The following is a 56,978-nucleotide window of genomic DNA, read 5'->3' as shown; positions in this document are numbered from 1 at the left end:
CGGTGAAGCGGACGCCCGCGGCCGGCGCCGGGTCGTCGGCGGGGCGGGGGCGATCCGGCCGGGTGGAGCCGGTCAGCACCCGGTGGCCGGCGGCGGCGAGCCCGGTGGCGAGGCTGGTGCCGACGGCCCCGGAGCCGAGGACGGCGATGTCCGTCACGGGCGGTGGCCGGGCCCGTAGGAGGCGACGGCCTGCTCGTACGTGGGCAGCAGGCCCAGCGCCACGGCCTCGGCCAGGGTCGGGGCGAGCGCGTCCTTCTCGGAGCGCACCAGCGGCTCGGAGGTGTTCCACGGGATGCCGAGGGCGGGGTCCAGGGCCTGGATGTCGACCATGGTGCCCGGTACGTACTCCTCGGAGCAGAGGTAGTTCATGCAGGTGTCGTCGGTGAGCGCGAGGAAGGCGTGGCCGAGGCCGTCGGCGAGGTAGACGCCGATGCCCGACTCGGCCTCCTGCACGGTGGTGTCGAACATGCCGAAGGTGGGCGAGCCGACGCGCAGGTCGACCACCACGTCCAGGGCGGCGCCGCGCACGCAGGTCACCAGCTTCGCCTGGCCCGGGGGCAGGGTGGTGCCGTGGATGCCCCGCAGGGTGTTCCGCGAGGAGACCGAGAAGTTGACCTGCTTGACGGTGAAGGGCTGGCCGCTCAGTTCGGTGAGTTCGCCGATCCGCCAGGCCTCGAAGAAGCGGCCACGGTTGTCGGTCAGCTGCGACGGCGTGATCCGGAAGGCGTCCCGGACCTTCATCTCCTCGATTGCCATGCTTCCTCGGTTCGTTGTCGGCGGCGTGAACAGCGGGCCGTCCGATCCTCGGGGCACCGGCTCCGGCCGCGCTCGAACCGGGGTGGAGCGCGCCGGGCACGGCCGATGGCCCCCGCGGTCGGACGCGGGGGCCATCGGGTCGTACGGGAGCGGACCGGTCGTCAGCGCACCGGCGCGGGGGCCGGCTTCTCCGCGGACTTCTTGCCGCCGGAGACGGCGGGCGCGGCCTGTGACGGCACCGCCGGCGCGGAGCGCTCGGCCACCGGCGCGGCGGCGGGCTGTACGCCCTTGCCCTTGCCGGGGGCGATCAGCATGGACAGGGTGGCCAGCGCCACCCCGATGGCGCCGACCCACATGGCGGGGACGAGCCCGTCCACGAAGTTCTGCGGGGAGGCGTAGCCGCCGTTGGCGCTGAAGATGGAGGCCAGCAGGGCCACGCCGAGCGCCGCGCCGACCTCACGGGTGGCGGCCGTGACACCGGAGGCGATGCCCTGTTCCTCTTCCTTGACGGAGCCCATGGTCAGGTTCATCAGCGGTGCGTAGAAGAGGGCCATGCCGGCGCCGCAGATCATCAGGGAGGGCAGCTGGGCGACGTAGGAGACGTTCGGTTCGAGGATGAAGGCCCAATAGACCATGCCGCCGGTCATCATCGCGAGGCCGAGGGTGACGACGGGCTTGCCGCCGATCTTGTCGGAGACCATGCCGCCGATCGGGGCGACGACCATCGGCATCGCGGTCCAGGCGAGCAGCCGGACGCCGGCTTCCATGGCGCTGTAGCCCTGGATGCTCTGGAGGAACTGGGTCATCAGGAAGATCGCGCCGAACATGCCCACCGACATCAGGGTGCCGGCCAGGTTGATCGCGGTGAAGGCCCGGATCTTGAAGAGGCGCATGGGGACCATCGGGTGGGCGGTCTTGTTCTCCCAGACCACGAAGACGCCCATGACCGCGACGCCGCCGATGAGGGAGGCGAGGACGACGGGTGAGGTCCAGCCGTCGCCGTGGCCCTTGATCAGGCCGAGGACGATGCCGAACAGGCCGATGCTGGCGAGGATCGTGCCGACGGCGTCGAGCCGCGAGTTCGCGACCTTGCTCTCGGCGAGCTTGCGCCAGGACATCGGGGCCAGGGCCAGGCCGATGGGCACGTTCAGCCAGAAGATCCACTGCCAGGAGATGTGCTCGACGATCGCACCGCCGACGAGCGGGCCGGCCGCGATGGACAGGCCGTTGACGGCGCCCCAGATGCCGAGTGCCGTACCGCGCTTCTCGGCGGGGACGGCGGCGGTCAGCAGGGTGACGGAGAGCGGCATGATGATGGCCGCGCCGGCGCCCTGGATGGCGCGGAAGGCGATGAGTTCGTTGATGCCGGGCGCGAGCGCCGCGGCGGCCGAGGCGCCCGTGAAGAGCAGCAGGCCGAGGACGAACATCCGGCGACGGCCGAAGCGGTCACCGAGGGCGGCACCGAACATCATCAGGACCGCGAAGGACAGGGTGTAGGCGTTGACCGTCCATTCGAGATCGGTCAGGCTGCCGCCGAGTTTCTCCCGGATGGTGGGCAGCGCCGTGATGATCACGAGGTTGTCCAGCCCTGCCATGAAGGAGGCGAGGCTCGTGGTGAGGATGGCCCAGAAGACCACCCCCTTTGCTCCACCGGCCGAGGCTGGGGGGTTGACGGTGCTCATCCGAGCATCCTTTCTGGAGGCAATGTCAGTAGGAGATGCTCATAACTCATCCGTGACACAGGCCGTTTCGGCGCTCACGACGCTACGGAACCGGACTACAGCCCTCCTCGATTCGTGGTGGACCCGGGGACGCACGGAGCCACCCTCCCCGGAACGGGGAGGGTGGCTCGGGTCCGGCGCGTGCGGGGGAGGTCAGGCGAGCTGGCGCTGGAAGGTCGCCATGTCGAAGTACAGCGTCTCGTCGACCAGGACGTCCCCGTCGAAGTGGAAGAACACCGCGACGGGGGCGTCGATGGACTTGCCGAGGTTGGGTATGCCCCGGTAGTCCGCTTCCTGCTTGCCGCGGGCCTGGGCCTCCAGGATCACGGCGGTGGGGGTGTGGTGGACGTGGTGCAGGTCGTGCTCCAGGTTCGGGAAGGCCGCCTTGAGGTCGGCGAAGTAGCCCTTCTTGATGGCTTCCTCACCGATCAGCGGGCCCTCCTCGAAGGCCTGGATGCGGTAGATGCCGCCGCGCGGGAAGGTGGCCAGGACGCCGTCGATGTCCCAGGCGATCTCGGCGACCGTGTGCGCGAGGACGACGGCCTCGCGCCGCTTGCGCAGGTCGGCGTCGGGCTGCGGGAGATCCGCGCCGGGCAGGGTGAATTCGTGCTGTTCGGTGGCCATGACCGTTCCTCCGCGCGTCGACCGGCTTGATGTCGCAGACGCTAGGGCCGCGGCCTCGTGTCCCGCTCGAACGCCAGGGCGGACGGGCCGGTCGGTCGGACGGGGGGCCGGGGGGCCGATCGGCGGCCGGTCAGGCGTGGGCGCGGGCCGGCTCCGTGCGCTGCTGCTGCGGGGGCTTGTAGGAGGGGCGGTATCCGCAGGCCAGGCCGACCGGCGCGAGCAGGGTGCACAGCGCCATGTCGAGGGCGAAGGGCCGGCCGGTGACGACGCGGTACTCGTCGCGGAAGCCGAGGGCGAGCAGCGGCATCTGCAGGGCGGGTCCGGAGGCGCTGAGCCGGCCTTCGTTGGCCAGGCCCCACAGCGTCTCGAAGACCTTCTCGGTCTGGTAGGCGGGGGTGGTGCGCCAGACCATCCGGGTGGTCTCGGGGCCCGGGTTCCACATGGAGTGGCGCACGCCCGGCGGGATGTAGAACTCGGCGCCCTCGGTGTACTCGTGTTCGACACCGTCCAGCTGGAGGACGATCCGGCCGCCGCGGACCTGCATGACCTCGGTCTGCTTGGGGTGGTAGTGGACGGGCGGCTTCAGGACGGCCGGGGCGTACTCGACCTCGACCTCGACGTAGGCGCCGTTGGTCTGGGAGGCGGTGGTGAGGAAGGTGAGCCGGTCTTTTCCGAGCTGCAGGGTGTCTCCGGGGCGTGCCATCGGATGCCTCTCCTTGGTGTCCGGGGGGGTGGTCAGGGCGAGGGGGTCAGACGGTGGTGGTGCTCGGCGCGGCGGCGGCCGCCGTGCCGGCTTCGGCGGGGGCTCCGGCGGGCCGGGTGCGGCGCTTGCCGGGGAGTCCGAAGTAGGCGTTCAGCAGGTTGAGCACGCCGATGCCCACCGCGATCCAGAATCCCAGGTGCAGTCCGTCCACCCAGGCGATCGCGGGGATCCGTCCGTCGGCGAGTTCGCCGTTGGTGCGGGTCATGGCGCTGGTGGCCACGGTCGCCACGCCGAGCGAGGCGCCGACCTGGAAGGCGGCGACCAGGACGCCCGAGGCGATGCCCTGCTGCTCCTGCGGGATGTCGGACACCCCGTGGACGTTGACCGGGATGCCGCAGCACTGCATGGAGGCGCCGAGGACCAGCAGCGCGGGCAGCACGTCGAGGAGGTAGTTCCCGTCGTGCGGCGCCCGGGTCAGCAGGACCAGGCCGATCACGGAACCGATGGCGCCGAAGAGGTAGACGGGGCGGGGCCCGGACCGGTGCATGATCCGGGTGGCCGGGGCGGTGATCAGGATGGCGATGATGCCGAGCGGCAGGAAGGCGAAGCCGGACTTCAGGGTGGAGTAGCCGAGGCTGCGCTGGAGGTAGTAGCTGCTCAGGAAGAGGACGGAGGCCTGGACCCCGCTGGTCAGGACGCGGCCGACGCCGGCGGTGACCAGGGAGCGGGTGGCGAAGAGCTGGAGCGGCATCAGCGGGTCGGCGACCTTGCGCTCGACCACGACGAAGGCGACCAGCAGGGCCACCGCGGCGACGGCCGGGACCAGCACGTACGGGACGGAACCCCAGCCCTTGTCCTGGATGTTGACGATGGCGTACACGAGGGAGGCCAGTCCGCCGGTGACGGCGACGGCGCCCAGCACGTCGGGCGTGGAGCGGCTGGTGGACTCGGTGCGGCCGCTCGCCAGGATCAGCACGCCGACGACGGCGACGACCCCGAAGGGGATGTTGATGTAGAAGATCCAGCGCCAGTTGAGGCTGTCGGTGATCAGGCCGCCCGCGATGACGCCGAGGGTGCCGCCGAGCCCGGCCAGCGCGGCCCAGATGGCGAGGGCGGTGGTGCGCTCCTTGCCCCGCGGGAACATCGTGGTGACCAGGGACATCGCCGCCGGGGACAGGAACGCCGCGCCACACCCCTGGAGGGCGCGCGCGGCGATGAGCAGGCCGGTGCCGTCGGCGAGGCCGCAGAGTAAGGAGGCCGCGGTGAACAGGACCGCGCCGAGCAGGAACGTACGGCGGCGCCCCCAGCGGTCGGCGGTGCGGCCGCCGAGCAGCATCAGGCCGCCGAAGCACAGGATGTAGCTGGTCAGCACCCATTCGATGCCGGTGGCGGTCGCCTTGAGGTCGGACTGGATGGCGGGCAGCGCGAGGTTCACCACGGTGGTGTCGAGGAGCACCATGAACTGGGCGAGGGCGACGAAGACGAGCAGGCGCCATCGCCGGGGGTCGGGCGGGGTGTCGGTTCCCGGTTCCCCGGGGGACGCGGCCGCTGCCTGGTCCTGGATACGGGGTGCGTTCTTCTCGGTGTTCATGGCTCCCTCTCGGGTGGGCCCGCCGCTCCCGGCCCCGCGGCCGGGAGCGGCGCAGTCCGGTCAGGCGGCAGTGGCCTCGATGTAGCTCAGGGCGTTGTAGATGGTCCGGTTCGGGTCGGTGATGGCGCGGCGGCCGTGCATGACCCGGGTGTTGTCGATGACGGCGGCGTCGCCGTCCCGCCATTCGAGGTTCTCGGTGATCCGTGCGGTCACCGACTCGACTTCGGCCAGCAGCTCTGCGGACAGCTCGGTCCCGTCGGCGAAGGTGATCGTCGGCTTCTCGTAGTTGAAGGAGGGGCCGAGGATGCTGTTCGCGAACGAGCGCCGCTCGCCGAAGACGGTGCTTGCGGCGGCGGGGGTGCGGAAAGCGTAGCGGATGCCGCCGTCCGCCTCGGCCTGGATTTCGGTGCCGGGCAACTGGCTTGCCAGCGCCAGGAGTTCCTCCACCTGGATGTCCTCGGCGGGCTTGGTCTTGCCGAGCAGGTGGTGGGCCATGGCGCGCCACTGCTGCTCGCCGACGTAGCGGCTGTAGACGATGTCCTGGGCGGCGAAGGCGCCCCGGGCCTCGGGGCTGAGGGCGTCCCAGACGCGGTAGCCGTCGCAGACGGTGGTCTGGGAGCCGGAGGAGGCGGCCTTCTCGCAGAAGAACCAGGCGACGTGGGCGCGGAAGGGGCTGTTGCCGTTCTCGGTGTGCAGGCCGACCTCGGCGAATCCGGCGTCGACCTTCTGGGCGACCTCCGAGTAGAAGTCGCGGGCCGGGTCCAGGGTGGTGGAGGTGGAGGTGGCCTGCACCAGGGCGGTGAAGGAGTCCATGTCGGAGGGGGTGAAGCCGCGCAGCAGCAGGAATCCCGCCTCGGCGAGCAGGGCGCGCAGGGTCGTGGGGTCGATGTCCGCGAGGCTGCCGCCGTCGACGGGCTCGACCAGCAGGCCGCTGCCGGTGCCGTAGGGGGTGGTCTTCACTGCGGTGCTCACTGCGGTTCTCACTGCCGTGCTCATGCCTTCTCCTCGGTCGTGTCCCCGGCCGGGGCGCTCTGGTGCCCTCGCAGCACGTGGGTGCGGATGACGTCACGGCGCGGGCGTCCGGTGACGGTGAAGCAGGTGGCGTACTCGGGGTCGTCCTCGGACATGAGGTGGACGACGGCGGCGCGTTCGATGCCGGAGAGGCGTTCGGTGCCGAAGGCGTCGATGCGCGCGCGGGCGGTGTCCTGGTCGAGGCCGGCCTCGATGACGAAGAGGCCGTGCACCTGGTCGAGCCCGTCGGCGACGATGGCGGCTTCGCGGACGAAGCCGAGCTCGCGGTAGCGCGCTTCCACCCATTCGGGGGACACGTTGCGGCCGCTGGAGGTGATCACCATGCTCTTCTTGCGGCCGGTGATGCGCAGGTAGCCGTCCTCGTCGATCTCGGCGAGGTCGCCGGTGTGCAGCCGTCCCTGCTCGTCGACGACCACGCTGGAGGGGTCCTCGCGGGTGTAGCCGGCGAAGAGGGAGGTGCTGCGGATCAGCAGTTCGCCGTCTTCGGCGAGTTCCGCCTGGACGTGGTCCAGGGGGCGGCCGACGGTGCCGAAGCGGACCTGGCCGGGGAAGTTCCAGGAGACCACGGAGGAGTTCTCGCTGAGTCCGTATCCCTCGTGGACGGTGACCCCGTAGGCGTCGAGGCGCTGGAGGATCTCCGCGGGCACGGGCGCGCCGCCGCAGGCGATGAAGACGGAGCCCTCGTGCCCGAAGATGCGCCGGCGCCGCTCGGGGATGCTCTCGCCGGGCTGCTGGTCGCTGAGGGCGAGGAAGAGTCCGGCGACGGTGGGCGGGACGACCAGGGCGGTGGGGCGAGCCTGGCGCAGCAGGCTCAGCATCCGGGGGGCGGCGTCGGCGGCGGTGCCGACGAGCGCGGTGCCGGGCGGCAGGAAGGAGACCGAGCCGCCGGCCAGGAAGGGCATGTAGAGCCCGGCGACCTGTTCGATGAGCAGGCTCAGCGGGACGATCGAGAGGTAGCGCTCGAAGACGGCGCTCTCGGTGCGGGCCCGCAGGGAGGTCAGGAGCGCGTCCAGGCCGTGGCGGCGGATCTGGACGCCCTTGGGGGCGGAGGTGGTGCCGGAGGTGTGGATCACCTTGATGACGGCGTCCTCGGCGGGCACCGCGGGGTGGGGGATGCCGGCCGCCGGGGTCTCGGCGAGCAGCGCCTTGATGTCGACGGCGGTCACCGGGCAGCTGTCGGGGAGGACGCCGGGCCCGCTGTCGGCGGCCCAGCGGGCCAGGGCGCGGGCGCCGCCGTCGTCGACGTAGCAGAGGTCCGCGGTGTCGAGGAGGGAGGCGGCCTGTTCGGCGGCGAAGGCGGTGGGGACCGGGACTTCGACGGCGGCGGCGAAGAGGGCGGCGAGGTCGGCGACGACCCACTCGGGGGAGTTCTCGGCGAGCAGCCCGACCTTGGCGGGGCGGCCGTGCGCGGCGGCCCAGCGTTCCAGGTGCCCGGCGAGGACCAGGGCCGCGCCGATGATCTCGCGGTAGCTCCAGGTGGTGCCCGTACCGCCCTCGCCGGACAGGACGCGGACCATGACGGCGTCGCTGCCGGCCCGGTCCAGGAGGCCCTGGGCGAGGGAGACGGGCTCGTTGTCATGCGGCACGGGAGAGCACCTTCGCCTGCGGGCGGTTGCTGAGCAGCCGCATGTCGACGGATTCGAAGCAGTAGCGGCCGATGGCGGCGAGCAGCAGGGTGCTCTGGTCGACCGCCTTGGCGTAGCCGACCATGGGCCGCGTGTCGTAGTACGAGCCCCAGGAGGCGACCTCCTCCGGCTCCAGCCGGTCGGGCGAGGCGTCCGCGAGGGGGTGGAAGACGCAGCCGAGGCGCTGCATGAGCTCGGCGAGCCGGCCGGTCATCGTCATCACCGCGTACGGGCGTCCGAGGCAGGCCATGACCAGGGGGATCGACTTGATGATCTCGCCGCCGGCGGAGGCGCGGATGGAGGCGATGTTGCCGATCTGGAGGACCTGGTGGCGGCCGACGGGGTCGCCCACCTCGGCCGCGATGACCTCTTCGATCGGGGCGTCGAGGTAGCGCTCCAGCAGGATCGGCTCGTCCTCGGGGAAGGAGAGGCCCGCGCAGGCGAGGACCTGTTCGCGGCCGTTCTCGTCCTCTTCGAAGAAGGCGAGGAAACCGTCGGGGTCCGGGTTGATGGTCGCCTGGTACTGCTTGGCGAACACCCCGCGGGCCATCTCCCTGGCGACCAGCCAGTCCGGGGTACCGCGCTCGGACAGCGTGATTCTCATGGGTGGTGCGCCCCCTTACAGGGTCGAGTTACAGGGTGGAGTGGGCCGAGAGGACGGACCGGCTCACCGCCTGGGCACCGGTCGGGCGGCGGCGCGTCACCGGCTGGGCCCGGACGGCGAGTTCGGCCGCGTGCAGGGCGCTGTTGATGGAGGTCTCGGCGAGGATGCCGGGGGCGGCGACGGCGTCGCCGATGAGGTAGACGCCGTCGCCGCGGTCGATGGCGGGGCGGTCGCGCCAGCTGAGGCCGGGCAGGTCGAGGGCGCCGGTGCGGCCGCGGGAGACTCCCTCGCGGCGCCACTGGATGCGGTCCTGCCAGCCGGGGGTGGTGAGGTCGAAGAGCTTCTCCAGGCGGGCCAGGGCCCCGGCCTTCGTCTCGCCCGGGCGGATGGGCATCTGGCCCTGGAAGAGGGCCTGTCCCTTGGGCGCGAGGGAGGGGTCGTGGTCGGAGTACTGGGAGGTGAAGCCGCCCTCGTCCATGTCGAAGGAGACGTTGCCGTCCTTCTTGGAGTGGGTGACGGCCATGTCGAGCAGGGCCGCGGTGCCGCTGGGCCAGTCGAGGGTGGGGTCGCCCAGCAGACCGCGGGAGGCGGCGAGCGAGGTGGCGACGATGACCGGGCCGTCGGTGGGCAGTTCGGTCAGGCGCGAGTTGGTCTCGATGACGACGCCGTGGGCCTTGGCCCGGCGTTCCATGCGGTCGATGACCGTGCCCCAGCCGCCGATGAAGTACCGGCTCGGGAGCGGGAAGCGGGGGGTGCCGACGCGCAGCAGCCGCTCCCAGACGAAGGCGGCGGAGAGCCGGCCGGGGTCGCCGTCGAAGAGGATCGGGCCGAGGAAGCCGAGGGCTTCGTTGACCGTCTGCTGCTCGAAGCGCTCACTGGCCCAGTCCTGGAAGGACCGGTCGATGGGGACCTCGATGTCCCGGTGCATCCAGGTCATCTTCATGTAGCCGCCGGGCAGTGTCATGCGCAGCTTGCCCTGGTGGCGGAAGCGCATCCGCGTCCACTCGTGGAAGGAGAGGCGGACGTAGTTGCCGGCGAGGCCGCGCTGGAGCAGCCAGTTCCAGCAGGGGCCGTTGTCGAAGAAGGTGTGGGGGCCGTCGTTGGTGACGTAGGGCCCGGTGGCGGAGCGGGAGCGGCCGCCCAGGTGGGCGTGCGCCTCGTGAACGGTGACGCGGGCGCCCTGCTCGGCGGCGGATATCGCCGCGGTCAGTCCGGCGAGGCCGCCGCCGATGATCGTGATGTTCGCCATGGTTATCGCACTCACTCACCTTTGGGATGCGCGGATTCGCGGGTTCGCGGGCCGTTGCTCGGCCGCCGGGCCGTCGCTCGGCCGGGCCGTTTCTCAGCCGTCGAGCGTGGCCATGGCGCCCGCGGGATAGCGGTCTCCCACCAGGCTGCCGTGGGGGGCGATCCGGTCGAGGGCCGCGAGGTCCTGCGCGTCGAGCGCGACGGCGGACGCGGCGATGTTCTCTTCCAGGTACGTGACCCGCTTGGTGCCGGGGATGGCCACGACATCCTCACCCTGGGCGAGCACCCAGGCTAGGGCGAGCTGGCCGGTGGTGATGCCCTTGGCGGTGGCGAGGGCCTCCAGCTGCTCGACGACGTGCAGGTTGGCGTCGAGGTTCTCCTTCTGGAAGCGCGGCGCGATCCGGCGGAAGTCGTGCTCGGCGAGGCCGTCGAGGGTGCGGATGCGCCCGGTGAGCAGGCCGCGGCCGAGCGGGCTGTAGCCGACGAAGCCGATGCCGAGTTCGCGGACGGTCTCCAGGACGCCGTTGGCCTCGACGTCGCGGGTGGCGAGCGAGTACTCGGTCTGGACGGCGCTCAGCGGGTGGACGGCGTGGGCGCGGCGGATGGTGGCGGCGGAGGCCTCGGAGATGCCGAGGTAGCCGACCTTTCCGGCGGCGACCAGATCGGCGAGGGCGCCGAAGCTCTCCTCGACGGGCACGTCGGGGTCGACGCGGTGCAGGTAGTAGAGGTCGAGGCGGTCGGTGCCGAGCCGGCGCAGGCTGCCTTCGACGGTGGAACGGATGTATTCGGGGCGGCCGTTGAGCTTGCCGGTGATCTGCCCGTCGGGGCTGACCTCGTTGCCGACCTTGGAGGAGACGACGACCTCGTCCCGGCGGCCCGCGATGACCCGGGCGACGAACTCCTCGTTGGAGTGCGGTCCGTAGAAGTCCGCGGTGTCGAGGAGGTTCACGCCGAGTTCGAGGGCCCGGTGGGCCGTGCGCAGGGCTTCCTGGTCGTCGGCGGGCCCGTAGGCGAAGGTCATGCCCATGCATCCGAGCCCCTGCTCGGAGACCGCCAGCCCCTGGCTGCCGAGCTTTCGTTGCCGCATCATCCACGCCTTCCCCGGGTAGTTTTCATCCCTAGAAACTCTAGCAGTGATAGCTCTTGAGAACTAGCAATGAAAGAGTCAATACCTAAGCTAGACAGCCGACCTGACGAAGCGTCGGGTGCTCAGCCGCCCGCCACCAGTTCGGCGGTGACCGACGACCAGCCGTGCCCCTGCTCCGCGGCCCCGCCCTCGGCCAGCGCCGCGTACGGATCGCTCCCGAAGACCTCGCCCGTCTCCCCGCGCAGCCACACGTCGAAGGCGTTCCCGGACTCCCGCAGCCGCTTCGCCGCCCCGGCCGGATCGCGCGCCTCCAGCTGGAGGACCACCACGTCCCGGTCGCCCACCCGCTGCGCCGCGAAGGACTCCTGGAGGATCCCCGCCCGGCGCCGGGAGGCCTCGTACTCCCGCAGGCGCTCGCCGGAGAGCTGCGCCTGTACGTCCTTCCAGCGCGCCGCCCGCTCCGCCGGCAGCTCCAGCACCACGGTCGCCGGCTTCACCGTCCGCCGGGCCGCCGCCTTGGCCGCCCCGCGCGCGGCCGGGGCCAGGCGCCGCATGCCCAGCACCGAGAGCATGTTGGACTCCACGCCGATGCCCCAGCGCTCGGCGATCAGCCCGTTCTCCAGCAGCCGCCACACCACCACGCCCGTGAACTCGATGAACTGCCCCGTGGGCGGCATGCCCAGGAACTCGCCCGAGTGCGTGCCGCGCCAGGTGTTGTGGATGACCACGTGGTCCCCGGCGGCGCTCATGTCCTCGATGGTCACGTGCAGGTCGGGGAAGCCCTCGCGCAGACCCGCGATGGTGTACTTGACCCCCTCCAGCCCCTCGGGGGCTCCCGGCAGGGGCTGGTGGTCGATCATGTCGGGGCTGTAGATCCGGTCGACGATGGAGAAGTCGCCCCGGTTGACGAAGGTGTCGAAGACCGAGCGGATGGTCTTCTTGTTCCGCTCCTCGACGCTCTCCCCGACGCTCACTGCGGTAGCCACCTCGGTGCGCTCCGTCTCTTGTATCGACACGTCCGTCCGTCCTTACGTCGTCACTTGGCGGGGGTCGGGGCGTCCCAGGTGAGGGTGAGCCCGGCGTACAGGTAGCGGCTCGCCTCGATCGCGAGCAGCAGGACGGTGTCCCCGGGCGTGATCCGCCCGTCCACCCAGCCCGCGTCCAGGGCCAGCGGCACCGCGGCGGAACCGGTGGCCCCGACGTCGGTGAGGTTCTCCACGATGTTCTTGCTCAGCGTCGCCTGGTCCTCGGCGGACAGGCCCGCGGTGCCGTACTCGCTGGCGAAGTACTCGGCGTTGCCCTCGGGCAGCACGCACGCGTCGATGTCGGCGAGCGCGAGGCCGGAGCGGCGCAGCATGTCGTGGATGCCCTCGACGAAGACCCGCGGCCCGAACTTCGCGGTGCCGGGGATGTCGAGGCTGATGTCCATCAGCCGCTTGCGCTGCTGCTGCTCGTGCAGCGGCGCGTCCGTCCCGCCGCCGGTGATCAGCATGCCGGGCTTGCGCGCGCCGCCCATCGAGCGCGTGGCGAAGACCTGGCGGCTGCCCGCGTGCGCCGAGCCCTCCTCGCCCGCCTTGAGCACCAGCGCGCCCGCGCCGTCGCCGAAGGTGTAGACGGTGAGCCGGTCGCGCATCCGGACCTTGTACGGGTCCTTGCCGAGGAAGATCGGCGCGAGCAGCGGGGAGACCGCCTCCGAGCCGATGACCAGGGCCGTCCGGTAGGTGCCGTCGGCGAGCTGGCGGCGGGCGATGTCCAGGGCCTGCACGGCGCCGACGCAGCCGGCGCGGACCTCGATGACCGCGCAGTCCTGCAGGCCGAGCTGCTCCTGGACGTAGGTCGCCGCGACCGGCAGCAGGTAGTCGGGGCTGGCGGTGGACATCACGATCAGCTCGACCTCGGACGCCTCCATGCCCGCCCGCTCCAGGGCCTGGCGGGCGGCCGCGGTGGCCATGGCGGAGGTGGAGGTGGTGTGGGCTCCGGTGGCCGGGTCGATCAGCCAGTGTCTGCGCTCGACCTGGATGCCTTCCAGGACGTCGTCCGGGAGCGGTCCGCAGACCTTGGCCAGGGCGTCGTTGTCGAGCGGGGCGCCGGGCAGGTGGGCGCCGGTGGCGAGGATCGATACGTGGCGGGTGGGACCGGCGGAGGTGGCGCCGGCCGGTGCGGTACTGGCTGACATGGTCAGTTCTCCGTTGCGGGACGCAGGACGAGGCTGATGTGGGTACCGCCGAGGGAGGAGCTGTTGATGAGCACCGGCCCGCTGCGCAGACCGTTGTCCCAGCCGGTGACGGCGAGCAGGGCGGCCAGCTGCGCGCCCGCGCCGACCGGCTCGCCCAGGACGCGCTTGGGGCTGTGCACGGGCGCTCCGCCCGCCGCGGCGAGGCGGCCGGTGGCCAGCGTCTCGGGGGCGTCGGCCCGCTCCAGTCCGGCCGCGTTGGCCCAGATCCCGGCCAGCTCGCCGGGCTCCACCCCGGCGTGGGCGAGCGCCTCGCGCATGGCCCGTTCCACGCCCTCACCGTCCTCGTCCCAGCGGCCGATGCCCTGGGCGTCCGAGGCGGTGCCGTGGCCGGCGAACTCGGCGAGCACCTTCGCGCCGCGGGCCCGCGCGGTGGACTCCCGCTCCAGCACGAGCGCGATGCCCGCCTCGGCCAGGGTGTACCCGGATCCGGCGAACAGCGGCAGCTTGCGGTAGGCGTCCAGGACGCCCGGCGAGAGGTCCTCGACCGCGGAGCACAGGACCGCGTCGGCGCGGTGGCCGAGCAGCAGGTCGTGGGCGACGGTCAGGGCGGAGGCCCCGGCCGCGTGCCCGGTGGTCACGGTGGAGGTGGGGCCCTTGGCGCCGACGTTCATGGCGACCTGGCCCGCGGCCGCGTTGAAGACGGTGTTGGGGAAGACGGCCGGGCTGCCGTGCGAGGGGCAGCCGCCCAGCACCGGGAGCAGGAACTCCTCGATGCTGCGCATCGGGCCGAGCCCGGTGCCCAGGACCACGCCGACGCGCTCGTCGGCGGTCAGTCCCGCGTGGTCCAGGGCGCCCTGGCAGGAGGCCACGGCGAGCTGGCCGAGCCGGTCCATGCGGCGGGCGACGCGGCGGTCGATGTAGGCGTGCGGGTCGAAGTCGGCGCGGGCGACGTTCAGTCCGCCCTCGTCCACGCCCAGCGGGACGCCCTCGCTCCAGGCCCGCCACAGCGCGTCGGGGCCGTCCCCGGCGGAAGTGATCGCCGCGAAGCCGGTGATGACGATCTTCTCGGCGGCGGGCGGGGCCGGGACGGTGAAGCGGTGGCCGGAGGGCCAGCCGAAGGCGACGCAGGCGTTGGCCCCGGCGAAGGCGAAGTTGTTGGACAGCGCGGCGTTCATGGCCAGCGAGCGCCCGGGGTCGGGCACCGCGTCCAGGCCGCACTTGGGGTCGACGCCGGTGAAGTTGGCGGTGGGCGGCGCGATCTGCTCGACCAGGGCCTTGACGGTGACGATGGCCTCGACCGCCCCCGCGGCGCCGAGGAGGTGGCCGATCATCGACTTGGAGCTGCTGAGCGCGGTCTTCTCGGCGGCCTCGCCGAAGGCCGCGCGGACCGCGTTGGACTCGGCGGAGTCGTTCTTCGGGGTGCCGGTGCCGTGCCCGTTGATGTAGGCGACGTCCTCGGGCGCGATGCCCGCGGAGGCCAGCGCGCCGCGGATCGCGCGCGCGGCGCCCTCGCCCTTGGGGTGCGGGGCGGTGGCGTGATAGCCGTCGGCGGAGAGCCCGTAGCCGAGCACCTCGGCCAGGATCGGGGCACCCGCGGCGCGCGCCACGGACTCCTCGGCCAGCACGAGCATGCCCGCGCCCTCGCCGAGCGAGAGGCCGTCGCGGTCCCGGGAGTAGGGCGCGGCGGGCTTGGTGGACAGGGACTGCAGGCTGGTGAAGCCGGCGAACGCGGTCTCGGTGAAGGCGTCGGAGCCGCCGACCAGCATGGCGTCGGCGCGGCCCGCGGCGATCGCCTCGGTGGCGTGGGCGATGGCGTGGGCGCCGGAGGCGCAGGCCGTGTTCACGGACAGGGAGGGGCCCTTGAGGCCGAAGGCGCCGCTGAGCGCCTCGGCTATGGCCTGCGGCGGAACCAGCAGGTAGTGCCGGCCGTCGTCCTCGGGGGCGGTGTCGTCCATCGCTCTGCGGGCGAGCAGCTCGGCGCTGCGCAGGCCGCCGTTGCAGGAGCCGAAGGCGACGCCCCAGCGGTCGGCGGGCAGCGCGCCCAGGCCCGCCTGCTCCATGGCCTCCTCCGCCGCGAGCAGCGCGAAGTCGGCGGCCGGTTCGCGGACCTGCCCGCCGAAGGCGGCCAGGTAGTCGTAGGCGGGGCGGCGGTCGGTCAGGACCTCGCCGCCGATCTCGGTGTCGTAGCCCTCCATGGGCATGCCGCGGACCGGGCCGATGGCCGTGTGTCCGGTGCGGATGCCCTCCCACAGCGCCTCGGCGCCGTCGCCCTGTGCGGTCACGGCGCCGACTCCGCAGATGACCACGGTGCGGGTGCGGCCCGGGCCGTCCTGCGGGGTGGTGTGGTCGTAGACGTCGTCCGTCATGTCCGCGCTCCTTTCGGGTGTGCCGGTCATGAGACCCGCCTCAGCGCCACCGCCACCGCCTGGCCTTCCAGGCCGCGGGCGAGGGCGAGTGCGCTGTCGGGCCGGGTGTCGCGCGGGGTGAGCGGGACGTAGTCCAGGTCACACTCGGCGGCCGGGTGGTCCAGGTTCCTGGTCGCCGGGATGATCCCGGAGTCCAGGCTCAGTGCGGCCACGGCCGCGTTCAGCGCCCCGGCGCCGCCGACCAGGTGCCCGGTCTGCGGTTTGACGCTGCTGATCTGCGCCGCCTTGGCGGACGTACCGAGCGCGTCGTGCAGGGCGATGGTCTCGCTGGCGTCGCCCTGGACGGTGGCGCAGCCGTGCGCCGCGATGTAGCTGCCGTCGGGGAAGATGCCGCCCGCGTCGGTCAGGGCGCGGCCGATGGCGCGGGACAGGCCGCGCGCCCGGGCCTGCGGACTGGGCGGCCGTACGCAGTCGTTGCCCGCGCCGAAGCCGGTGACCTCGGCGTAGCAGTGGGCGCCGCGGGCGAGCGCGTGCTCGCGCTCTTCCAGGACGAGCAGGGCGGCGCCCTCGCCGAAGACGGAGCCGGAGCGGTCCCGGTCGAAGGGGCGGAAGGCCTGGTCGCCGAGTTCGGGACGGGTGGTCAGGACGCCGAGGCCGTCCATCTTGGACATCGCCCACCAGCCGGTGGCGTCGTCGTAGCCGCCGGCGACGACGATGTCGGCCTCGCCGCGGCGCACGGTGCGCATCGCCCGGCCGATGGCCATGGCGCCGGAGTCGGCGGTCCCGGCGAAGTAGGCGTTGGCGCCGCGGATCCCGTACTTCTCGGAGATGTGGAAACCGGCGGCGGGCTGGAGGCCCTCGACGAAGAAGAGCGGGGCGACCACCGAGGAGGCTTCCTGGCCCAGCTTGTACAGGTCGGGGGTGCCGTCCTCGGCGCGCACGGCCTGGAGCTGGGTGATCAGCTCGTCCATGCGCGGCATTTCCTTGTTGCTGCCCAGGAAGAGGCCGGCCCGGTGCCCGAGGTCCTTCTCGCCGTCGAGGCCCGCGTCCCGCAGCGCCAGGGTGGCGCCCGCGAGGGCGAGCTGGTCGCCGCGGCACAGCATGCGCAGGGTGCGGCGGCTGGCCCAGTCGGTGGGCCGGAAGTCGGGGATCTCGGCGCCGATGCCGGTCTTCAGCGGGGCCGGGTCGTAGGCGCGCAGCGGGCCGATGCCGCTGCGGCCCTCCAACAGGGCCTCCCAGGTCGGTGCGGCGCCCTGGCCGATCCCGGTCATAAGGCCGATGCCGGTCACCATCACGCGCCGCCTGTTGTCGCTCATGCTGTGCCCTCCCAGGGCTTCTCGGCGCTCACGAGGGTGAGGACGCGAGCGGCGGCGACCACACGGCCCTCGACCTCGGCGGTGGCCCTGACATCGGTGCTGTGCTCGGTGCGGCCGATCACCTCGACGGTGATCCGGACCTGGTCGCCGGGTCCCACGAAGTGCTTGAAGCGCACCCCGCGCACACCGCCCAGGCGCCAGTCGGCGGCGCCGCCCGCGACCGCCTTGGCGAGGGTGGCCATGGACTCCAGGAGCAGGACGCCCGGCAGGATCGGGTGGCGGGGGAAGTGGTGGTCGAAGGCGGGCAGGGTGGCCGGCACGTTGCGGACGCCGACGCCCCGCTCGCCGGGCACCAGTTCCTCCAGCCGGTCGAAGCCCGGGACGACGGGGGTGGCGAGCGAGGTGGTCACGCGTCCTCCCGCGGGGCCGTGATGACGAGGGCGGTGTTGCTGCCGCCGAAGGCGAAGGCGTTGATCAGGGCCGCGCCCACCGGCATGGGGCGCGCGGTGTGCGGTACGTAGTCCAGGTCGAGGCCGCGGTCGGGCTCGTCGAGGTTGACCGTGGGCGACACCAGGGAGTGCCGCATCGCGTTGACCGCGGCGAGGACGCCGAGGCCCAGGCTGGCCGAGGTCAGGTGCCCGGACATCGACTTGGGGGCGCTGACCACGATGCGGCCCGCGTCGGCGCCGAACACCTTCTTGATGGCGACCGTCTCGGACTGGTCGTTGCCGTGGGTGCTGGTGCCGTGCGCGACGACGTAGTCGATGCCGCCGGTGCCCAGTCCCGATTCGGCGAGGGCGCCCTCCATCGCCTGGATGGCGCCGGAACCGTCCGGCGGGGAGTCGGTGATCCGCCACGCGTTGAGGGTGGAGGCGTAGCCGATGATCTCGGCGAGCACGGTGGCGCCGCGCGCGCGGGCGCTGTCCAGGTCCTCCAGGACCACGGCGACGGCGCCCTCGCCGATGACGAAGCCGGAGCGGTCCGCGGCGAAGGGCCGCGAGGCGTGCGTCGGGTCGTCGTTGTAGCGGTCGGTGAGCGCGCCCAGCAGGCTGAAGCCGAGCAGGTCGAGCCAGGTGGTCAGCGAGTCGTAGCCGCCCGCGACCATCATCTTGGCGTCGCCCTCCTGGATGGCGCGGTACGCCTCCCCGATGGCGTGCCCGGATCCGGCGCAGGCGGTGCTGATGCCCATCATCGGGCCGGTGCCGCCGACCATCCGGGCCATGGCGGCCAGCGGGACGTTCTGGTCGTCGGTCAGGGTGACCGCCGGGGGCTGGCAGATGAAGGCGTCCGGCGCTCCGCTGGTGGCCCGCAGGTGGCCGATGTCGAGGAGGGCCTGGAGTTCGGGGCGGCCGACGCTGGCGCCCATGGCGACCCCGCGCTCGTCGGCCGGGTACACCTCCTCGGACACCTGGTCGATGCCCGCGTCGCGGACCGCCTCCCAGGCGGCGGCGACGCCGAACTGGCCGACCCGCGAGAGGTGCTTGCGGCCCACGTGCGCCGGGATGGCCTTGGCCGCGTTGAAGTCCTTGACCTCGGCCGCGATCCGTACGGGGAACCCGGTGGCGTCGAAGGTGGTCAGCGGGCCGATGCCGCTGCGCCCGGTGGCGAGTCCCTCCCAGGTGGTCCCGGCGTCGTTGCCGAGGGGGGTGACCGCCCCGATGCCCGTGATGGCCACGCGCTTGGTCTGGCTCGTACCGCTCATCCCACCGGCCCTCCGCCCTGTAGCTGTCGCGCCATGCGCGCCGTGTTCGCCGGGTCGTCGAGCCGCTCGGCGTCGATGAGCGCGCACAGGATGCCGCTCGCGTCCAGGACGGTCTCGCCGTCCACGGTGACCGTGCCGTCGAGGATCGCGGCCTCGTCGGTCATCGATTCGATCCTGGCCTCCATGCGGAGCACCTCACCGGGCCGTATCGCGCGGCTCGCGGTGGCCTCGCCGACGGCGAGGAGCGCGGCGCGCAGCCGGTGGTCGGTGCTGAGCATGATCAGCCAGGTGGCCGACTGGCACAGGGCTTCGAGGGCGAGCCCGAAGGGCATCGCGGGACCGCCGCCGGTGTGCTGCCAGTAGTCCTCGTCGACGGAGGTGACCTTGCGAGCGGTGATGTGCTCGCGGGGTGTCCAGGATTCGATCCTGTCGATCAGATGGAATCGCATCGTCGTCTCTTCTTCCGGTCCTTTCGATCCTCGCGGTCCGTCACGGACGGCCGATGCCGAGCTGGGCGGAGAACCCGCCGTCGACGCAGAGCAGTTCGCCGGTGGTGTAGCCGGAGTCGGGGCCCGCCAGGAAGACGGCGGCCGCGGCGACCTCCTCGACGGTGGCGAAGCGGCGCAGCGGGATCTGCTTCTTGATGGACCTGCCGCCGTCCTTCTCCATCACCTCGCCCACCAGTTCGGTCGGGGTGAAGCCCGCCAGGACCGCGTTGACGCGGACGCCGAAGCGGGCGAACTCGATGGCGGCGGCGCGGGTGAAGGAGTTCAGCGCGCCCTTGGAGGCGGAGTAGTTGGACTGGCCGATCCAGCCGGTCTCGCCCATGGCGGAGGAGATGTTGACGATGGTGGCGTTGCCCGTCGTCATGAACAGCTCGCTGACGGCGTGGGTGCAGTGGTAGGCGCCGCCGAAGTTGACCTTCATGACGTTCCACCAGGCGTCGGGCTTCGACTGGTAGATCAGCCCGTCGTCGCTGATGCCCGCGTTGTTGACCAGGATGTCCAGGGCGCCGAGCCGCTCGACGGCCTCGGCGACCAGGCGGGCCGCGTCCTCGGGGTCGGAGACGTCGGCGCCGATCGCCACGGCCCGGCCGCCCGCCGCCTCGATCTCCCCGACCACCGCCAGGGCTTCCTCCTGGCGCGAGCGGTAGTTGACTGCGACGGCCGCCCCCTGTTCGGCCAGGGCCAGGGCGATGGCCTTGCCGATGCCGCGCGAGGCACCGGTGACCAGGGCGGTGCGGTCCTTCAGCTTCATCTGTCTCTTCCCGTTTCTGCTGCGAGGCGGGCGGCCTGGGTCTCTGGTGGGGGGAGGGAGCGGCGGGGGGCTCCGGGGCACCGTCGACCCGGAGCCCCCGCCGGTCTCTGCGCTACGCGGCGGCGGCCGCCGCGCGGGCGCGCTCGGTCAGCAGGTCGGTCAGGTTCTGGACGGTGAACAGGCCCAGTACGCCCTCGGCCGTCAGCGGCTCGCTGAGCTGGCTGCGGTCGAACTGCGGCAGGACCTTCTCCAGGTGGGTCAGACCGGTGTCGTTGACGACCTCGTTCTCGTCGCCGAACTCCTCGTCCGGGATGCCGCCCTGGAGCAGGTTGGCGATGTCGGCCACGGTGATCTTCACCTTGGTGGCGCGCTCCACGCGGAAGAGGATGTCGAGCAGGTCGATCGACTCGGCGCCCAGCTGACCGAGCAGGGTCGCCTCGGGCACGGCCTCGGCCTCGTCGATGCCGAGCGCGTCGGCGATGGCGGCCTGGACCGCGGAGAGGTAGTCGGTCGAGATGGTGGCAAGGGTTTCGGGCACCGTGGGCTGCCTTTCAAGAGGGTGGGCAAGGCGGGTTGTCAGGGCTGGGGTGGGAAGGCGTACGGGTCGGGCCGCGGCTCAGGCAGCGGCCGCCGTGGCGGGCTCCGGCCTCAGGTCGCGGAGCAGGGTGGTGATGCGCCGCGCGTCGTTGGTGCTGCGGACGGGCGCGTCGGGCGCGACGCGGCCCGCGAAGCCGCTGAGCACCCGGCCGGGACCGGCCTCCAGGTAACCGCCCGCGCCGAGCGCGGACGCCGCCTCCAGGACGCCGACCCAGCGCACGGGGCCGGCCAGCTGGCGGCGCAGCAGGTCGCGGGCGTGCGCCCCGTCGCGGACGAGGCCGGCGGTCACCGAGCTGACGACGGGCACCCGGGGCGCGTGGAACGTGGCCCGCTCCAGCGCCTCGGCGAACTCGTCCTCGATGGCGCCCATCAGGGAGCAGTGGAAGGGGGCGGAGACCTTGAGCGGCACGGCGCGCTCCGCGCCGGCCTCCAGGGCGAGCCGGGCCGCCTCGGCGACCGCCGCGCTCTGCCCGGAGATCACCGTCTGGCCGGCCTCGTTGTAGTTGGCGACCTCGACCACCCCGAGCGGGGCGGCCGCCGCGCAGACCTCCTCGATCCGCGCCGGGTCCAGGCCCAGCAGCGCGGTCATCGCGCCGGAGACCCTCCGCGAGACCCCGGCCATGAGCTGCCCGCGGACGCGCACCAACCGCAGCGCGTCGTCCGCGTCCAGCACTCCGGCCGCGATCAGGGCCGTGTACTCGCCCAGGCTGTGCCCGGCGACCGCGCCCGGTACGAAGCCGGTCTCGGCGCGCAGGATCTCGTACACGGCGAGGCTGGTGGCGACGATGGCGGGCTGGGCGATCTCGGTCGGTGCCAGCGCCTCCTCGGGAGCCGTGGTGCACAGCTCGGTCAGCGGGAGGCCCGTCGCCTCCTCTGCCCGGGCCAGGACGCGTCCGGCCGTGCGGGGGTGTTCGCGAAGGAGATGCCCCGCCATGCCCGCGCGCTGCGAGCCCTGTCCGGGAAACATCGTGAATAGGTTGTCGATCATCCCCGTTCCTACCTCACTGACTTGTGGCCGATAGGTCATCGAGCCGTCGGCGACCGGTTTTCGACTCTGTGAATCTGGCACTCTGTTCTGGCGCATTCCTCGAATTGACCTCGACTGCCGCCGAAGGTCCCGCCATTGACGGGGAAATGCGCACCGCCACAAACTGGCCGGCATGGTGAGGATGAGCGCACAGGAGCGGCGCACGAGCGTGGTGCGGGCGGCGATGCTCGAATTCGCCCGGGGCGGGTACGCCGGCACCTCGACCGAGGCCATCGCCCGGCGCGCGGGGGTGTCCCAGCCGTACCTGTTCCGGCTCTTCCCCGGCAAGCGGGCGCTCTTCCTCGCGGCGGCGACGCGCTGCGTCGCCGACACGGCGGCCCTGTTTGCGGCGGCCGCGCGGGGCCTGACCGGGCAGGAGGCGCTGCGCGCGATGGCGAACGCCTACACCCGGGTCATCGTCGAGGAGCCCGACCGGCTCCGGCTCCAGATGCAGGTGTACGTCGCGGTGGCGGCCGCGGAGGCCGCGGGCGACCCCGCCTTCGGCGAGGCGGTCCGGGCCGAGTGGCTGGCGGTGTGGGACACGGTCCGGGCCGCGCTGGGCGCGGACCCGGACGGGACGGCCCGGTTCATGGCGCACGGCATGCTGGTCAACGTGCTGGTCTGCATGGGCTTCCCGGCCGGCCACCCGCTGTGGACCCGGCTGCCGGCGGACGGTCCGGCGGTGCGCGCGCTGCCCGGGTGACGCGGCGCGGGGCCGCCCACCCGGGCTCGGCGGTGCGTACGGCCGTACGGCGTGCGGTCGTACGACGGTCTGTCGCGCGCTACGGGCCTACTCGGCGCCGGGGGCGGAACTGGCCGCCGGGGTCCGGTCCCGGGCGGGGGCCGGGGTCCGCTCCGGGGTGGCGGGGATCCGGTAGCGCCCGCTCTGCCGGGCCCAGCGGGACCCGTAGGCGACCTGGCCCTGCTCCGCCGCGGCGAAGGCCTTCGTGTTCCAGTTCTTGCGCATGAACGCTTCCCGCACCTTGATCAGCAGCGGGTTCGTCACGGCGCCCATCTTGCCGATCCGCCAGGCGATGTTCTGCAACGGCGCGGTGCGCTCCCGGCGCTCGCTCTCGTAGCGGCGCAGCGCCTCGACCGGGTCGCCGCCCGCGGCGAGGTGCTCGGTCAGCACGAGGGCGTCCTCCAGGGCCTGGCAGGCGCCCTGTCCGATGTTGAAGGTGATGGGGTGCGCGGCGTCGCCGAGGAGGGTGACGCGGCCCCGGCCCCACTCGCGTTCGGGCTTGCGGCCCTCGACGTCACCGCGCAGGATCCACTCCTCGGGGGTGGCCTTCAGGATGTCCGCGACCGGTCCGCCCCAGCCCGCGTGGCGGCGCAGCAGCATGTCCCGCACGCCGGGCAGGTCGCGTCCGCCGGGCGCGCCGTTGGCGACGCTCATCCAGTGGACGAGGCCCGGGGCGACGTCGTAGTAGGTGAAGCGGGTGCCCGGCCCGAACATGGCGTTGAAGGTGCCCGGGGGGATGTCGGCGTGCTCCATCGGTGCCCGGCCGCGCCAGGCGATGTAGCCGCTGTAGCGGTTGTGGGCGGGGCCGAACATGGCGTCCCGGACCGCTCCGTGGATGCCGTCGGCGCCGATCAGCAGGTCGCCGCGCTCGGTGGTGCCGTCGGCGAAGCGGACGGTGACCCCCTCGCTGTCCTGGTCGAAGCCGACCACGTGGGCGCCGGTGCGCACCACGTCGCCGTGGAGGGCGTCGCGCAGGATGCCGTGCAGGACGGAGCGCTCGACGGCGATGGTGGGCGCGCCGTAGCGGGCGACGAAGTCGCCCACGGGCCAGGCGCCGAGGACCTCGCCGCGCCAGGTGCTGAAGTGGGCGGTCTCCTGGGCGGGGGCGATCGCCAGGACCTCCTCGGCCACGCCGAGGTAGTCCAGCGCGAGGACGCCGTTGGTCCAGATGTGCAGACCGGCCCCGCCGTCGCGCAGTTCCTCGGCCCGCTCCAGGACGAGGGGCTCGAAACCGCGCTGCTGGAGGGCGAGGGCCGCGGCGAGGCCGCCGATCCCTCCGCCGGCGATGAGTATGCGACGGGCATGTCCTATGGCCATCTTGTGTGCTCTCCTCGTGGCTGCCCGGACCGGTCCGGGACCGGTCGTGAACTCCCTGGCGGACTAGTGGAGTTGTCAACGCTAGCATTCCAAGCGTCGAACTTGATAGTCTCGGCAGAACATCTAGCGTCGCTACAAAGGTGGTTGTGATGGAAGTCCTCCTGCAAACGCTGGCCGTGATCGCCACCATGGCCAACGCGGTGGTCTACGGCACCGACGTCTTCGGCGCACTCGTCCAGCGCCCGGCCCTCGCCCACGTCGACGACGCGACCCTCACCAGCGTCATGGGCCAGACCCACCGCTTCGGGGACGCCCGGATGGTCGTCCCCGGCGTCACCGGCCTGGTGTCCACGGTGGCCACCGCGGGGCTGGCCGGCTTCGAGGGCAAGCCCGTGGCGTCCATCGCCGCCGGCGTCTCGGCGCTGGCCCTGGTGATCTGGCTCGCCATCTACAACAAGGTGAGCGTGCCCGTGAACAAGGCGCTCACCAGCGCCGCCCTGGAGTGCAAGGTGGCCCCCGACGCCCGCGGCCTCCAGCGCACCTGGGACAGCGTCATCAACGTCCGCGTCCTGCTCCAGGCGGTGGCCCTCGGCGCGATGTGCGTGGTCCTCTCCACCACCTGAGATCCGCTCCGCGGCGCGTACCGGCCCGGTACGGGGGCACGCGAACGGCACGGCGAAGGGGGCCCACCGGCGGGTGGGCCCCCTTCGCCTTCGCCGTGCCGGCGCTCCTACTGGAGGGCGATGTTGCCGAGGACGTCCGCGTCCGTGCTCTCGTCGCCGGCCTCGGTGATCTCGCCGGCGGCGCCCGGGACCACTTCCGACTCGGAACCCGTCACATTCTTCTTCTTGCTCGCCACGATGATGTCTCCTTCAGACGCGGAACACGCACGAATACCCCTTTGAGATTCCCCAGGCCGTCCGGCCGCGTCAAGGCGCTTTCCGCCCGCCCCAGCGCAATTCCAGGGCCCCTCCAGGAAATTGCGGAAAAGTACCCTGGGACCGGGATCCGACACGGGGAGACGCCCATCATGACCACCGCCCCGCACACTCCCGCCGCCGACGTGCTCGCCGAACTCACCGCGGTGCTCGCGGGGATGACCGGCGCCGAGGTGCACGCCGTCGACGCCGAGCGGCCCTTCGGCTTCCTGGGGGTCGACTCCCTGCTGGGCACGCAGTTCCTCGGCGCGCTCGGCGCCCGCTACGGCATCCGGCTCGCGGCCGAAGCGCTGTACGAGCACCGGACCCCGGCGGCCCTCGCCCGGCACATCGCCGGGCTCCTGCACGCCCCGGCCGCCCCGGCGCCGGCCGCGCCCATGACGGCCTGGGCCCCGCTGCGGCCCGTACGGCGCCCGGCCGCGGTCGCCGTGACCGCCGACCCCGCCGCCCTGACCGGCGTACTGCGCGACCAGCTCGCCCGGATCCTGCGCTGCGCGCCCGAGGACATCGACCCGGGGACCCCGTTCACGATGCTCGGCCTGGACTCCATCCTGGCGGCGGAGTTCGTCGCGGGCATCAACCGGACCTGGGACCTGACCGAACAGACGGCGCTGCTCTACGAACACCCCGACCTCGCGGCGATGGCGGCCTACGTCACCTCCCGCGTGAGCGGCACCCCCGCGCCCGCCCCGGCGCCCGCCGCGCCCGTACCCCCCGCCGCCCAGGGCCCGGGCCTCGACCTGGAAGCACTGCTGGACGCGGTACGGGACGACGTGCTCAGCATCGACGAGGCGGCGGCCCTCCTGGCCGCACGCTGACCCCGCCGGGCGCCCGGGGGCAGGGGGCGGCGGCTTCCGCACGCCCCGGAACGACCGCACGCACACTCCCCAGGCCGCAGACGAAAGGCACGCCAGGAGATGGAAGACCGGGAAATCCTGACGCGGTTCAAGAGCGGCACCCTGGAGCGGCGACGCGCGGTGGCGCTGCTGACGGGCGGCCAGAGTGCCGCCCGCTCCCCGCAGCCCCGCCCCAGCGTCCCCGAACCGTGCGCGGTCATCGCCCTCCAGGGCCACTTCCCCGGCGCCCCCGACCTGACCGCGTTCTGGCACCGCACGCTGACCCCCACCCCACCCCCGACCCACCCCCCGCACCGGGGCCCCGCCCCGGCGGAGGGCGCGGGCGCCGCCGAGGGCACGGGAGCCGCCGAGGCCACGGGTCCGGCTCGGCGCCAGGCCGCTGCTGTTCCGGCCGAAGGCGCGGATCCGGCCGAGGGCACCGACCCGGCCTGGCGCCGGGCAGAGGGCACGGGCCCCGCCTGGAGCGAGGCCGAGGGCACGGGCCGCGCCGAAACCCCGGCGCGCGGCGCGGTCCCCGCCGCACGGACCGCGCCGGCCCCGGCGGCTCCGGGTGCGCCGGGGGCCCCCGGTGCGCCCGGGCTCCCGGCCCGGACCCCGGAGCCCGCGGCCGCAGGCCGCCCCGCACCCCGCCCCGGCCCGCCCGTCGCGAGCGCGACCCTGGCCGCAACGGGCGGGGTGACGGCCACGAGCCCCCCGCGCCTGGCCGCGGTCCCGGGCACGGATCAGCACCCGTACCCCACCCCGGGCGCAGCCACCGGCACGGACCCCACCCCGGCCCGCACACCCGGGCCCTCCGGCCGGACCGCGCCTGACCCGGCCGGAGCCACCGGCCCCGCGCCCCACCCCGCCACGGCGGCAAACGGTCCTACCGAAGCCCCGGCAGCAGAACGAGCGGTGGCCGCCTGGGCCCCGGACCAGGACCCGACCCCGGGTCAGGACCCGACCCTGGCCACCCCGGGCGCAGCCACCCCCGCGGACACGACCCCGGGTCAGGACCCGACCCCGGACCAGGACCCGGCCCGGGGGGCCACCGCCCCCCTCGGGCACTTCCTCGACGGAGTCGACCGCTTCGACCCCGACCTCTTCGGCGTCGATCCCGCCACCGCGGCCCGGCTGGACCCGCAGGAGCGGCTGCTGCTGGAGCGGGCCCGGCAGGTGCTGGAGGGCGCCGGGTGCGCCGGGGCCCGGCTGGACGCCCTCGGGTCCCCCGACGGCGCGACCCCGGCCCGCAGCGTCGGCGTGTACACCGCCGTCACCTCCCACGACTACTCCCTACTGGCCCCCGGCGGGACGTCGCACGGCGACCCGGCCGGCCGGCTCTCCCGGCTGCTGGACCTGCGCGGGCCGAGCCAGAACGTGGACACCGGCGCCTCCTCCTTCCTCACCGCCGTGCACCACGCCCTCGCCGCCCTGCGCGCGGGCGAATGCGCGGCCGCCCTGGTCGGCGCGGCCGAACTGCGCCTGCATCCCGGTCGGCTGGGCCCCGGCGACGGCGAGGGCGTGGTGGCGGTGCTCCTCAAACCGCTGTCCGCCGCCCGCGCCGACGGCGACCGGGTCCAGGCCGTGATCCTGTCCAGCGCGGTCGGCCACCCGGGCGGCGGCCCGGCCGCCCCGCTGGGGGAGCGCCTCGTCCAGCGCGCCCTGGCCACCGCCCGGGTCCCCGCCGCCGACGTCGCCGTGACGGAGGACGCCCGCACCGCGGCGGCCTCCGTCGGCCGCGCAGGGGCCGCCACCGGCGCCGCCGCACTGGCCCGCGCGGTCCTCCAGCTCCGCCACGCCACCCTGCTCCCGACCCCACCCCCCGCCGGAGGCAGCGGCGGCCGCGCCCAGCCCGCCCCCTGGCCCGCCGGCCCGCCCCGCCGCGCCCTGGTCGGCGTACACGAGGACGGCGCACCGCAGGCCGTCCTGCTCCTGGAGCAGGCCCCCGCACCCGACCCCGCCCCGGCCCCCCGGACCGCGGACCCCGCACCCGACCCCCGGCTCGTCCTGCTGTCGGCGCCCACCCCGGCGCACCTCGGCGCCACCGCCGGGGACCTCGCCCAGTGGCTGACCTCCCCCGCCGGCGCGGCCCGCGGCGCGGTCTGCGGCCTCGACGCAGTGGCGGGCGAACTGCGCACCGGCCGGGCCCCGATGGACTGCCGGCTCGCCGTCGTCGCCACCGACGTGCCCGGCCTCGCCGCGGCCCTGGCCGCCTTCGCCGCGGCGAGCGGCCTCCCGGAAGAGGGCGCCCGCCCGGAAGCGGGCGGCCCCCCGTCCGCACCCACCGTCCGCAGCGCCGACCTGCGCGCCGCGGGCGCCCGCGACCCGCTGCTGCTGGGCGCGCTGGACGAGACCCGGGACTACGTCCAGGCCCTCTGGCGGGGCGCCCGGCTCGAACAGCTGGCCCGGCTGTGGCTGGCCGGGGTCGACGTCCTGGTCGCCGACGAGGCCCCCGCGCCCGGCGCGCGCCCCGTCCGCGACCTGCCGCCGACCGCGGCCCGCCCCCGCCCCCACTGGTTCACCACCGCTTCGTATACCGGCGGCGCCGCGCGGGGAGGCCTGCGGTGAGCGGCGGCACGAACCGGCAGCAGCTGGTCGAGGCGGCCGCCGCCCAGGGGCCCACCGCCGAGGCGGTCACCCTGTGGCTGTGCCCCAACGACGAGGTCAGCCCGGCCCTCGCGGGCCTGCTGGCCGGGCACTGGCTGGACGCCCACGAGCACAAGACCGCGGGGAAGTTCCTCTTCGAGCGGGACCGCAGCCAATACCTCATCGCGCACACCCTGGTGCGCCGCGCCCTGTCCCTGGAGGCCGGCCTGGCCGAGGCCGAGCTGGTCATCTGGCGCTCCGCCCGCGGGCGTCCCTTCCTGCGGCCCTCCCCCGACGCCCTGCCGCGCGACGGCGCCCAGCTGGACTTCAACCTCTCCCACGCGGGCGGCTACAACCTGCTCGGCATCGTGCGCCACCAGCGCATCGGCGTGGACGTGGAGCGGATGGACGACCGGGACGCCCAGGCCATCACCACCATCGTGCGCACCTTCGCGCCCGAGGAGCGCGACTGGGTCGACGCACTACCGCCGGGGCGCGAACGCGACCGGCGCGCGCTGCGCGTGTGGACGCTGAAGGAGGCGTACTCCAAGGCCCGCGGCCTGGGGCTCGGACTGCCCTTCGACAGCTTCGTGTTCACGATGGACGACGAGCGCGGCGTGCGCGCCTTCGCCCCGCCCGAGGACGACACGGCCCGCCCCTGGTGGTTCATCGAGCTGGAGCCGGTCCCCGGTGTGCTGGTCGCCGTCGCGGTACCCGCCGGCCCGGGGCAGGACGCGGTGATCCAGCTCAACCACGGCTTCCCCTGGAGCCGCAGCGCCCCGCAGACTTTCCCGCTCCCGGAGCCCGTCGGCGGAATCCCGGCATCCGTTCCCGCGTAACACCCCTCGAATCCTTTGCCGATAATTTGGAAACATTCGCGGATCCTCTCGCACCCCGGAAAGTTGATCTATATCAGCCATCACTTTCCCCCTGAAGATCCTCCAACAGCAGTATCCAGCCCGGGCTGACCTGCAAAAAGGCCGAATGCGGCCGAATCCTCACCTTTCCCGATCCCCTGCCATGGAAAGGCGCTCAAGGACCACTACAGGAAATAGAGAAAGACCTGTGGCCCCCGCTAGCGTGCCTGGAGCGGGGGCAGATTTCTGCCTACCGGATGGAAAAGACAAGGAACTCGACGAGTACGGAGGAGACCGTGAGGATTCAGGTTCTGGGTCCGTTGAGTGCCGAGGTCAACGGGGGATCCATCGTTCCGACCGCGGGTAAACCACGGCAGGTTCTGTCGCTGCTCGCGCTCTATCCGGGGCGCGTCATGCCGGTTCCCACCCTCATGGAGGAGATCTGGGGGACGCAGCCGCCGCAGAGCGCGCTGACCACCTTGCAGACGTACATCCTCCAGTTGCGCAGACGCCTCGGCACGGCGATGGGACCCGACGCGCCCGGCGGTGCCAAGGAGGTCCTGGCGACCCGGCACGGCGGCTACTTGCTGCAGATCCCGGAAGAGAGCGTCGACGTACACGATTACGAGCGCCTGATCCGCGAGGGCCAGGCGGCCTTCGAGACGGGCGACAGCCAGGTCTCGGCGGCCCGCTTCAAGGCCGCGCTGGACCTGTGGCGCGGACCGGCCCTGGTCGACGTGCGCGTCGGGCCGATCCTCGACATCGAGGTGATGCGCCTGGAGGAGAGCCGGCTCGTCACCGTGGAACGGCGGATCGACGCGGACCTGCGCCTCGGCAGGCACGCCGAACTGATCGCCGAACTGACCGAACTGACCGCGCGCCACCCCCAGCACGAGGGACTGCACTCCCAGGTGATGGTCGCGCTCTACCGCTCGGGCCGGCAGGCCTCGGCCCTGGAGGTGTACCGCAGGCTGCGCATGCGGCTGATCGAGGACCTGGGCGTGGAGCCCTCCCCGCAGTTGCAGCGCCTGCACCAGGCGATGCTGTCCGTGGACCCGCAGCTCGACGTCTTCGCCGGGCCCCGGCACACCTCCACCTTCGACCTCTTCGCGGCCTGAGAGCGCCGCCCCGGAGCCACAGGGGGTGTCCGCCCACCAGAGGCGGCCACCCTCTCGAAGGCCTCTCCAGCCCCGGTCCAGCCGCGGCGCGGACAGTGATGGGTCATCACCGGACCGCCGCCTGGAGTGCCGTCCGGAGTCTGGAGGTCGCACGTGCCCATCCTGAGGTACCTGGAGAACCCGCTCGACGACCTGCTGCGGCGGGCCGCCGCACGCGCCGGTGACGCACCGGCCGTCACCACCACCCGCACCACCCTCACCTTCGCCGCGCTCGACCGGGAGGCGGACCGGATCGCGCACGCCGTACGTCGTCTCGCCCCCCGGCCCGGCACCGTGGTCGCGGCCGCCGCGAGCCTGGACGCGGTGTTCCCGGCCGTCTACTACGGCACGATCCGCGGCGGCCGTCCGCTGGCCCTGGTCGACCCGGCGGCCGGTCCGGCCGCCCTGCACGAGATCCTCACCACCACCGGGGCCGAACTCGCCTTCGTGCCCACCGCGCTCGCCGAGCTGCTGGTCGAGCCGGCGGGACGGCTGCCGCGGCTGCGGACGATCGTGGTGACGGACGCCGCCGGCGAGGCGGCCCCCGGCCCGGCGCTCGCCCTCTCCACGGCGCTGGCCGGGGTACCGGACACCCCCGTGCGGACCGGGCCGCCGGTCGACGTGGACGCCGTGGCCTGCTGGCAGTTCACCCCGCACGCCGGGCCGGCAGGCGGCGCGCTGCGGGCGGTCCCCTTCAGCCACCGCAACCTCATCGCGGGCGCGGCCCAGACCGCCATCGCGCAGGGCCTGGACGCCGCTTCGGTCACCCTGAACCACCTGCCGCACTACCACCCCGCCCACCTCGACGCCGCCGTGCACGCGGGCGCCCGGCAGGTGCTGTGCCAGGACCCGGCGCCCTGGGCCGGGATCGCACTGGCCGCCCGGGTGGGCGCGAGCCACTACCACGGCCTCGCGAGCAGGCTGGCCCGGCTGGCCGGCGACCGGCGCTTCGCCCCCGGCCACCCGGACCTGCCCGGCCCGCACCTGCGCGCGGTGCTCTGCGGCGGCACGCCGCTGGAACCGGCGACCGCGCGACGGCTGCGCGACGTGCTGGGCGCGCCGGTCCTCCAGGGGTACGGCCTGAGCGAGGTCTGCACCCTCTCGCACCACCAGACCCCGGGCTCCCGCCCGGACCTGGGCGCGGTCGGCGTCCCCCTGCCGGGCACCGAGTGCCGAGTGGTGACCCCAGCGGGCCGGCAGCCGGTACCGGTGTGGTCGACGGGCGAGGTCGAGATCCGCGGCCCCCAACTGACCCCCGGCCACGCCCCGGACGGCTGGCTCCCCACGGGCGACGCAGGCTACCTGGACGAGGACGGCAGCCTGTACGTAATAAACCGCCCCAGCCCCTCATCCCCCCACCCCTGACCGACGCGCCCCCAGGCCGGACAAACCCGGGCACACGGCGCCTACGCCCGGAGGGCCCGGTCAACCCCAGCCCCGCTACACCCAGCACCCAAAACCCAGCCCTCGCCACATCCAGCCCCGCCGGCGCTTGAGGCGCCGCCGGAGGCCCCCCCACCCGCAGACACCCACCAAAGTCAGCCCCGCCGGCGTTTGAGGCGCCCCCGGAGGGAACAGGCCGAGAAACGGCCCGCACCCGTACCCGCACCCCCACCAGCTACCGACTCGGCGCGGAAGCCGAACCCGGAGCCGGAGCCGAATCCGGAGCCGAATCCGGAGCCGAACCCGGAGCGGAACCCGGAGCGGAACCCGGAGCCGGAGCCGGAGCGGAACCGGACCCCGCCCCCAGCACAAGCGCAAGCGCCCCGGCCGTCCCCTCCGCCCCCGCAACCCCCGTCATCACCACCGTCACCGCCAGATCCCGCACCGGCCCCCCGGCCAGCACCTCCCCCAGCCCCAGCGCCACCCCCGCCCCGGGACCACACCCGCACAGGAACACCCGCCGCCCGGGGCCGAGTACACCCACCAGCTCAGGCGGCACCCCAGCCACACCAGCCCCCGGAGCCTCCCCCGCCACCCCCACCGGCATCCGCACCTCCACCACCCTCTCCACCCCCCGGTACTCCCGCAGGAACCGCTCACCCACCTCCGCCACCACCCCCGGCACCACCACCAGGCAGATCACATCGGCCGACGCCCCGCCCGCCCGCAGGACCCGCACGCCGCCCCGCCGCGGCAACGCCGGACGCGGAGCCACCGCCGGGACCTCGACGTGGGCCAGCAGCGCCAGCGCCTGCCCCACCGTCGTCCCCGGATCCCGATCCGGAGACGGCATCCGAGCCAGCGCCCGCAGCAGACCCACGCACTGCCCGAGCGCCGCCGCCGCTTCCTCGTCGGCCAGCCGCGCCCGGTCGTACACCGCGCTGAGGGCCAGCCCCCCGCCCCGCTCGTGCCGCGCGCTCAGCGCGATCGGCAGGCTGGTCCCGCCACCCGCGGCACGCGGCTCGTCCACGCCGATCCCCTGCGCCTCCAGCTCCGCCCGTACGCCCGGCGGCAGTTCGGGCCGGTGGTCGAAGGAGACGACGGTGTCGGTGAGCCGTTCGCCCTCGCCGCGCCCGATCCACGCCCGGATCCGGTCGCCGGACACCCACGGGTACGCCGCCAGGTCCAGCAGCGCGTCCCGCACCTGCTGGAGCAGCTCGGCCAGCGGCGCCGCCGGATCCACCCGCACCGTCATCGGCAGCGGATGCCCGAGCACCCCGGGGATCCCCGCCGCCCCGGGCAGCGCGATGTCCCGGGGCCCGAGCTGCACCCCGAAGCTCACCCGCCGCGGCCCCGCGGCCCCCGCCGCCCGGTAGAGCAGCAGCGCCCACACCACGTGCAGCGCGCTGCTCTCCCCGGCGCCCCGGGCCGCCGCCCAGGACCGCAGCCCCGAGCTGTAGGGCTCGGCCAGCCGCCCGCGCAGCCGTCCCACACCGCTCTGCCGGGTCTCGGCGCCCCGGCGGCCCACCGCGGTGGCCGCGTGGCGCGGGGGTCCGGTCCGCGTCCACAGTTCGCGCGCGCCCTCGGCGCTCTGCCGGGCCAGCCAGCGGGCGTGGTCGCGCAGGTCCGGGCGGCGCTCCCCGCCGGGCAGCACCCCGCCGGCCAGGTAGGCGCGGTAGAACTCGCGCAGCAGGAGGTGGACGCCGCGCTCGTCGAGCAGCGCCCGGTGGTAGGTCAGCAGGACCCGTACGGGCTCCCCCGGCCGCCCGTGCAGCAGGGTGAGCCGCAGCAGCGGCGGCCGGTCCAGGGCGAAGCCGTGCAGCCGGTCCGCGGCGAGGAGTTCGGGCCAGCCGCTCTCCCCGCGGGCCCGGTGGACGATGTCGACGTCGGCGCGCGGGTGCAGCACGAGCCGGGCCACCGCCGTCCAGTCGAAGGCGGCCCGCAGCACCGCCTCCCGGTCGGCCACCGACTGCCAGGACGCGGCGAAGCGCGCCCGCTCCAGGGGGCCCGACCAGTTCCAGTACAGCTGCTCGATGTGGGGGTCGGGCTCGCCCTGCCGGGTGACCGACTCCCGGAGCAGGTCCCGCTGGTAGTCGGCCAGGGCGAGCGGTTCCCCCGGCCCCGGGTGCGGCCCGAGCAGATCGGCGAGCAGCTCGGCCCCCGGCCCACCACCGGCATCCCCGCCCGTACCGGCTCCCACGCCGCCGTCCGCGTCCGTACCCGTACCCGCGGCAGCGCCCGTACCCGCGCCCCCACTCGGCGCCAGGCGCAGCGTGTGCCGCCCCGGCCCGTGGCACTCCAGCGTGACCCGGAACTCCCGGTGCCGCCCGGCGATCCGCGCGGCGAACAGTTCGGCGTCCGCGTCGTCGCGCAGCCCGTGCACGCCGAAGACGAGCGGGGCGCCGGGCTCCGCCCGACCCGCCTCGCGCACCACGACGAGGACCGGCGGCGGCCCCGCGGGGCCCGGCACGCCGGTCATCCCTGTCCCGGCTTTCCCCCGGCCGCCACCGGGAGCGGGGGGAGACCCGGGCTATCCGACCCGACCGGCACGACGGCCCCCGACCCACGGACGGTGCGCGGGCTGTGCTTCGGCGAGTTCCCTTGCCTTCACGGCGTACGCCTTCCCTTGGCCCCGGCCGGAGGTTACCGGTCCAAAAAGCGTAGTGGGCCCAGCGGTTCGGGGACCCTTTCCTCAAGCGGACCTGCACCGCCGCCCGAACCGGTGTCGACCGGCGGCGGCGCCTGCGGTGCCCGCGCCGCCGGGGCGGCCGGCACCCGCCGGTGCGCCTCGCTGACCAGGTAGCGGTCCTGGACGAGGTGCGTGGCGAAGCTCCAGTTCCCGTCCCCGCCCGACGGGCCGCCCGCGTCCCCGGCCGGCCCGTCGGCCAGCACCGGCCGCGTACCCGCCCCGCCGCCGCGCCCCGGCTCGTACCGGAACCCGAAGCCGGCGAAGCTCCGCCGCATCCCGTGCCCGAGCGCCTTGGTGTACGCCTCCTTCAGCGTCCACATCCGCAGCAGCCGGATCCGGCGCTCCTCTTCGGGCAGGGCGGCCAGTTCCGCGTCCTCAGCCGGGGTGCACACGTGCTCGCGCAGCAGCTCGAAGGAGACGTCCCGGTCCGCGGGTTCCGCGTCCACCCCGATCGGCCCGGTCCGGCTCACCCCGACCACGATCAGCTCGTCGGTGTGCGCCAGGCTCACTTCCAGCTCGCCGCCGAGCCCGCGCAGGACGGGCCGCCCGCCGGGCCGGTAGCCGAGGTCGAGGCTGCCCACGGGTACGTTCAGCGCGCTCGCGGCGGTGTACTTCACGACCAGCCGGGAGACCGCGAAGCGCATCCGCCCGACGGCGGTCGGCCCCTGCCGGTAGCGCGGCCAGTCGTGCCCGAGCAGCGGCCGCAGTCCCGGATCGAGCAGCGCGGCCGTCAGCCACTGGCCCCAGGTGGTGCAGACGACCGCCCGGCCGTCGTCGTCGAGCCGGTCGCCCAGCTCGTCCCACGGCCCGTCCGGCCCGGCGACCGCGAGCGGCAGCGGGCCCGGTCCGCCAGCCGGCGTCACGGCGCTCACCACAGCACCCGGGTCGCGTAGAGGTCGCAGTCGACGCCGAGCCGGTCCCGGGCGTCGAGTTCCGCCCACACCCGCTGCTGCGCCTCGATGTCCGCGGGACCGCCCGGGCCGCCCGGGGCGATGCCCAGGCGCGCGGCGATCCGGGTGGCGGCGAGCAGCGACCAGTGTTCGCCGCCCAGGAACAGGCCCCGCCCGGCGGCCGCTCCCTGCACGCCGAGCACGGCGGCCGCCAGGAGCAGCATGGCCTGCCGGTCGGCCAGCGCCCGCACCGCCGGATCGGCGTGGCCCGCGTGCGCGGCCGCCAGGCACGGTCCGTGCAGCGCGCGCTGCTCGCTCACCAGCCGGCCCGCCACCCGTGCCAGCGCCGCCGTCACCGCCCCGCCGCCCGCGACGGCGGTGGAGAGCCGGGCCGCGGCGCCGGTGAGCGCGCCGACCAGGGTGTCGTCGCTGCCGGGCGCCGGGGGCACGCTGCGGGCGGGCATGGCCTCGCCGAGCCGCAACAGCGCGGCGCCCGTGGTGTCCGCCCGCCGCTCGAAGGCACGGGCCAGCGCGGGCAGTTCCCGTACGAGGTCGCCCTGGTGGGCGGCCACGTCCGCCGGCCCGAGCCCGGCCCGGGGGAGGTCCGCGGCCAGTGCGGCCACCAGCCGCCGCTCCAGGGACCCGGCCGGCCGGCCGCATTCACCGAGTACGAGGTCCAGCTCGTCCAGTACCCCGCCCACCACCAGCGCCGTCGCGTAGCCGGCGGCCGCGCGCACGGCCCGCCCGCCGCCGCCGGGCAGCGCGCTCGCCCGCAGCCCCACCGCCACCAGGCTCTCGCAGGCCAGCAGATCGGCGAAGGCCGCGGCCAGCGGGCCGCGCCACTGCCGCACCGCCGGATCGCGCCGGCCTCCTTCGGAGACCAGCCGCGCCGCCGCGCGCAGCACCGTGCCCGTGGCGGCGGTCAGCGCCGCCGGACCCAGCAGCGCGGCGAACTCCGCGGCCCCCGCGGGCACCGGCTCCTCCCGTTCCAGGGCGGCGGCGGCCAGGGCCCGCGCGCCGTGCGCGTGGCCGAGCGCCAGGTCCCGGCGGAACAGCGGGCGCAGCACCCGCGCGAGGTCGTCGGCCGCGGTGAAGCGCCCGCCGTGCGCCGCCGGCAGGCGCTCGGCCCGCGCCGCGGCCTCCACCGCGGCGTGCTGCGCCCCGTCCCGGCCGCGGACACCCGCGCGCAGGCCGTGGAACCCGTACGGGTTCTCCTCGTCGTAAGGGTCGGAGAGCAGCGCCTCCAGCCGCACCGCGCGCAGCGCCACGTCCACGGTGGGCGCGAGGGCGGCGTAGGGGTGCGCGAGCGCGAAGTACCTTCGGCGGTGCGGGCGTTCGGCGAGCCGAGCACCGGCCGGCCCGGTCACGGGCTCCTCGGTCACCGGCGCCTCGGTCACCGGCTCGGTCACCGCCTCGGTCACCGCCTCGGCGGACCGGGTGGGGGCCATCGGACTGCTCCTTGTCGTCGGTGAGGTCGTCATCGCAGCCTGCGTACGGCGCTCCGGGCGTGCCACGCGGCCAGCTCCAGCACCTCTTCGCTCGCCCGCCCCAGCCAGGCGCGCACGTGGCGGCGGGCCTCGGCGAGGCTCGTCCCCTCGCCCAGCACCCGGCCGACGGCCTCCTCGTCGAGCATCACCTGCTGCGCGCAGACCACGCGGACCCCGTCCTCGTCCGGTACCAGGGACCATTCGCCGCTGAGCGCGGCGATCGGTTCGGGGGTGACCAGCTCCTTGTGGACGATCCGGGCGGCCGAGGGGAAGCACAGCCGCACCGCCCGCGTGGAGACCGTCCGCCCGCCGGGTGCGGCGCAGCTGTCCAGAACGGCGACCTGCACTCCCGGCACGTCCTCGATGACGCTGGACCACTCCACGTGCGGGACGGATTCGCTCCAGTCCCCGATCCGGTAGAGGAAGTCGTAGACCAGCTCGGAGGAGCCGCGGACGTGGACGCTGTCCTCGAAGGAGAACAGCAGCTGGTCCAGCCGCTCCCAGCGTTCGGCGCACTGCTTGAGCCGCGCGAGCTGTGCGTCCAGTTCCGCGTCCCATTCCCGGTGGCTGCGCTCGCTCTCGGCGGCGGGCAGGCCCACGAGGGTGCGGCGCTGGCTCAGGGTCACCAGCGACCGCGTCTCGCCCTTCGGTTCGACCGTCCAGGTGCCGGACACGGGCACGCCGAGGCGGGCGGTGTCCTCCTGCTCGAAGTCGACCGCGCGGGCGTGGGGCCGCAGCACGCGCCGGACGTGGAAGGACCGGACGCGGTCGTCGGCGACGTCCCAGAGCCGCAGCCGTTCGCGCTCGCCGTCGAAGTCCATCCGCTCGACGTGCACGGGGGAGGGCAGCAGGAGGGGCCAGCGCACGGCGTCGGCCAGCAGGCCGTAGACCACGCCGGCCGGAGCGGCCACCCACGCCGTCCGCTCGCTCGCGTGCACACGCTGCGACGACATGAATGCCCCTTTCACCTCTGCGGGTGCCCTCCAGGATGCACACCGCCGCTCGAACCTCCCTCAAGCGGACGGACCGGAGTGCCCCGCCCGGGCGGAGGAGGGGCCCCGCGCACGGGGCCCGCTCAGGCGGAGGCGGCCCGCCCCACCCGGCCGCTCTCGGCCAGCGCATCGGCCAGCATCCGCCAGATCTCGGCGGCCAGGTCGATGTTGGCGTCCTCCTGGGCCTGCTGGGCCAGAGTGCGCAGGCCCTGGATGCCGGCCGGGTCCCCGCCGAGTATCAGCAGCTGGTGGCGGAGCATCTCCAGCCGGACCTGGTCGCGGTACGTCATCCTCGGCGCGTCCCCCGCCAGTTCGCCGAGGAGGGCGCGCGCGTCGTCGTAGCGGGCGGTGGCGAAGGCCAGGTCGGCCTTGAGCGCGGTCAGGTCCTGGCGCAGCGCGGGGGTGCCGACGAAGGCGAGGGCGGCCTCCGCCTCGGCGGCCCGGCGCTGGGCCTGCTCGGGGTCGGCGGGCAGCCGTTGCAGGTGGAGCCGGCCGGCGGCCAGGCGCAGCCGGAGCCACAGCACCAGGTCCTCCTGACTGCTGAAGCGTTCGAGCGCGTCCTCCAGGCAGGCCTGGGCGCCGGGGTAGTCGCCCTGGCGCATCCGGACGGCGGCGGCCGTCCACATGGCCTCCGCCCAGAGGGCGTCCGTACGTCCCTCCACCAGCGCGGTCAGTTCGTCGGCGTGCGCCCGCGCCTCGCCGATGCGGCCGGCCTCGGCCTGGACGGAGATCAGTGCGAGCAGGGCCGTGGCACGGTCCTCCACACCCAGTTTCTCGCCGAGCGCGAGGCGGTGGGCCTCGACGGCGGCGTCGAGGGCCGGGGTGATGTCGCCGAGGGACCGCAGGCAGCGGGCGAGCCGGGTCAGCCCGCGCACGCGCAGCTCGGTGACGCCGACCTCGTCGCCGAGGGCGACGAGCCGGCCGAGCCGTTCGCGCTCGCCGGCGTGGTCGCCCTGGAGCCGGTCGGCCTGGGCGAGCAGCCACAGCGCCTGCCAGCGCAGTACGGGATTCTCGTGGGCCTCGGCGGCCAGGGCCTGGCGCAGCTCCTCGATGGCGTCGCCGGAGCCGGTGGAGGCGGCGAGGGTGAGCGCGTGGGCCAGGGATCCGGTGGCGGGTTCCTCGAAGTCCGCGGGTTCCAGGCCGAGTCGGCCCGCGAGGTAGGCGACGGCCCGCTCGGTGGGCTGGCGCGCGCCGGATTCGAGGCGGGAGAGGTAACCGGTGGACATGCCCTCCCCGGCGAGCGCCGTCTGGGACAGGCCCCGAGCCGTCCTCAACTTCTTCAGGCGGTGTCCGAACGCGGGCTGTCGCAGCATGAGCATCCCTGGGGTGAGCGGGGCAGGAGAGTCGCCGGGAGAACCGCACCGAGCGTAGGCCGCCTGGCAACACGCGGGCAAACCTTTGCCACATCGGGGCGGCTTCTCTCGTCCCGACCTCTCCCGGAGGTCTTCCGTTCCTCGAGCGTTCCTCCAGCGGATCGAGGCAGACTCTCCAGAACCCGGCCCCGCACCCGGCCGGGACCTGCTCTTTTCCGACGCCTGGGGGTCGATGATGAGGCCATCGGTGTGCGCACCACGCGCGGCCGTTCCGGCTGCCGCCTTTCCGCACATCGCAGACGACCCCGTCGACCCGCCCCAGGACCTCCAGTCGGACGACGACATCGGCTGGCCCAAACGCTGACGCCGCACGGCCGGCGACGGAGGCGCCGTGCCGCTGCTGATCCGAATCGCCGGAACCCATGCGTCCCGTGCGCAGCCGGAAGCCGACGATCACGAAACAGCGGTCGCGTCCGAGGACCGCCGCCTACTGAAGCAGCCAGTACACACCCTCGCCAAGCAGAACCAACAACTCCAGCCCCGCCGGCGTTTGAGGCCCCACCCACCCGCACCCCCTGAACGAACCCCGGCCCCCGAACCCCAGGCCGACTCGACTCACCGAACTCCCTCGCCCCCTCGGCCCCCCTCAAGCTTCCAGGGCCTCCCAGCCCCAAGCCCTCTCGGCCCCGGCCCCCGGGCCGCTCGGCCGATGGGCCCCCAGGCCTTTCGGTTCAGCCGGGCCACCCGCCCCAGCGAGCAATTCCAGCCCCGCCGGCGTTTGAGGCGCCGCCAGAGGCCCCACCAACCCGCACCCCCTGAACGAACCCCCCGACTCCCAAACCCCAGGGCCGACTCGGACTCGCCGAACTCCCTCGCACCGTTGGCCCTTCTCAAGTTCCCAGGGCCTCCCCAGCCCCCAAGCCCTCTCGACCCCCAGCCCCCGGGCCGCTCGGCCCAACTCCCGGGCCGTTCGGCCGATGGGCCCCCAGACCTTTCGGTTCAACCGGGCCACCCGGCCCAGCGAGCAATTCCAGCCCCGCCGGCGTTTGAGGCGCCGCCAGAGGCCCCACCAACCCGCACGCTCCTGAACGAACCCCCGAACCCCGAACCCCAGGGCCGACTCGGACTCACCGAACTCCCTCGGTCCCCTCGGTCCCCTCGGTCCCGTCAAGCTTCCAGGGCCTCCCCAGCCCCCAAGTCTCTCGGCCCCCAGCCCCGGGCCGCTCGGCCCAGCCCCCGGCGGCTCCGCCCCATGGGCGCCCCAGACCCTTCGGTTCAGCCGAGCCACCCGGCCCAGCCAGCAATCACAGCCCCGCCGGCGTTTGAGGCGCCGCCGGAGGCAACACCACCGCCACCCCCAGCCCCCACCTCAAGCAATCCCCCAGCCCACCTGGACCCACTCCCAGCCTCCCACCCCGCCCCCCTTTGCCACCGACGACCACCTCACCCGACCCTCCGCACCCCACCCCTCGCCGAACCCCCGGAATCCCCGGAATCCCCGGAGCCCCCCGAAGCCTCGCGCCCCAAGCCCGGCACCGCCGCAACCGCACCCCCGGTACCCGCCCCGGCACCCACTTCCCCGACCCGACCCCCGCCACCCACCACAGCCCCCGCCCCACCGGCCCCACCGGCCCCACCGGCACCAGCCCCACCACCGGCACCGCCCCCATCCCCCAACACCCCCAGCGGAGCAACGGCCCCCGCCAACTCCCCCTCCGTCAGCTCACGCCCACCCCCCGCCGCATACCCGTCCGGCCGGACCAACAGCCAGCCCCCCGCCGCCAGCCCCAACGCCCCCCGCAACCCCCACCGGGATCCACCAACACCCTCGGCCCCGGCCCGGACCCCAAACCCACCCGCCGCGCCACACCCGCACCCATCCCCACCCCCCGCGACCACCCCTCCCCCACCACCGCCCGCACCGACAACCACCCCGCATGCCGGGCCGCCGCCGCCCGCGCCACCTCAGCGGCCTCACCCGTGCCCTCCGGTACGTACAGCAACGACCACCGCACATCCCGCAGTTCCCCCCGAAGCCCCTCCGCGAAGACCCGCGCACCGCCGCCCAGCCCCCCGGGCCGCCCCCCATACGAAGGCCCAAGCCCCGCCACACCACCACTCACGCCACCACCACTCACACCACCACCACCCGCACCAGCGCCCCCCACACCACCACCCACCCCACCAAGGAGGCCCCCCACCAGCTCCCCCAGCACCCGCCGCCCAATAACCCGCTGCAACAACCCACGACCACCCCCGCCCCCAACCCCCCGCACGGCACCCACACCCACACCCACGCCACCCACCACACCCACAACAGCCGGCAACGCCACCCCCGCCAAGGCATTCGTGACCTGCGCCAACGCCTCAGTCCGCCAAGCCTCAGTCCGCCAAGCCCCCGTCAGCCACGCCGCAGTCCGCCAACCCCCTGCCCGCCCTGCCGCCCCGAGCAGCGCTCGCGCCACCGGCACCCGCTCCTCCTCGTACGTCCCCAGCAACTCCCGCCCCACCCAGCCCTGTTCGACCATGGCCAGTTTCCACGCCAGGTTGTACGCGTCCTGCACCCCGGTGTTCAGCCCGTGCCCGGACGCGGGCCCGTACACGTGCGCCGCGTCCCCCGCGACGAAGCACCGCCCCTGCCCCATCCGCGTGGCGACCGACACCCGGAAGGTCTGCACGGCGCTCCACAGCGGCGCGCCCACCCGGACCTCGCGCCCCAGCCCGGCCGACAGTTTCGCGGCCAGCCGCAGTTCCACCGGGCGCCCGTCCCGGGCCCGGTCGGCGGGTGCCGAGTCCAGCAGCCGCCAGTACCCGGCGCGCCGGTGGGGAAGCATCAGCAGCACCTGCCCACCGGTGTGCACCCAGTGCACACCGTCCTGCACCGGCCCGCCCCACCCGGCAGCCGCCGACCCGCCCCCCGGCACCCCCGCCGACCCCCCGCCCGACCCCTCCCCCTCCGACTCCTCCTCCGACTCCCCCGCCGCGCCCGCGTCCCCGCTCCCCGCCCAGCACACCGCCGCGTCCGCCACCTCCCACGTCTCGTGCGCCCCGACCGCCTCCGGCAGCCGCAATCGCGCCCGAACCGTGCTCCGCGCTCCGTCGCACCCGACCAGCCAGGGCACGGCGCAGACCTCCCGCCGCCCGCCCGGGTGCTCCAGGTACGCCCGTACGCCGTCCTCGTCCTGGTCGAAGGAGGTCAGCCGCACCCCCCACTCCACCCGCACCCCGAGCCGCGCGACGGCCTTGCGCAGCACGCCCTCGGTACGGGCCTGCTCGATGACGAGCGCACAGGGGTAGCGCGTGGGCGCCGAGGCGTGCGCGGCGTCGAGCCGCAGCGACCGGCCGCCGCCCGCGGTCATCGTGAACGCCCGGTTGCGGCGGCCCTGTTCCAGTAGGGGACCCACCACGCCCATCTGGTCGAAGACCTCCAGGGTCCGCGGATGCACCACGACCACCCCGGCCCCGCGCCCGCCGCCCCCCGCACGCCGCGGCCCGGGTGCCGCGTCGACCACCCGGACCGGAATTCCCCTGCGGGCCAGTTCGTGCGCGGCGGTCAGTCCCACCGGCCCGGCTCCGACGATCAGTACCCGTACGCCCACTCGTACGCCTACCCGTGCGCCCGTTCCACTGCTTCGCGGCATGACGCCGCCCCCTCCCCGTGGGCCGTCGACCCGCTTCCGCGTCGGTGGCGCACCCGGTCCGCGCGGGCGCACCAGTGCTGCGGGCGTATTCACGGCGTTCCATCCTCGACGCCGCCGCTCGCGAACCGCCGGACACCCCCTGGAGTCCGCACCCCCACCGGCCCCCCGACAGCCGGCGCCAAACAGGCCGTCCCAACTCAACCAGCCCCCACCCTGCAGACACCCACGGGTCACCCACCCCCGCGGGTCGTCCCCCGCCACGCAGATGTGATCCCATGATCATATGAAGACGACCCCAAGGACCCTCTACCTCTTCTGCTCCGCCGCCCCGCCCGTCTTCGACGTGGCCCACGTGATCGAAGACGCGCAGGCGCGCGGCTGGGACGTGTGCCTCGGCCTGACCCCCACCGCCGCCCACTGGGTGGCCGGGAGCCTCGACGGGCTGGCGGCGCTGACCGGGCACGCCGTGCGCTGGCAGTACAAGCTGCCCGGCGAGCCGGACGTCTGGCCCGCCGCGGACGCCCTGCTCTTCGCCCCCGCCACCTTCAACTCGGTCAACGCCTGGGCCCTCGGCCTCACCGACCGTTTCGTGGCCGGTTCGGCCGCCGAGGCGGTCGGCCAGGGCAAGCCCGTCGTCGCCGTGCCGTGCCTGAACGCCGCCCTGGCCGCCCACCCGCAGTTCGACCAGAGCGTGGCCGTCCTGCGCGGAGCGGGCGTCGAATTCCTCTACGGGGAGGGCGGTTTCATCCCCGGCCCGGCGGGCCCGGACGCCCCCGACCACTTCCCCTGGGCCGCAGCCCTGGACGCCGTGGACCGCCGCGTCGCCGCCCAAGGCGGCGCGGCCGCCTGAGGCCACCGCGCCGGCACCCCCACCTGCCCCCCGCCCCCAAATTCCCCCCGCTCCCCCTACTCCCCGGTCGCCCCGTCGATCGCCTCGCGCAGCAGGTCGGCGTGGCCGTTGTGGCGGGCGTACTCCTCGATCATGTGGGTCAGGACGTAGTGCAGGGAGTACGTCTCGTCGATCCCGCGCGCCTCGTCCACGTACCGGCCGGTGACGTCGAGGGACGCGGCCGCATCGACGATCGCCCGGGAGAGTTCACACGTCCGTTCCCACGTCGCGAAGGCCTCCTGCGGGTCCGCGTCCGCGACCTCCCACTCCGTCGGCCGCCCGGCGGCGTCGCGCGGCCAGTAGCCCCGCACGTCCTCGCCGCCCACGACGTTGCGGAACCACCCCCGCTCGACCTCGGCCAGGTGCCGGACGAGCCCGAGCAGGGTGAGCGAGGTGCTCGGCAGGGCCTGGGATCGCAGTTGTTCGGCGGTCAGGCCCGCGCACTTCATCATCAGGGTGTCGCGCTGGTACTGGAGGATGCTGGTGAGCGTGGCGCGTTCGTCGCCCACCTGGACCGGAAGGGTTCGCTGTTCGTCGAGCATCGGATGATCATGCCGGTTACGCGAGCGCCCCCGCCCGGATTTCCACCTGCTGGACGCCGCCCCGTACGCCGGCCCCCGCCCCGACCCCGACCCCGACCCCGGCCCCCGCCCCCGCCTCCACGCCCGCCGGCACGGCCCGCCACCCCCCGCGCCGCTGCCCGGGCACCAGCCCGGACGCCGAACCACCCGCCCGCACAGAAACCGGGTCCCCCACCCGCACCGACGCCGAACCCCCCGCCCCCACGGACACCGCCCCGGCCACCACCCCGACCACCGGCGCCTTCCACGGCGAGGGCCGCACCCCCGCCACACCCTCCGGCGAGACCCCGCCGCGCGCCCGGTACCACCCCGCGGCCACCCCCAGCCGCCCCAGCGGCCCGGGGCCGGGATCGATCCCGGCCAGCTCCCAGGCCCGGTCACTGCGGTACCACATGTCCCCGGCCAGCAGCGAGAACTGGCGCTCGCTCACCCACCCCGGCCGCGCTCGCAGCCCCGCCAGGCAGTCCTCCCACGCCAGCGACCCGCCCGCGTCCGGCGCGTGTGGCAGCACCCCGTACGCCGCCAGCGCCTCCATCAGCGCGCCGTTGCGCACCGGTTCGGGATGCCCGGCGTGCAGCACCCCGGCCGGCACCGCCCGCGGGGTCACCGCCAGGGCGGCCACCAAACGTGCCAGGTCCATGACATCCACGAACGAGGCGAGTCCACTCCCCCCGCCCCAGCCCGCGGGCACCCGCCGGAAGGCGTCCACCAGCGCCGGCACCGCCCACCGGTCCCCGTATCCGGTCACCAGCGGAGCCCGCAGCACCGTTCCGCCCACCGCGAGCACCGAGGCCTCCCCCGCGAGCCGGCTGCGGCTGGCGGCCGACACGGGCGCGGGGGCCAACTCGCCCACGCCCGCGCCCCGGTGCGGCCCTGGCCCGTACACCGCACAAGTGGAGAGGTGCACGATGCGCGGCACTCCGGCCCGCCGCGCCTCCGCCATCAGGGCCGAGGTACCGCGGACGTTGACGGAGTCGCAGCGCCGCTCGTCCCCGCCGACGTACGAGGCGAGCGAGAGCAGGACCGTCGCTCCGTCGCACAGCCCCCGCAGGGAAGCCGGATCCCCCAGATCCCCGCACACCTCCCCCGCCCGCGCGCGCCCGCCGCGCGAGAGGACGCGCACCGGCGCCCCCTCGCCCAGGAGTCTGCGCACCACCGCCGAGCCCACGAACCCGGTTCCCCCGCTGATCACGATCATCACGCCACCCCCGACTGACCGACCGGCCGCGTCCCCAGAAAAAAAGAGAACGCCCTTTATGTTATGAGGGCGTTCTCCGTTCGCGCAGGCGTTCGGCAGGGTTGGCATATACCGCCTTCGGGCATCGGCGCCCTACTCCGCGGCCCCCTCCCGGCCCGCGGCGCCGCTGCCCCCGCCCGGCCGGTCCCCCAGCGCCCGGAAGAACGCCCGTACGTCCCCCACCAGCAGATCCGGCACCTCCATCGCCGGGAAGTGACCGCCCCGGTCGTAGGAGGTCCACCGCACGATGCGGTCCGTCCGCGCCGCGATGTGGCGCAAGGGAATGAAGTTGTCGCGCGGGAAGTCGGCGAGGGCGGTCGGCGTCGCCGACGGCTCCGGGGGCTCGCCGTAGTACGCCGCGTGCGCCCGCTCGTAGTAGAGGCGGGCCGCCGAGCCGGCGGTTCCGGTGAGCCAGTAGAGCATCACGTTCGTCAGCACCTGGTCCCGGTCCACCGGGCATCGCGGGTCCGTCCACTCGACGAACTTCTCGCCGATCCAGGCCAGCAGGCCCACCGGCGAATCGTTCAGCCCGTACGCCAGGGTCTGCGGTCGGGTCGCCTGGATGTCGGCGTACCCCTGCCGTTCCCGCGCCCACACCCGGTAGCGCTCCCAGGAGGCCGCCGTCCGCTCCCGCTCGGCCGGGTCCAGCCCGGCCAGTTCGCCCTCCGTCGGCGCGGTGACGGCTCCCGCCCCGGGCAGCAGGTTCAGGTGGACGCCGATGACCTGCTCCGGCCGGATCCGGCCCAGCTCCCGGGAGATCGCGGCTCCCCAGTCGCCGCCCTGGACCCCGTACCGGGCGTACCCGAGCCGTTCCATCAGTACGGCGAACGCCCGCGCGACCCGCTTGAACTCCCACCCGGTCCCGGTCGTGGGCCCGGACAGCCCGAAGCCGGGAATGCTCGGCAGCACCAGGTGGAACGCGTCACGCGGATCCCCGCCGTGCGCCCGCGGATCGGTGAGCGGCCCGGCCACCCGCTCGAACTCGACGACCGACCCCGGCCAGCCGTGCGTCATCAGCAGCGGCGTCGCGTCCGGCTCGGGCGAGCGGATCTGGGCGAAGTGCACCCGCGCCCCGTCGATGACGGTGGTGAACTGCGGCCAAGCGTTCAGCCGGGCCTCGGCTGCCCGCCAGTCGTAGCCGTGGCGCCAGTACCCGGCCAGCTCCCGCAGGTGGTCCCCCGGAACCCCGTAGTCCCAGCCCACGCCCGGCAGTTCGCTGGGCCACCGGGTCCGGTCGAGGCGCTCCGCGAGGTCGTCCAGCTCCCGCTGCGGCACGTCCAGCCGGAACGGCCGCAGCCCGGCCCCGCCCGCGCCACTACCGGCCCCGGCGCTCGTAAGAAAATCATGGTCCATGCACCGGAATGCTAACCACCGGCCGGAAACGCCGGCCCCGGCCCGCTGCGCTCACCCCTGCGCACGCGGGCGCCCCGCCGCGCCCCGCCTCAGGCGGCGTAGAGGTCGAAGGTCGACCCCCGCTTCGGCCCCGCCACCACGTCCAGCGCGGGATCCACCGTCAGCATCGCCTGGTGCAGCCGCTGCAACGGCGGCGACGGCTCCACGCCCAGGTCCTCGATCAGCCGGGTGCGCAGCCGCCGGTAGACGTCCAGCGCGCTCGCCTGCCGCCCCGACCGGTACAGCGCCACCATCGCCTGCGAGTGCAGCCCCTCGTGCTGCGGATGCCGGGCGATCATCTCCGCCAGCTCCGCGAGCAGTTCACCGTGCCGGCCGAGCCGCAGGTCGACGTCGATCCGCCGCTCCATGGTGACCAGCCGGGACTCCTCCAGCCGCATCACCTCGATCTCCAGGATCGGCCCCACCCGTACGTCGACCAGGGCCGGCCCCTGCCACAGCGCCAGCGCCTTGCGCAGCTGCGCCGCCGCGCTCTCGTCGTCCCCGGCCTCGAAGGCGGCGTGCCCTCCGGAGACCAGGTTCTCGTACTCGAACACGTCCACGCACTCCGGTGGTATCTGGAGCAGGTACCCCCCGTGCCGCGTGGCCAGAACGTCCTTGGCACCACCGCCCGCGCCGTCCGGCCCGCCCCCCGGCCCGCCGGGGCCGCCGGGGCCCATCGCGGTGCCGAGTCTTCGGCGCAGCTGGAGTATGTAGGTCTGCAGCGTGGTCAGCGCGCTCTGCGGCAGTTCCGTGCCCCAGATCTCCTCCATGAGGGTCGGGACCGGCATCACCCGCCCCGGATACAGGGCGAGGAGCGTCAGGATCTGCCGCGGTTTGCGCGCTGTCGGAACGATGGAGCCCCCGTTGACCTCGGCACTCAACGGACCCAGAACCCGAAACTTCACGGTCTCCTCCGCACGTCGTCGAGCTACCTCGTTTTCGGCCATCTTCCGGCCTTCGACTCCCGAAAGATAGCCGCGCCCCACGCGATGTCACCGCATCCTCAAGTCCCTTTCGAGGCCCTCTCCACGCGCGGTGCGCACAGCCTTTCGGACAGCTGCTAGATTCCGCTCGAAGGCGTACGAAATGACGTACGAAGGGGGATCGCCACCGTCATGGAATTCCTTCTCCTCGGCCCGGTGGAAGCGCTCGATCCGCGAACGGGCGCCCGCAGCGCTCCCTCCGGAGCCAAACAGCGCGCGCTGCTGGGCGCGCTCGCCGTGCACCGCGGCCGGGTCCTCTCCGCCGACCGGCTCATCGACGAGCTGTGGGGCGACGCCCCGCCCGCGGCCGCCACCGGCGCCCTCCAGGCCCACATCGGCCGGCTCCGCCGCTCCCTGCACGCCGTCGACGGCCGCGACCACATCGCCACGGGCCCCGCGGGCTACCGGCTGCGCGGCACCGCCTGCGGCACCGACGCGGACACCTTCGAGCGGCTCTCCGCCGAAGGCCGCGCGACCCTCCCCACCGACCCGGTACGCGCCGCCGACCTGCTACGCCGCTCCCTGGCCCGGTGGCGCGGCGCACCCCTGGAGGGCGCGTCCGGCGGCCGGCTCTGCGCGGCGGAAGCGGACCGTCTGGCCGAGCTGCGCCTGACCACACAGGAGGCCCTGTACGAGGCCTGCCTGACCCGGCCGCAGGCGGACCACGGGGCGCTGGCCCGCGAGCTGGAGCGCCTCACCGCCGACCACCCGACCCGGGAACGGCTCTACGACCTGCTGATGGTGGCCCTGTGCCGCGGCGGCCGCCGGGCGGAGGCCCTGGGCGTCTACGACCGCGCGCGCCACCGGCTGCGCGCCGAGCTGGGCGTGGAACCCGGCCCGGCCCTGCGCGCGCGGGTAGCGGAAATCCTCGAAGGCCCCGCCGAGAACCCCGCTTACGGCACGGCCGCGGCACTGCTCGACCTCGGCGGCGAAATAGCCCGGCTCAGCGCCCGCGTGGAGGAACTCACACGCTGCCTGAATTCCCCTGGAGCATTCGCCGGATAACCGCAGCCGGAAATCCAGGTGAACCCGGCGATCTCAGGACGATAAACCAGCGCCGGCACCCGCACCCGCACCCGCACCCGCACCCGCACCCGACAAGGAATCGGCCACGGCCCCGGATCCGGCCTCCGCCCCTTCCGCCTCGGGCACCCCCTCCGCCTCGGACACCACCCCGGCCCACAGCGGCACGGCCGCCCGCGTCCGGTACTCCGCTTCGCGCCCGGCGGCCACCACGCTCGGCAGCAGCAGCGCCCACAGCGCCGTCACCTTGCGCTGCAACTCCCCGTACGGCATGCCGGTTCCGGACATGCCCTCGATCCCGCACGCGGCGGCCGCCACCAGCGACTCCGCGCTCTCCCAGCGCCGTTCCGCGCACAGCTCGCCCGTGTCCCGGGCCTGCCGCAGCAGCGTGCACACCGAGGTCATCCACGTCCGCTGGAAGTCGATCACCGGCGGCTGCTGGCCCGCGCACTCCTTGGTGATCCGGAAGCTCGCCGGGATCGCCGGGTCCTCGTGCAGCATCCGGGCCATCCAGTGCGTGGTGTCGATCAGCGCCTGCAACGGCGAGGCCCCGCCCTCGCGCAGCGCGCGCACCGCGTCGTGCAGCAGCGCGCAGCCCCGCTGCTGGACCGCCTCCGCCAGTTCGTCCTTGGAGGCGAAGTGGAAGTACAGCGCCCCCTTGGTCACTCCCGCGGCGCCCGCGATGTCGCCCAGGGTCGCGTTCGCGTATCCGTTGCGGTGGAACAATTCGGCCCCGGCGCCGACGAGCCGCCTGCGGGTCCGCTCCGACCTCTCCTGCACCGCGCCGTCCCCTCTCGTCCCGCGCAGCCGAGCCGCGGCACTCGCCCTCACGTCCTCGTGCCCACCGGTCCGGCCGCGCGCGGCCAGAGCCACACCCGCGTCCGCACCGGCACCCGCGTACACACCGGCACCCGCACCCGGCATCACACGCGGACGAGCCGCTCGCCGCCGCCCGCGTCCGTCGCTTCCGCGAGGCTCTCGGGGCCGGCCATGAGGATGGAGCGCTGCAAGCGGCGCAGCGCGGCGGACGGTTCGAGCCCCAGTTCGCGCACGAGCATGCCGCGCAGCCGCTGGTAGACGTCCAGGGCCTCACCGCGCCGGCCGGAGCGGTGCAGGGCGAGCATGAACTGCCCGTGCAGGTTCTCGTGGGTGCGGTAGCGGCTCGCCAGCACCGTCAGTTCGGCCAGCAGTTCGCGGTGGCGCCCCAGCCGCAGGTCCGCCTCGATGCGCTGGTCCAGGGCGCACAGCCGGGTCTCCTCCAGCCGCCGCGTCTCCATGTCGAGCTGGACTCCGCCCTGTACGTCGGCGAAGGCGGGCCCGGACCACAGGGCGAGGGCCTCGCGCAGCAGCCGCGCCGCGCCGGGGAAGTCGCCGGCGTCCATCGCGCGGTAGCCGGTCCCGGCCAGCCGGTCGAACTCGCGGACGTCGCTGGTGCCGCCGTTGCTGTTGAGCAGGTAACCGCCGGGCAGCGTCACGAGGACGTCCTTCGCGGTCCGGCCCCCGGTGGCGCCCTCGGGGGCCCCGTCCGTGCCCGGGTCCCGCTCCAGCGCCGTCGCGATCAGTGCGCGTAACTGCAGGACGTACGTCTGCAGGGTGGTCCGTGCGCTGCGCGGCGGTTCGCCCGCCCACAGCTCCTCGATCAGCGCCGACACCGGCACGACCTGGTCGGCATGGAGCGCGAGGAGCGCCAGGACCTGCCGGGGCTTGGGGGCGGTCGGCGTGATGGAGATCCCGTTCTCCCGCACGGCCAGTGCGCCCAGTACATCGATATCCACGCCGTACTCCCCTGTCCTTGGATGAGTCGCATCCTCAGTAGAAAACAGGACCGACGGTTTGTCAATATCAAACCGGTTGCGCTGTTTTACAGCCCAGCGCCGCTCTACTGTCACTCAAGAACCCGGTCTGAGCTGGGAAGTTGTACGTCGGCCACCGCACCGGGCGTTGTTCCGTGGACCTAGGTCACCCCTCAACAGGGCCTACAAGCAGGTCATCTGGCGCCCCAAAGGAGACCATGCGGTCTGCTTCAGCGGCTGCCGCCCGCACCACTGCCGGTGGCCGCGCCCCGTACCACCCGGGCCCCGGTCCCCCCGGTCCCCCCGGTCCCCCCGGTCCCCCCCGTCCCCCCGGTCCCCTCGGCCACCAGCTGCCCCAGCACCCGCCGCGCCGCGAGCCGCGGCAGCATCAGGCTCCAGAACCGGGTGAGGGTCCGGCGCGAGACCCAGTCGGGCTCGTCGGCGCCCAGCACTTCCAGGCCCACCGTCGAGGCCACCACCGCGCTCGCGGCGTCCTGCGGCAGCACCCCGTCGGCGAGCGCGCCCTGGCGGGCCGCGGACCGGAGCACCTCGTCCACCCATACGCGCCACTGGCGTCGCAGGTCCACTCCGCTGCCCCGCGAGACGTCCGCGCACAGACCGAATCCGGCCCGCACGACGACGTCCTCCGCGAGGAGGGCCATCAGCTCGTGCGTGGAATCCACCAGTACCTGAAGGGCGTTGTCGGCCACCGCCGCCGGGCCGCCCGGGCGCCCCGCCGTGATCCGCCGCAGCGCCTCCACCGCGCGGTCCTCGACGGCCTGCGCCAGGGCGGTCTTGCTCTCGAAGTGGAAGTGCAGACCGCCGGCGCTCACCCCGGCCCGCTTGCTGATCGCGGAGATCGACGCGGTGACGAACCCCTCTTCGGCGAACACCTCCGCGGCGCAGCGCACCAGGGTTTCCCGCGTGCGCACGGCACGTTCCTGCTTGACCATGGAGTCTCCGCAAACCGCCCTCGCGGTTTGTCCAAGGGAGTAAAAGATCTTCAGCCGACACAGTCGGTGTCCCTGCTGGAGCGGCGCTCGCGCGCCGCCGGAGCCGAGGGCGAGCGGTGACCGCCCCGGGGTCGCCGCGCGGTCGGCCACGACCGCCGGCGGAGCGGCCCACCGCGACGTCCCGGCCTACCGCCTGCCCGGGAACCCGGCGCCCACACCCGCGGGCTCGGCCACCGACCGTACCTCCGACTCGCCCGCCCCGGCGGACGCCCCCAGCTCCACTGCCACCCGGGCCCCGCGGTCCGGTGCGATGTCCAGCCGGGACAGCATCGCGGGCGTCGCGATGCTGGGGTAGATGTGCTGGTAGACCGAGGCCACCCGCTCCTCGATGTCGTCGCGGTCGTTCAGGGTCTGCGAGTAGATCTGCGCGCCCGTCCAGCAGGCCGACAGGATCCAGGCGGTCTCGGCGGGGTCCACGTGCGGCAGCAGTTCACCCTGCTGTTTCGCCTGGACCAGCAGGTCACGGGTGAACTCGATCCAGCCCGGCACCGATCCGCCGCCGAAGATCTCGCGCATGCCGGGGCCGAGCGAGAGCCTGGCCCCCGCGCTGAGCATCGGTTCGATCTTCATCCGGTGTGCCAGCAGCATCGCCACGTCGACGAGTTCCTGGAGCTTGCTCTCCCTGGACGGCACCCCGGCCTCGCCGAACTGCTCGTCGAGCACGCCCTGCGCCAACTCCTGTTTCGAGGCGAAGTGGAAGTACAGCGCCCCTTTGGTGACGCCCGCCCGCGCGAGGATGTCGGCGATGGTGGCCGCGTCGTAGCCGCGCTCGTCGAAGACGGAAGCGGCCGCCTCCAAGATCGCGCGACGCGTACGGACCGCACGTTCCTGTCGTGCCACGGTGCCTCCGTTGTCCAGGGTCGGTTCAGGCTGGTCCCGCGTACAGGATCCACCACCCCCGCTAAAACCAACCAGAAGGTCCGTATTTTATCAAGCAGACGACCGCCCGCCTTGATCATCCGGTAGCCCGCCCTCCCGCGCCGCCGCGCCTTCCCCCTGCCGCGCCGCGCAGTCGCACCGCTCAACGACCCGGAGCGCCGCGTCCCGCGGGACGGCGGAGCCCGGTACGTCTATGTCAAGTCGGCGCGGGTCGGGCCGGATCGGCAGGCCGAGCCGGCCCGATCCGCGCCGGGCTCGGCTAGCGCGCCGTGCCGAGCAGAACCGGAAGCTCCTGTAGCCCGTTGGAAATGAACGACTCGACTTTGCGCAGTTCCCCGGGCCGGACGGCCAGCGAGAGATCGGGGAACCGCGCGAAGAGCCGCTTCAACGCCACTTCGCATTCCAGCCGCGCCAGCGAGGCCCCCAAGCAGTGGTGCGTCCCGAACCCGAAGGACAGGTGCTCCCTGCGGGTGGCCCGGGTGACGTCGAACCGGTCGGCCCCCGGCCCGTGCACCTCGGGGTCCCGCCCGGCCGACGCGAACGAGATGACCAGCGGCGCGCCCTGGGGGATCACCACCCCGTCCTCCATCTCGATGTCCTCCACCGCGAACCTCATCAGGGCGTACGTCGCGGGCGGCTCCAGCCGCAGCGTTTCCTCGACCGCGTCCTCCCACGAGGCGCGTCCGGTCCGCAGGTGCTCCAACTGGTCCGGGTGGCGCAGCAGTTCGTACACCGCGGAGCAGATCAGGTTCACCGAGGTCTCGTACCCCGCCGTGAAGAGCAGGATCAGGTTGTCGATCAGCTCCTTCTCGCTCAGCCGGGAGCCGTCCCCCTCGTCCCGGGTGTCGATCAGGGCCGTGGTCACGTCGTCACCGGGGTGCTCGCGCCGGTGGGCGAGCAGCTCGGCCATGGTGACGTAGAGCTGCTCGCCGTTCGCCTGGGCGTCCTCGACGGTGATCGTCGTGTCGAAGAAGCCCTTGATGATCTTGTGCAGCGGCGCCCACGACTGCTGCGGGATCCCGAAGACCTCGAAGACGATCCGGGTCGGCAGGTCGTGCGCGAACGCGGACCGCAGGTCCACCACCTCGCCCGGCGGCAGTTCGGCCAGCCGGTCGAGCAGCTCGTCGGCGATCTGCTCGATCCTCGGCAGCATCCGGGCCACCCGCCGCGCGGTGAAGGTGGCCACGACGGGCTTGCGCAGCCGGGTGTGCTCGGACCCGTAAGCGGTGATCATGTTCTGCACGGACACCCAGATGGCCAGGGGCCACTCGACGCCGACGTCTCCGTTGATCCAAGCCGGCCAGTGCCGGTACGCGTCCTTGGACACCCGCGGATCGACCAGCAGCCGCCGTATGGCCTCGCTCCCGCTGATCGCCCACGCGGTCACGCCGCCCGGCAGGGCGACCGGCGTGGCCGTTCCCCGCCGGTGCAGGTGCGCCGCCTCCGCGTGGATGTCCGCTCCCGAAGGGTCGAGCACGTAGGGGCACTGACGGTTCATGCGTTGCTCTCCAGATGGTCGGCGGTGGATCGGCCAGGAGCTGACGGCACATTGGCAACGGGGTGCGCAGGGTGCTCCACCCCCCGTATTCCAAACCGCCCATCCGGTTTCTAACTCTGTGGTGGCGGAGTCAAGTCTGGCACCCGCGTCAGCAACTGCGCCAGCACAGCCGGGCCAGTCGACCTACACTCGACAGTGGCTTGAATTCCCCTCAGGTGCCCGCACGCCCCAACACCCCTCCGGACCGGGGCATATGACCGGAAGACCAGCTCTCACTTGGGGCGGAACCCAGCCGTCGCCAGTAGCCGTCTTCCGACTGGAAATTCGCTGGTGAGGCCCGCCTGGAGGGCCGGTGAGCCACCCTTCCGCGGAGTTGGCACCAGCATACGAGCGACATGTGGTCACCCTGAGCACCTTGCAAACAAAACCGGAGAGTACGTATCTTGCGTCTCGCGTGCGCTGCCCATCCCATCCGTCGAAACGGCTCTGTGGAGAGGTCCATGACGATGCTGACGATCCGGAAGAACCCTCCGATCCGCCCACTGGAGCCGACGGGAGCACCGTGGACCCGCTGCAACGAGGTTCCGGCTCCCCAGCTGACCACCACGGTGCCCCGGGAGTACGTCCACCGCTCCTCGCTGGCCGAGGTGTTCCTGACCGGCTGCGACCTGATCGGCGCCGACACCTTCTCGCTCACCGGGCAATGGCCCCGCGCCCATACCTTCTTCACCAGCGCCGACGGGACCAGACATGACCCGGTCCAGGCCGGCGAGACGGTCCGCCAGGTCGGCCTCTACCTCTGCCACGCCGTCTACGGCGTCCCCCTCGGCCACAACGTGCTGCTCTGGAGCCTGGACTTCGCCTCCGACCCCGACCAGCTGCGCATCGGCCGCGGGCCCAGCGAGCTCGCGATGATCGCCACCTGCACGGACTTCGGCTGGCAGGGCAACCGCTTCAGCGGCTTCCTCCAGGTCGACATCCACCGCGCGGGCCGCCTCGCCGCCACCGGCACCGCCCGCTTCACCTGCGTCGCCCCCGCCACCTACCGCCGGCTGCGCGGCGACCGCGGCCGCACCGGACTGGCCCGGCCCCTGGAACGGCGTACGCCGATACCCGCCGCCTCCGCCGGTCGGATGCTCCCCTTCGACGTGGTCCTCGCGCCCACCGAGGACGCGGACCGCTGGCTGCTGAGCCCGGACCTCGACCACCCGATCCTCTTCGAGCACGCGAACGACCACCACCCCGGCATGGTCCTCGTCGAGGCCGCCCGCCAGGCGGCCTGCGGGCTGCGTCCGCAGGACGGCTTCGTCCCGTCCGCGATGTCCACCGAATTCGAGCACTACGCCGAACTGGACACCCCCTGCTGGATCGAGGCATCCCCCCGCACCCCCACGGTCATCGACGTCACGGGTCACCAGGAAGGCCGGACGATCTTCCGTTCCACCGTTACCGGGTCCGCCGCCGCCCCGCGCCCCCTCGCCGGCTCCGCCGTCGCCGGTTCCGTCCTCTGACCCTTCCGCCACCACCGGCCCCAGACCCCAGGCACCCGAGCGTCATCGCACCCCGCCGTCCAGCCTTCCCACCGCCTCTGAAAAGCCTTACGGGGACCATCACATCGTGTTACGGTCACGCTCGTGACGGTGGGTAACAGCTTGTTGCTGGCGGGGAAATCGGCGCTGATCACCGGCGCCAGCGCGGGCATCGGCGCGGCCGCGGCCCGGGTGTTCTGCCGCGAAGGCGCGGCCGTGACCCTGATCGCCCGGCGCGAACCCCAACTGGCCGCACTGACCGAGGAACTGCGCGGCGCCGGTCACCGGGCGCAGTACGTCGTGGGCGACGTGACCCGCATAGAGGACGTGGCCCGTGCGGTCACCGCCGCAGTGACCGCACACGGTTCCCTGGACGCGGCGTTCAACAACGCGGGAACCGGCGCCGAACCCAAGCCCCTCCACCTCCTCGACGAGGATGTCTACGACAGCGTCATGGACACCAACGTCCGGGGTGTCTGGAACTGCATGCGGCAGGAGATCCGCGCCATGCTCGCCGGCGGCACCGGCGGCACCATCGTGAACAACAGCAGCACCGCCGGTCTCGTCGCCACCCCCGTGACCGCCGCTTACATCGCGTCGAAGCACGCCGTGCTGGGCCTGACCAAGGCCGCTGCCGCCGAGTACGCCCCCCACGGCATCCGCGTCAACGCCATCGCCCCGGGCTCCACGCGCAGCGAGATGATCGACGCCTGGCTGAAGCAGAACCCCGCCATGGAGGAGATCCTCCTCCAGTCGGCCCCGCTCCCCCGCATCGCGGCCCCGCAAGAGATCGCCGAGTCCGCCGCCTGGCTCTGCAGCGACCGCGCCTCCTTCGTCGTCGGCGCCACTCTCTCGGTCGACGGCGGCTGGACGACGCGCTGAGCGTTAACGGCGTTAACGCCGTCCCGCGTTAACGCCGTTAACAACCGGAGCCGCACTCTCCACTTAACGCCGTTAACAACCGGACGCCCTCCCTCCACTTAACGGCGTTAACATCCCAGCCCCCTCAGCCCGCTAAAAAGTACTGGTCGACTGGTTTTCTTAAACCCCCTCCCGCTAGATTGACCCCGCACCATCACCCACCCCGACCGAGGAGACCGCACGTGGCGAGGGCCAGGCAGGAACGGGCCGAGATCACCCGCCAGGCGATCCTCGACGGAGCGGCCATCGCCTTCGACCACTCGGGCTTCGGCGCGACCAGCCTCAGCGACGTCGTCAAGCACGCGGGTGTCACCAAGGGCGCCCTGTACTTCCACTTCCCGTCCAAGGAAGCCCTCGCCCGCACCCTGATGGACGAGCAGTTCCAGGTCTCCGAGGCCGTTCCCGCCCTCGTCGACCCCGGTCTCCAGACCCTCATCGACCTGTCCCACCAGATGGCCCACGCACTGCGCACCAACGTCCGCATCCGCGCCGGCATCCGCCTGGTCATCGAGTTCGGCTCGTTCACCGACCCGGACCCGTCCCCGTACAACGCCTGGATCGATACCGCGTACCGCTGCCTGCGCCCCGCCCAGGACCACGGCGACGTCCTTCCGCATCTCGACGCCCGCGACGTCGCGACCTACCTCATCGGCTCGTTCACCGGCGTACAGGTCACCTCCCACGTCCGGACCTCGCGCGAGGACCTGCACGCCCGGGTCACCGACCTCTGGAACTTCCTCCTCCCCGGGATCACGCCCGCCGCGCGCGTCCCCCTCTTCGCCCCGGCGGGCTCACCCGAGTGCCGGGCCGCGCTAGGAGATGCCTGATGGGCCTCACGGCCCCCGACTCCCCGACGGTCCCCGTCGGCTGACGCCGCCTCCAGGGCGGTCTCGTACACGCCGTGGCGGACCCCCGGGGGGGGGGGCCCCGCGGGGGGGGGAGCGCCCCGGGGCGGTGGCCGCCCCCCCCCCCCCCCCGCC

At 73.8% G+C, this 56,978-nt stretch carries 50 protein-coding genes (1 of these 50 running past the window's edge); 12 read left to right on the top strand and 38 right to left on the bottom strand.

The window, feature by feature from the left end; translation table 11 throughout:
• From ABZY31_RS10855 to fabD, 21 genes are all read right to left on the bottom strand, one after another.
• On the bottom strand, positions 1-157 hold the 5' portion of the coding sequence (locus ABZY31_RS10855) for an NAD(P)-binding domain-containing protein (protein ID WP_356407434.1). The gene continues 491 nt to the left of window position 1, outside the view; the window shows 157 of its 648 coding nt (coding positions 1-157); the start codon lies at positions 155-157; its stop codon lies off the left edge, out of view.
• Positions 154-756, bottom strand: coding sequence for a dTDP-4-dehydrorhamnose 3,5-epimerase (gene rfbC, locus ABZY31_RS10850; RefSeq protein WP_356407431.1), 603 nt, complete (start codon positions 754-756; stop codon positions 154-156). Before rfbC ends, ABZY31_RS10855 begins: the two co-directional genes overlap by 4 nt.
• A 161-nt stretch (positions 757-917) precedes the next feature.
• On the bottom strand, positions 918-2,438 hold the full coding sequence (locus ABZY31_RS10845; RefSeq protein WP_356407428.1) for a DHA2 family efflux MFS transporter permease subunit: 1,521 nt from the start codon (positions 2,436-2,438) through the stop codon (positions 918-920).
• 192 nt (positions 2,439-2,630) lie between these two features.
• Complete coding sequence (locus ABZY31_RS10840; protein ID WP_351051401.1) at positions 2,631-3,101, bottom strand: ester cyclase; 471 nt, start codon at positions 3,099-3,101, stop codon at positions 2,631-2,633.
• Positions 3,102-3,231: 130 nt separating this feature from the next.
• On the bottom strand, positions 3,232-3,804 hold the full coding sequence (locus ABZY31_RS10835; RefSeq protein ID WP_356407425.1) for a cupin domain-containing protein: 573 nt from the start codon (positions 3,802-3,804) through the stop codon (positions 3,232-3,234).
• Between the two features lie 46 nt (positions 3,805-3,850).
• Complete coding sequence (locus ABZY31_RS10830; RefSeq protein WP_356407422.1) at positions 3,851-5,395, bottom strand: MFS transporter; 1,545 nt, start codon at positions 5,393-5,395, stop codon at positions 3,851-3,853.
• 60 nt (positions 5,396-5,455) lie between these two features.
• Positions 5,456-6,367, bottom strand: a complete 912-nt coding sequence (locus tag ABZY31_RS10825; RefSeq protein ID WP_356407419.1) for a TauD/TfdA family dioxygenase — start codon at positions 6,365-6,367, stop codon at positions 5,456-5,458.
• Between the two features lie 20 nt (positions 6,368-6,387).
• The gene (locus ABZY31_RS10820; RefSeq protein WP_356407417.1) at positions 6,388-8,013 is read right to left on the bottom strand and encodes an AMP-binding protein; all 1,626 of its coding nucleotides are present in this window, start codon (positions 8,011-8,013) and stop codon (positions 6,388-6,390) included.
• On the bottom strand, positions 8,003-8,656 hold the full coding sequence (locus ABZY31_RS10815) for a thermostable hemolysin (protein ID WP_356407414.1): 654 nt from the start codon (positions 8,654-8,656) through the stop codon (positions 8,003-8,005). Before ABZY31_RS10815 ends, ABZY31_RS10820 begins: the two co-directional genes overlap by 11 nt.
• 28 nt (positions 8,657-8,684) lie before the next feature.
• Positions 8,685-9,905 (bottom strand): FAD-dependent oxidoreductase, encoded by a 1,221-nt coding sequence (locus tag ABZY31_RS10810; RefSeq protein WP_356407411.1) that lies wholly within the window; start codon positions 9,903-9,905, stop codon positions 8,685-8,687.
• 93 nt (positions 9,906-9,998) lie between these two features.
• Positions 9,999-10,991, bottom strand: coding sequence for an aldo/keto reductase (locus ABZY31_RS10805; RefSeq protein ID WP_356407678.1), 993 nt, complete (start codon positions 10,989-10,991; stop codon positions 9,999-10,001).
• Positions 10,992-11,113: 122 nt separating this feature from the next.
• Positions 11,114-12,007: an ester cyclase gene (locus ABZY31_RS10800; RefSeq protein WP_356407408.1), complete on the bottom strand. Its 894-nt coding sequence runs from the start codon at positions 12,005-12,007 to the stop codon at positions 11,114-11,116.
• 20 nt (positions 12,008-12,027) lie between these two features.
• Positions 12,028-13,167, bottom strand: coding sequence for a 3-oxoacyl-[acyl-carrier-protein] synthase III C-terminal domain-containing protein (locus ABZY31_RS10795; protein WP_356407405.1), 1,140 nt, complete (start codon positions 13,165-13,167; stop codon positions 12,028-12,030).
• A 2-nt stretch (positions 13,168-13,169) separates the two neighbouring features.
• Complete coding sequence (locus ABZY31_RS10790; RefSeq protein ID WP_356407402.1) at positions 13,170-15,533, bottom strand: beta-ketoacyl-[acyl-carrier-protein] synthase family protein; 2,364 nt, start codon at positions 15,531-15,533, stop codon at positions 13,170-13,172.
• 26 nt (positions 15,534-15,559) lie between these two features.
• Positions 15,560-16,849 carry a beta-ketoacyl-[acyl-carrier-protein] synthase family protein gene (locus ABZY31_RS10785; protein WP_356407399.1) on the bottom strand — a complete coding sequence of 430 codons (1,290 nt, stop codon included), beginning with the start codon at positions 16,847-16,849 and terminating at the stop codon, positions 15,560-15,562.
• Positions 16,846-17,259 carry a hydroxymyristoyl-ACP dehydratase gene (locus ABZY31_RS10780; protein WP_356407396.1) on the bottom strand — a complete coding sequence of 138 codons (414 nt, stop codon included), beginning with the start codon at positions 17,257-17,259 and terminating at the stop codon, positions 16,846-16,848. Before ABZY31_RS10780 ends, ABZY31_RS10785 begins: the two co-directional genes overlap by 4 nt.
• Positions 17,256-18,551, bottom strand: coding sequence for a beta-ketoacyl-[acyl-carrier-protein] synthase family protein (locus ABZY31_RS10775; protein ID WP_356407393.1), 1,296 nt, complete (start codon positions 18,549-18,551; stop codon positions 17,256-17,258). The genes ABZY31_RS10780 and ABZY31_RS10775 overlap by 4 nt, the downstream gene beginning before the upstream one ends.
• Complete coding sequence (locus ABZY31_RS10770; protein ID WP_356407390.1) at positions 18,548-19,000, bottom strand: 3-hydroxylacyl-ACP dehydratase; 453 nt, start codon at positions 18,998-19,000, stop codon at positions 18,548-18,550. Before ABZY31_RS10770 ends, ABZY31_RS10775 begins: the two co-directional genes overlap by 4 nt.
• Positions 19,001-19,040: 40 nt before the next feature.
• Positions 19,041-19,808, bottom strand: a complete 768-nt coding sequence (locus tag ABZY31_RS10765) for a 3-oxoacyl-ACP reductase family protein (RefSeq protein WP_356407388.1) — start codon at positions 19,806-19,808, stop codon at positions 19,041-19,043.
• Between the two features lie 112 nt (positions 19,809-19,920).
• On the bottom strand, positions 19,921-20,346 hold the full coding sequence (locus tag ABZY31_RS10760) for an acyl carrier protein (protein WP_356407386.1): 426 nt from the start codon (positions 20,344-20,346) through the stop codon (positions 19,921-19,923).
• 78 nt (positions 20,347-20,424) lie between these two features.
• Positions 20,425-21,393, bottom strand: a complete 969-nt coding sequence (gene fabD / locus ABZY31_RS10755; RefSeq protein ID WP_356407383.1) for an ACP S-malonyltransferase — start codon at positions 21,391-21,393, stop codon at positions 20,425-20,427.
• 172 nt (positions 21,394-21,565) lie between these two features.
• Between fabD and ABZY31_RS10750 the strand changes: the two genes are divergently transcribed.
• A complete protein-coding gene (locus ABZY31_RS10750; RefSeq protein WP_356407380.1) occupies positions 21,566-22,135 on the top strand; it encodes a helix-turn-helix domain-containing protein in 570 nt (189 codons plus the stop codon).
• An 87-nt stretch (positions 22,136-22,222) separates the two neighbouring features.
• On the opposite strand, the gene ABZY31_RS10745 is transcribed toward ABZY31_RS10750, so the two are convergent.
• Positions 22,223-23,491 carry an FAD-dependent monooxygenase gene (locus ABZY31_RS10745; RefSeq protein WP_356407378.1) on the bottom strand — a complete coding sequence of 423 codons (1,269 nt, stop codon included), beginning with the start codon at positions 23,489-23,491 and terminating at the stop codon, positions 22,223-22,225.
• A 149-nt stretch (positions 23,492-23,640) separates the two neighbouring features.
• Between ABZY31_RS10745 and ABZY31_RS10740 the strand changes: the two genes are divergently transcribed.
• Positions 23,641-24,114: a DUF1772 domain-containing protein gene (locus tag ABZY31_RS10740; protein ID WP_356407375.1), complete on the top strand. Its 474-nt coding sequence runs from the start codon at positions 23,641-23,643 to the stop codon at positions 24,112-24,114.
• Positions 24,115-24,221: 107 nt separating this feature from the next.
• On the opposite strand, the gene ABZY31_RS10735 is transcribed toward ABZY31_RS10740, so the two are convergent.
• Positions 24,222-24,350 (bottom strand): hypothetical protein, encoded by a 129-nt coding sequence (locus tag ABZY31_RS10735; protein WP_356407372.1) that lies wholly within the window; start codon positions 24,348-24,350, stop codon positions 24,222-24,224.
• Positions 24,351-24,521: 171 nt separating this feature from the next.
• On the opposite strand from ABZY31_RS10735, the gene ABZY31_RS10730 reads away from it, so the two are divergent.
• The 5 genes from ABZY31_RS10730 to ABZY31_RS10710 all read left to right on the top strand — a co-directional run bounded on the left by ABZY31_RS10730 (position 24,522) and on the right by ABZY31_RS10710 (position 31,230).
• Complete coding sequence (locus tag ABZY31_RS10730; protein ID WP_356407369.1) at positions 24,522-25,247, top strand: acyl carrier protein; 726 nt, start codon at positions 24,522-24,524, stop codon at positions 25,245-25,247.
• A gap of 99 nt (positions 25,248-25,346) precedes the next feature.
• Positions 25,347-27,833, top strand: a complete 2,487-nt coding sequence (locus ABZY31_RS10725) for a beta-ketoacyl synthase N-terminal-like domain-containing protein (protein WP_356407366.1) — start codon at positions 25,347-25,349, stop codon at positions 27,831-27,833.
• Entirely contained in the window at positions 27,830-28,690 is an 861-nt protein-coding gene (locus ABZY31_RS10720) for a 4'-phosphopantetheinyl transferase superfamily protein (RefSeq protein ID WP_356407363.1), read from the top strand. Before ABZY31_RS10725 ends, ABZY31_RS10720 begins: the two co-directional genes overlap by 4 nt.
• A 314-nt stretch (positions 28,691-29,004) precedes the next feature.
• Entirely contained in the window at positions 29,005-29,826 is an 822-nt protein-coding gene (locus tag ABZY31_RS10715; RefSeq protein ID WP_356407360.1) for an AfsR/SARP family transcriptional regulator, read from the top strand.
• A gap of 153 nt (positions 29,827-29,979) precedes the next feature.
• Positions 29,980-31,230, top strand: a complete 1,251-nt coding sequence (locus tag ABZY31_RS10710) for an AMP-binding protein (RefSeq protein ID WP_356407357.1) — start codon at positions 29,980-29,982, stop codon at positions 31,228-31,230.
• 253 nt (positions 31,231-31,483) lie between these two features.
• Here the strand turns inward: ABZY31_RS10710 and ABZY31_RS10705 are convergent, their stop codons facing one another.
• The 6 genes from ABZY31_RS10705 to ABZY31_RS10680 all read right to left on the bottom strand — a co-directional run bounded on the left by ABZY31_RS10705 (position 31,484) and on the right by ABZY31_RS10680 (position 42,260).
• On the bottom strand, positions 31,484-33,718 hold the full coding sequence (locus ABZY31_RS10705) for a condensation domain-containing protein (RefSeq protein WP_356407354.1): 2,235 nt from the start codon (positions 33,716-33,718) through the stop codon (positions 31,484-31,486).
• Positions 33,719-33,891: 173 nt separating this feature from the next.
• Positions 33,892-34,809, bottom strand: coding sequence for a 4'-phosphopantetheinyl transferase superfamily protein (locus tag ABZY31_RS10700; RefSeq protein WP_356407352.1), 918 nt, complete (start codon positions 34,807-34,809; stop codon positions 33,892-33,894).
• The gene (locus tag ABZY31_RS10695) at positions 34,806-36,275 is read right to left on the bottom strand and encodes a hypothetical protein (RefSeq protein ID WP_356407350.1); all 1,470 of its coding nucleotides are present in this window, start codon (positions 36,273-36,275) and stop codon (positions 34,806-34,808) included. The genes ABZY31_RS10700 and ABZY31_RS10695 overlap by 4 nt, the downstream gene beginning before the upstream one ends.
• Positions 36,276-36,304: 29 nt before the next feature.
• A complete protein-coding gene (locus ABZY31_RS10690) occupies positions 36,305-37,267 on the bottom strand; it encodes an SRPBCC family protein (RefSeq protein ID WP_356407347.1) in 963 nt (320 codons plus the stop codon).
• Between the two features lie 122 nt (positions 37,268-37,389).
• Positions 37,390-38,619: a helix-turn-helix transcriptional regulator gene (locus ABZY31_RS10685; RefSeq protein WP_356407345.1), complete on the bottom strand. Its 1,230-nt coding sequence runs from the start codon at positions 38,617-38,619 to the stop codon at positions 37,390-37,392.
• 1,718 nt (positions 38,620-40,337) lie between these two features.
• Complete coding sequence (locus ABZY31_RS10680; RefSeq protein WP_356407342.1) at positions 40,338-42,260, bottom strand: FAD-dependent monooxygenase; 1,923 nt, start codon at positions 42,258-42,260, stop codon at positions 40,338-40,340.
• A 283-nt stretch (positions 42,261-42,543) separates the two neighbouring features.
• Between ABZY31_RS10680 and ABZY31_RS10675 the strand changes: the two genes are divergently transcribed.
• A complete protein-coding gene (locus ABZY31_RS10675) occupies positions 42,544-43,110 on the top strand; it encodes a flavoprotein (protein WP_356407339.1) in 567 nt (188 codons plus the stop codon).
• A 56-nt stretch (positions 43,111-43,166) separates the two neighbouring features.
• Here ABZY31_RS10675 and ABZY31_RS10670 read toward each other — a convergent pair whose 3' ends face one another.
• The 4 genes from ABZY31_RS10670 to ABZY31_RS10655 form a co-directional block, all read right to left on the bottom strand.
• The gene (locus tag ABZY31_RS10670) at positions 43,167-43,691 is read right to left on the bottom strand and encodes a DinB family protein (protein WP_356407336.1); all 525 of its coding nucleotides are present in this window, start codon (positions 43,689-43,691) and stop codon (positions 43,167-43,169) included.
• Positions 43,692-43,707: 16 nt separating this feature from the next.
• Entirely contained in the window at positions 43,708-44,928 is a 1,221-nt protein-coding gene (locus ABZY31_RS10665) for an NAD(P)-dependent oxidoreductase (RefSeq protein ID WP_356407333.1), read from the bottom strand.
• 132 nt (positions 44,929-45,060) lie between these two features.
• Complete coding sequence (locus ABZY31_RS10660; RefSeq protein ID WP_356407330.1) at positions 45,061-46,320, bottom strand: epoxide hydrolase; 1,260 nt, start codon at positions 46,318-46,320, stop codon at positions 45,061-45,063.
• A gap of 89 nt (positions 46,321-46,409) precedes the next feature.
• Positions 46,410-47,264, bottom strand: a complete 855-nt coding sequence (locus tag ABZY31_RS10655; protein ID WP_356407328.1) for an AfsR/SARP family transcriptional regulator — start codon at positions 47,262-47,264, stop codon at positions 46,410-46,412.
• A 210-nt stretch (positions 47,265-47,474) separates the two neighbouring features.
• Here ABZY31_RS10655 and ABZY31_RS10650 point away from each other — a divergent pair, with 210 nt between their 5' ends.
• On the top strand, positions 47,475-48,347 hold the full coding sequence (locus ABZY31_RS10650; protein WP_356407326.1) for an AfsR/SARP family transcriptional regulator: 873 nt from the start codon (positions 47,475-47,477) through the stop codon (positions 48,345-48,347).
• Positions 48,348-48,380: 33 nt separating this feature from the next.
• Here ABZY31_RS10650 and ABZY31_RS10645 read toward each other — a convergent pair whose 3' ends face one another.
• From ABZY31_RS10645 to ABZY31_RS10625, 5 genes are all read right to left on the bottom strand, one after another.
• On the bottom strand, positions 48,381-49,145 hold the full coding sequence (locus ABZY31_RS10645) for a ScbR family autoregulator-binding transcription factor (RefSeq protein WP_356407323.1): 765 nt from the start codon (positions 49,143-49,145) through the stop codon (positions 48,381-48,383).
• Between the two features lie 143 nt (positions 49,146-49,288).
• Positions 49,289-50,140: an AfsR/SARP family transcriptional regulator gene (locus ABZY31_RS10640; protein WP_356407320.1), complete on the bottom strand. Its 852-nt coding sequence runs from the start codon at positions 50,138-50,140 to the stop codon at positions 49,289-49,291.
• Positions 50,141-50,388: 248 nt separating this feature from the next.
• Entirely contained in the window at positions 50,389-51,090 is a 702-nt protein-coding gene (locus ABZY31_RS10635) for a ScbR family autoregulator-binding transcription factor (RefSeq protein ID WP_356407317.1), read from the bottom strand.
• A gap of 207 nt (positions 51,091-51,297) precedes the next feature.
• Positions 51,298-52,011 carry a ScbR family autoregulator-binding transcription factor gene (locus ABZY31_RS10630; protein WP_356407314.1) on the bottom strand — a complete coding sequence of 238 codons (714 nt, stop codon included), beginning with the start codon at positions 52,009-52,011 and terminating at the stop codon, positions 51,298-51,300.
• A 298-nt stretch (positions 52,012-52,309) separates the two neighbouring features.
• Positions 52,310-53,548 (bottom strand): cytochrome P450, encoded by a 1,239-nt coding sequence (locus ABZY31_RS10625; RefSeq protein ID WP_356407311.1) that lies wholly within the window; start codon positions 53,546-53,548, stop codon positions 52,310-52,312.
• 500 nt (positions 53,549-54,048) lie between these two features.
• Between ABZY31_RS10625 and ABZY31_RS10620 the strand changes: the two genes are divergently transcribed.
• From ABZY31_RS10620 to ABZY31_RS10610, 3 genes are all read left to right on the top strand, one after another.
• Positions 54,049-55,059, top strand: coding sequence for a ScbA/BarX family gamma-butyrolactone biosynthesis protein (locus tag ABZY31_RS10620; protein ID WP_356407308.1), 1,011 nt, complete (start codon positions 54,049-54,051; stop codon positions 55,057-55,059).
• 123 nt (positions 55,060-55,182) lie between these two features.
• The gene (locus ABZY31_RS10615; protein WP_356407302.1) at positions 55,183-55,959 is read left to right on the top strand and encodes a glucose 1-dehydrogenase; all 777 of its coding nucleotides are present in this window, start codon (positions 55,183-55,185) and stop codon (positions 55,957-55,959) included.
• A gap of 221 nt (positions 55,960-56,180) precedes the next feature.
• Positions 56,181-56,825: a ScbR family autoregulator-binding transcription factor gene (locus ABZY31_RS10610; protein ID WP_356407299.1), complete on the top strand. Its 645-nt coding sequence runs from the start codon at positions 56,181-56,183 to the stop codon at positions 56,823-56,825.
• The last annotated feature ends 153 nt before the right edge of the window (positions 56,826-56,978 follow it).

Origin of the sequence: Streptomyces sp. NPDC006529, assembly GCF_040611795.1 — a bacterium.
Lineage (GTDB): Bacteria > Actinomycetota > Actinomycetes > Streptomycetales > Streptomycetaceae > Streptomyces.
Note: the sequence above shows the minus strand (reverse complement) of the source record. Positions and strands in the feature narration are given on the sequence as shown.

Coding starts and splice junctions, on each gene's coding strand:
- ABZY31_RS10690 (WP_356407347.1), bottom strand. CDS start 37,267: ATGTCGTCGCAGCGTGTGCACGCGAGCGAGCGGACGGCGTGGGTGGCC.
- ABZY31_RS10725 (WP_356407366.1), top strand. CDS start 25,347: ATGGAAGACCGGGAAATCCTGACGCGGTTCAAGAGCGGCACCCTGGAG.
- ABZY31_RS10745 (WP_356407378.1), bottom strand. CDS start 23,491: ATGGCCATAGGACATGCCCGTCGCATACTCATCGCCGGCGGAGGGATC.
- ABZY31_RS10840 (WP_351051401.1), bottom strand. CDS start 3,101: ATGGCCACCGAACAGCACGAATTCACCCTGCCCGGCGCGGATCTCCCG.
- ABZY31_RS10675 (WP_356407339.1), top strand. CDS start 42,544: ATGAAGACGACCCCAAGGACCCTCTACCTCTTCTGCTCCGCCGCCCCG.
- ABZY31_RS10685 (WP_356407345.1), bottom strand. CDS start 38,619: ATGCTGCGACAGCCCGCGTTCGGACACCGCCTGAAGAAGTTGAGGACG.
- ABZY31_RS10795 (WP_356407405.1), bottom strand. CDS start 13,167: ATGTCAGCCAGTACCGCACCGGCCGGCGCCACCTCCGCCGGTCCCACC.
- ABZY31_RS10805 (WP_356407678.1), bottom strand. CDS start 10,991: ATGCGGCAACGAAAGCTCGGCAGCCAGGGGCTGGCGGTCTCCGAGCAG.
- ABZY31_RS10770 (WP_356407390.1), bottom strand. CDS start 19,000: ATGCGATTCCATCTGATCGACAGGATCGAATCCTGGACACCCCGCGAG.
- rfbC (WP_356407431.1), bottom strand. CDS start 756: ATGGCAATCGAGGAGATGAAGGTCCGGGACGCCTTCCGGATCACGCCG.
- ABZY31_RS10810 (WP_356407411.1), bottom strand. CDS start 9,905: ATGGCGAACATCACGATCATCGGCGGCGGCCTCGCCGGACTGACCGCG.
- ABZY31_RS10815 (WP_356407414.1), bottom strand. CDS start 8,656: ATGAGAATCACGCTGTCCGAGCGCGGTACCCCGGACTGGCTGGTCGCC.
- ABZY31_RS10790 (WP_356407402.1), bottom strand. CDS start 15,533: ATGACGGACGACGTCTACGACCACACCACCCCGCAGGACGGCCCGGGC.
- ABZY31_RS10625 (WP_356407311.1), bottom strand. CDS start 53,548: ATGAACCGTCAGTGCCCCTACGTGCTCGACCCTTCGGGAGCGGACATC.
- ABZY31_RS10750 (WP_356407380.1), top strand. CDS start 21,566: ATGGTGAGGATGAGCGCACAGGAGCGGCGCACGAGCGTGGTGCGGGCG.
- ABZY31_RS10830 (WP_356407422.1), bottom strand. CDS start 5,395: ATGAACACCGAGAAGAACGCACCCCGTATCCAGGACCAGGCAGCGGCC.
- ABZY31_RS10775 (WP_356407393.1), bottom strand. CDS start 18,551: ATGAGCGGTACGAGCCAGACCAAGCGCGTGGCCATCACGGGCATCGGG.
- ABZY31_RS10670 (WP_356407336.1), bottom strand. CDS start 43,691: ATGCTCGACGAACAGCGAACCCTTCCGGTCCAGGTGGGCGACGAACGC.
- ABZY31_RS10650 (WP_356407326.1), top strand. CDS start 47,475: ATGGAATTCCTTCTCCTCGGCCCGGTGGAAGCGCTCGATCCGCGAACG.
- ABZY31_RS10845 (WP_356407428.1), bottom strand. CDS start 2,438: ATGAGCACCGTCAACCCCCCAGCCTCGGCCGGTGGAGCAAAGGGGGTG.
- ABZY31_RS10665 (WP_356407333.1), bottom strand. CDS start 44,928: ATGATCGTGATCAGCGGGGGAACCGGGTTCGTGGGCTCGGCGGTGGTG.
- fabD (WP_356407383.1), bottom strand. CDS start 21,393: ATGATCGACAACCTATTCACGATGTTTCCCGGACAGGGCTCGCAGCGC.
- ABZY31_RS10765 (WP_356407388.1), bottom strand. CDS start 19,808: ATGAAGCTGAAGGACCGCACCGCCCTGGTCACCGGTGCCTCGCGCGGC.
- ABZY31_RS10740 (WP_356407375.1), top strand. CDS start 23,641: ATGGAAGTCCTCCTGCAAACGCTGGCCGTGATCGCCACCATGGCCAAC.
- ABZY31_RS10785 (WP_356407399.1), bottom strand. CDS start 16,849: ATGAGCGACAACAGGCGGCGCGTGATGGTGACCGGCATCGGCCTTATG.
- ABZY31_RS10695 (WP_356407350.1), bottom strand. CDS start 36,275: ATGGCCCCCACCCGGTCCGCCGAGGCGGTGACCGAGGCGGTGACCGAG.
- ABZY31_RS10730 (WP_356407369.1), top strand. CDS start 24,522: ATGACCACCGCCCCGCACACTCCCGCCGCCGACGTGCTCGCCGAACTC.
- ABZY31_RS10835 (WP_356407425.1), bottom strand. CDS start 3,804: ATGGCACGCCCCGGAGACACCCTGCAGCTCGGAAAAGACCGGCTCACC.
- ABZY31_RS10660 (WP_356407330.1), bottom strand. CDS start 46,320: ATGGACCATGATTTTCTTACGAGCGCCGGGGCCGGTAGTGGCGCGGGC.
- ABZY31_RS10680 (WP_356407342.1), bottom strand. CDS start 42,260: ATGCCGCGAAGCAGTGGAACGGGCGCACGGGTAGGCGTACGAGTGGGC.
- ABZY31_RS10620 (WP_356407308.1), top strand. CDS start 54,049: ATGACGATGCTGACGATCCGGAAGAACCCTCCGATCCGCCCACTGGAG.